Source organism: Thiorhodovibrio frisius, from assembly GCF_033954835.1.
GTDB classification, from domain to species: Bacteria; Pseudomonadota; Gammaproteobacteria; order Chromatiales; family Chromatiaceae; genus Thiorhodovibrio; species Thiorhodovibrio frisius.
Genome location: NZ_CP121471.1, coordinates 2,743,752 through 2,801,422, shown reverse-complemented (window position 1 = coordinate 2,801,422; position 57,671 = coordinate 2,743,752). Strand labels below are relative to the sequence as shown.

Annotated in this window: 43 protein-coding genes (2 of these 43 cut by a window edge); 15 read left to right on the top strand and 28 right to left on the bottom strand. The window is 60.4% G+C overall.

What is annotated here, in order from left to right:
* Together Thiofri_RS12905 and Thiofri_RS12900 are read right to left on the bottom strand one after the other, a co-directional pair.
* On the bottom strand, nt 1–2,306 hold the 5' portion of the coding sequence (locus tag Thiofri_RS12905; RefSeq protein WP_323705223.1) for a CheR family methyltransferase. 61 nt of this gene lie to the left of the window's left edge; only the first 2,306 of its 2,367 coding nucleotides appear in the window; it begins with the start codon at nt 2,304–2,306; its stop codon lies off the left edge, out of view.
* A 217-nt stretch (nt 2,307–2,523) separates the two neighbouring features.
* Entirely contained in the window at nt 2,524–3,252 is a 729-nt protein-coding gene (locus Thiofri_RS12900) for a response regulator (RefSeq protein WP_009149726.1), read from the bottom strand.
* A 667-nt stretch (nt 3,253–3,919) separates the two neighbouring features.
* Here Thiofri_RS12900 and Thiofri_RS12895 point away from each other — a divergent pair.
* Nucleotides 3,920–4,417, top strand: a complete 498-nt coding sequence (locus Thiofri_RS12895) for an STAS domain-containing protein (RefSeq protein ID WP_040856032.1) — start codon at nt 3,920–3,922, stop codon at nt 4,415–4,417.
* Nucleotides 4,418–4,485: 68 nt separating this feature from the next.
* Entirely contained in the window at nt 4,486–5,553 is a 1,068-nt protein-coding gene (locus Thiofri_RS12890; RefSeq protein ID WP_009149722.1) for a diguanylate cyclase domain-containing protein, read from the top strand.
* A 39-nt stretch (nt 5,554–5,592) separates the two neighbouring features.
* Here Thiofri_RS12890 and Thiofri_RS12885 read toward each other — a convergent pair whose 3' ends face one another.
* From Thiofri_RS12885 to Thiofri_RS12850, 8 genes are all read right to left on the bottom strand, one after another.
* The gene (locus Thiofri_RS12885; protein WP_009149720.1) at nt 5,593–6,756 is read right to left on the bottom strand and encodes a response regulator; all 1,164 of its coding nucleotides are present in this window, start codon (nt 6,754–6,756) and stop codon (nt 5,593–5,595) included.
* Between the two features lie 12 nt (nt 6,757–6,768).
* A complete protein-coding gene (locus Thiofri_RS12880; RefSeq protein WP_009149718.1) occupies nt 6,769–8,451 on the bottom strand; it encodes a GAF domain-containing protein in 1,683 nt (560 codons plus the stop codon).
* A complete protein-coding gene (locus tag Thiofri_RS12875; RefSeq protein ID WP_009149716.1) occupies nt 8,448–12,512 on the bottom strand; it encodes a response regulator in 4,065 nt (1,354 codons plus the stop codon). The genes Thiofri_RS12880 and Thiofri_RS12875 overlap by 4 nt, the downstream gene beginning before the upstream one ends.
* Nucleotides 12,509–14,626, bottom strand: coding sequence for a GAF domain-containing protein (locus tag Thiofri_RS12870; protein ID WP_009149714.1), 2,118 nt, complete (start codon nt 14,624–14,626; stop codon nt 12,509–12,511). The genes Thiofri_RS12875 and Thiofri_RS12870 overlap by 4 nt, the downstream gene beginning before the upstream one ends.
* 70 nt (nt 14,627–14,696) lie before the next feature.
* Nucleotides 14,697–15,632, bottom strand: coding sequence for a hybrid sensor histidine kinase/response regulator (locus Thiofri_RS12865; RefSeq protein WP_190275824.1), 936 nt, complete (start codon nt 15,630–15,632; stop codon nt 14,697–14,699).
* Between the two features lie 158 nt (nt 15,633–15,790).
* Complete coding sequence (locus Thiofri_RS12860) at nt 15,791–17,305, bottom strand: ISKra4-like element ISThio1 family transposase (protein ID WP_009146704.1); 1,515 nt, start codon at nt 17,303–17,305, stop codon at nt 15,791–15,793.
* Nucleotides 17,306–17,418: 113 nt separating this feature from the next.
* Complete coding sequence (locus Thiofri_RS12855) at nt 17,419–17,694, bottom strand: response regulator (protein WP_040856028.1); 276 nt, start codon at nt 17,692–17,694, stop codon at nt 17,419–17,421.
* Between the two features lie 732 nt (nt 17,695–18,426).
* The gene (locus Thiofri_RS12850; RefSeq protein ID WP_009149708.1) at nt 18,427–19,296 is read right to left on the bottom strand and encodes an HDOD domain-containing protein; all 870 of its coding nucleotides are present in this window, start codon (nt 19,294–19,296) and stop codon (nt 18,427–18,429) included.
* Nucleotides 19,297–19,539: 243 nt separating this feature from the next.
* Here Thiofri_RS12850 and Thiofri_RS12845 point away from each other — a divergent pair, with 243 nt between their 5' ends.
* The 4 genes from Thiofri_RS12845 (at nt 19,540) to Thiofri_RS12830 (ending at nt 25,473) form a co-directional block, all read left to right on the top strand.
* Entirely contained in the window at nt 19,540–20,232 is a 693-nt protein-coding gene (locus tag Thiofri_RS12845) for an AAA family ATPase (RefSeq protein ID WP_323705222.1), read from the top strand.
* A gap of 1 nt (nt 20,233) precedes the next feature.
* Entirely contained in the window at nt 20,234–21,343 is a 1,110-nt protein-coding gene (locus Thiofri_RS12840; protein WP_456129278.1) for a PD-(D/E)XK nuclease domain-containing protein, read from the top strand.
* Nucleotides 21,344–21,575: 232 nt separating this feature from the next.
* On the top strand, nt 21,576–23,417 hold the full coding sequence (locus Thiofri_RS12835) for an LTA synthase family protein (protein WP_223296751.1): 1,842 nt from the start codon (nt 21,576–21,578) through the stop codon (nt 23,415–23,417).
* A gap of 7 nt (nt 23,418–23,424) precedes the next feature.
* The gene (locus tag Thiofri_RS12830) at nt 23,425–25,473 is read left to right on the top strand and encodes a ClcB-like voltage-gated chloride channel protein (protein WP_223296750.1); all 2,049 of its coding nucleotides are present in this window, start codon (nt 23,425–23,427) and stop codon (nt 25,471–25,473) included.
* Between the two features lie 114 nt (nt 25,474–25,587).
* Here Thiofri_RS12830 and brxL read toward each other — a convergent pair whose 3' ends face one another.
* From brxL to Thiofri_RS12750, 16 genes are all read right to left on the bottom strand, one after another.
* The gene (gene brxL / locus Thiofri_RS12825; RefSeq protein WP_009149700.1) at nt 25,588–27,675 is read right to left on the bottom strand and encodes a BREX system Lon protease-like protein BrxL; all 2,088 of its coding nucleotides are present in this window, start codon (nt 27,673–27,675) and stop codon (nt 25,588–25,590) included.
* A 4-nt stretch (nt 27,676–27,679) separates the two neighbouring features.
* Nucleotides 27,680–30,220: a PglZ domain-containing protein gene (locus tag Thiofri_RS12820; protein WP_009149698.1), complete on the bottom strand. Its 2,541-nt coding sequence runs from the start codon at nt 30,218–30,220 to the stop codon at nt 27,680–27,682.
* Between the two features lie 2 nt (nt 30,221–30,222).
* Nucleotides 30,223–30,513 carry a hypothetical protein gene (locus Thiofri_RS12815; RefSeq protein ID WP_143741909.1) on the bottom strand — a complete coding sequence of 97 codons (291 nt, stop codon included), beginning with the start codon at nt 30,511–30,513 and terminating at the stop codon, nt 30,223–30,225.
* A complete protein-coding gene (locus tag Thiofri_RS12810; RefSeq protein ID WP_009149696.1) occupies nt 30,500–30,733 on the bottom strand; it encodes a UPF0175 family protein in 234 nt (77 codons plus the stop codon). The genes Thiofri_RS12815 and Thiofri_RS12810 overlap by 14 nt, the downstream gene beginning before the upstream one ends.
* Before the next feature lie 197 nt (nt 30,734–30,930).
* Nucleotides 30,931–31,992, bottom strand: coding sequence for a hypothetical protein (locus Thiofri_RS12805; protein WP_009149692.1), 1,062 nt, complete (start codon nt 31,990–31,992; stop codon nt 30,931–30,933).
* Nucleotides 31,989–32,234: a type II toxin-antitoxin system HicB family antitoxin gene (locus tag Thiofri_RS12800; RefSeq protein ID WP_009149691.1), complete on the bottom strand. Its 246-nt coding sequence runs from the start codon at nt 32,232–32,234 to the stop codon at nt 31,989–31,991. The genes Thiofri_RS12805 and Thiofri_RS12800 overlap by 4 nt, the downstream gene beginning before the upstream one ends.
* A complete protein-coding gene (locus Thiofri_RS12795; protein WP_009149690.1) occupies nt 32,231–33,268 on the bottom strand; it encodes a BREX-1 system adenine-specific DNA-methyltransferase PglX in 1,038 nt (345 codons plus the stop codon). The genes Thiofri_RS12800 and Thiofri_RS12795 overlap by 4 nt, the downstream gene beginning before the upstream one ends.
* Before the next feature lie 4 nt (nt 33,269–33,272).
* Nucleotides 33,273–33,662 carry a type II toxin-antitoxin system VapC family toxin gene (locus Thiofri_RS12790; RefSeq protein WP_009149688.1) on the bottom strand — a complete coding sequence of 130 codons (390 nt, stop codon included), beginning with the start codon at nt 33,660–33,662 and terminating at the stop codon, nt 33,273–33,275.
* Nucleotides 33,659–33,883: a hypothetical protein gene (locus Thiofri_RS12785; RefSeq protein WP_009149687.1), complete on the bottom strand. Its 225-nt coding sequence runs from the start codon at nt 33,881–33,883 to the stop codon at nt 33,659–33,661. Before Thiofri_RS12785 ends, Thiofri_RS12790 begins: the two co-directional genes overlap by 4 nt.
* Nucleotides 33,884–33,896: 13 nt before the next feature.
* A complete protein-coding gene (locus tag Thiofri_RS12780; RefSeq protein WP_009149686.1) occupies nt 33,897–35,798 on the bottom strand; it encodes an Eco57I restriction-modification methylase domain-containing protein in 1,902 nt (633 codons plus the stop codon).
* 32 nt (nt 35,799–35,830) lie between these two features.
* Complete coding sequence (locus Thiofri_RS12775; protein WP_009149684.1) at nt 35,831–36,100, bottom strand: type II toxin-antitoxin system RelE family toxin; 270 nt, start codon at nt 36,098–36,100, stop codon at nt 35,831–35,833.
* A complete protein-coding gene (relB, locus tag Thiofri_RS12770; RefSeq protein WP_009149683.1) occupies nt 36,084–36,311 on the bottom strand; it encodes a type II toxin-antitoxin system RelB family antitoxin in 228 nt (75 codons plus the stop codon). Before relB ends, Thiofri_RS12775 begins: the two co-directional genes overlap by 17 nt.
* A gap of 32 nt (nt 36,312–36,343) precedes the next feature.
* On the bottom strand, nt 36,344–39,970 hold the full coding sequence (gene brxC / locus Thiofri_RS12765) for a BREX system P-loop protein BrxC (RefSeq protein ID WP_009149681.1): 3,627 nt from the start codon (nt 39,968–39,970) through the stop codon (nt 36,344–36,346).
* 21 nt (nt 39,971–39,991) lie between these two features.
* Complete coding sequence (locus Thiofri_RS12760) at nt 39,992–40,588, bottom strand: BREX protein BrxB domain-containing protein (protein ID WP_009149680.1); 597 nt, start codon at nt 40,586–40,588, stop codon at nt 39,992–39,994.
* Nucleotides 40,554–41,354 carry a BrxA family protein gene (locus tag Thiofri_RS12755; protein WP_009149678.1) on the bottom strand — a complete coding sequence of 267 codons (801 nt, stop codon included), beginning with the start codon at nt 41,352–41,354 and terminating at the stop codon, nt 40,554–40,556. The genes Thiofri_RS12760 and Thiofri_RS12755 overlap by 35 nt, the downstream gene beginning before the upstream one ends.
* Entirely contained in the window at nt 41,354–41,860 is a 507-nt protein-coding gene (locus Thiofri_RS12750) for a BrxE family protein (protein WP_009149676.1), read from the bottom strand. Before Thiofri_RS12750 ends, Thiofri_RS12755 begins: the two co-directional genes overlap by 1 nt.
* A gap of 286 nt (nt 41,861–42,146) precedes the next feature.
* Between Thiofri_RS12750 and Thiofri_RS12745 the strand changes: the two genes are divergently transcribed.
* The 9 genes from Thiofri_RS12745 to Thiofri_RS12705 all read left to right on the top strand — a co-directional run bounded on the left by Thiofri_RS12745 (nt 42,147) and on the right by Thiofri_RS12705 (nt 56,212).
* Nucleotides 42,147–45,593, top strand: coding sequence for an acyl-[ACP]--phospholipid O-acyltransferase (locus Thiofri_RS12745; protein ID WP_009149673.1), 3,447 nt, complete (start codon nt 42,147–42,149; stop codon nt 45,591–45,593).
* Between the two features lie 146 nt (nt 45,594–45,739).
* Nucleotides 45,740–46,780, top strand: coding sequence for a TRAP transporter substrate-binding protein (locus Thiofri_RS12740; RefSeq protein ID WP_086014228.1), 1,041 nt, complete (start codon nt 45,740–45,742; stop codon nt 46,778–46,780).
* A gap of 70 nt (nt 46,781–46,850) precedes the next feature.
* Nucleotides 46,851–47,453: a TRAP transporter small permease gene (locus Thiofri_RS12735; RefSeq protein WP_009149669.1), complete on the top strand. Its 603-nt coding sequence runs from the start codon at nt 46,851–46,853 to the stop codon at nt 47,451–47,453.
* Nucleotides 47,450–48,850, top strand: coding sequence for a TRAP transporter large permease (locus tag Thiofri_RS12730; protein ID WP_009149667.1), 1,401 nt, complete (start codon nt 47,450–47,452; stop codon nt 48,848–48,850). Before Thiofri_RS12735 ends, Thiofri_RS12730 begins: the two co-directional genes overlap by 4 nt.
* A 421-nt stretch (nt 48,851–49,271) precedes the next feature.
* On the top strand, nt 49,272–49,517 hold the full coding sequence (locus Thiofri_RS12725) for a hypothetical protein (RefSeq protein WP_040856022.1): 246 nt from the start codon (nt 49,272–49,274) through the stop codon (nt 49,515–49,517).
* 172 nt (nt 49,518–49,689) lie between these two features.
* Nucleotides 49,690–51,117 (top strand): hypothetical protein, encoded by a 1,428-nt coding sequence (locus tag Thiofri_RS12720; protein ID WP_009149663.1) that lies wholly within the window; start codon nt 49,690–49,692, stop codon nt 51,115–51,117.
* Nucleotides 51,118–51,206: 89 nt separating this feature from the next.
* Nucleotides 51,207–52,718 carry a glycerol kinase GlpK gene (glpK, locus tag Thiofri_RS12715; protein ID WP_009149662.1) on the top strand — a complete coding sequence of 504 codons (1,512 nt, stop codon included), beginning with the start codon at nt 51,207–51,209 and terminating at the stop codon, nt 52,716–52,718.
* Nucleotides 52,718–54,403 carry a glycerol-3-phosphate dehydrogenase/oxidase gene (locus Thiofri_RS12710; RefSeq protein WP_009149661.1) on the top strand — a complete coding sequence of 562 codons (1,686 nt, stop codon included), beginning with the start codon at nt 52,718–52,720 and terminating at the stop codon, nt 54,401–54,403. The genes glpK and Thiofri_RS12710 overlap by 1 nt, the downstream gene beginning before the upstream one ends.
* Nucleotides 54,404–54,415: 12 nt before the next feature.
* Nucleotides 54,416–56,212 carry a solute carrier family 23 protein gene (locus tag Thiofri_RS12705; protein WP_009149660.1) on the top strand — a complete coding sequence of 599 codons (1,797 nt, stop codon included), beginning with the start codon at nt 54,416–54,418 and terminating at the stop codon, nt 56,210–56,212.
* Nucleotides 56,213–56,255: 43 nt separating this feature from the next.
* Here the strand turns inward: Thiofri_RS12705 and Thiofri_RS12700 are convergent, their stop codons facing one another.
* Complete coding sequence (locus Thiofri_RS12700) at nt 56,256–56,690, bottom strand: ATP-binding protein (protein ID WP_009149659.1); 435 nt, start codon at nt 56,688–56,690, stop codon at nt 56,256–56,258.
* Nucleotides 56,687–57,671, bottom strand: partial view of a SpoIIE family protein phosphatase gene (locus tag Thiofri_RS12695; protein WP_009149658.1) — the 3' portion only. The gene runs 1,013 nt beyond the window's last position; only the last 985 of its 1,998 coding nucleotides appear in the window; its start codon lies off the right edge, out of view — the gene reads right to left on this strand; it ends in the stop codon at nt 56,687–56,689. The genes Thiofri_RS12700 and Thiofri_RS12695 overlap by 4 nt, the downstream gene beginning before the upstream one ends.

Genomic DNA, 57,671 nt, shown 5'->3' with positions numbered 1-57,671 from the left:
GCGTTCATGTCTTCGAACGCGAGCAGGATGTGCCCCTTCTGGTCGCTCATGGCTGACAGACGGCGGGCGTTGATTTGCATGACGCGGTGGCCGAGCCGGGGGAAATCATGCGCAATGCGATAGTCGTCAAGGCTTGCACCAGAAGCTTGAATCTTCTCGATCAGCTCGCGCAGGGCGGGGATGTCCCATTGGCCATTGCCGAGCTCAAACAGGGGGTGGCCCAAGGTTTCGGACTCGGTGAGCTGAAAATGCCGATAAAACGCCCGGTTGGCCGAGATCAGCACCGTTTCGCCATCAAGGATGATCAGGGGCTCGCGCACGGCATCGACAATGCCCTCGGCGAAGGTGCGCGCGTTGTGCAGATCGTCTTCCATGCGCTTGCGGCTGGTGATGTCGACGAAGGTCATGACCGCGCCCTCAATCACATTGGTCAGGGTGCGGTAGGGGCCAATCCGCATCAGGTACCAGGTGTTATCCAGTGCCTGCACGGACTTCTCGATGGGTACCAGGGTTTGCAACACTGAATCAATGTCTTCCTCAAGGGTGCTGTAGCCGATCAGGTTCGAGACGATATCGCCCACCGGGCGACCGGTATCGCCAGGGATAAGCTTGATGATTTTCGTCATCGCTGGTGTAAAGCGGCTGATGCACCGGCGATCATCGACAAAGAGCGTGGCCACCCCGGTGCCCGCGAGCAGGTTGTTCATGTCGTCATTGGCGCGCGAGAGATCGGCCACCTTGGTTTGGAGTTCAACGTTTACGGTCGCTAGTTCTTCGTTGACCGATTGCATTTCCTCGTTGGTCGAGTTCAACTCTTCGTTAGAGGTCTCCATTTCCTCAAGTGTTGCTTGGAGATATTCCTCGTTGGCGCGCAGTTCCTGCTCGAGTTCGGCAATGCGGTGGTCCGCTTGCGCAGGGGCGGGCGGAGATTCCGCGCGCCCGGTTTCCGCGCTCGGCTTTGGCTTCGGGGTCGCGTCGGTCCTGCCATCAGAGGGCGTTTTCGCGCCCGCATCGGTGCTGGCAGCCGGAGTTGTCTGCTGGGTTGTGGGACCGTTTGTATTGGGTGCCGGCTCGAAGAAGCTCAAGTGGTAATAAGCCGGGTCGTCGCCCGCTCTGCTGCTCGGAACGAACTTAACCGGGCGGATAAAGTGATTGACGCGCGTTCTTTGAGCACTAGAAGGCAGCTTCTCCGTTACCGGTTTCACAGGACGCCTGAGTGTAAGTTCTCCAATGGTCGGCGCAGACATGCCGGAAATGGGATCGAGCCGGGAAAAGATCTTCCATTTGCGATCCACTGCCGTGAACATCATCAAGGCATCGTCGATGGTTTCTGAACTGCCAAGAAAGAGTACCCCGTTTGGATTCAAGGCGTAATGAAACAGCGGGATGATTCGGCGTTGCAGGTTTCCATCTAGATAAATCAGCAGGTTGCGGCAGCTGATGAGGTCGATTCGAGAGAATGTGGGGTCGCGAATGAGATCTTGCTCCGAAAACACTAGAAGGTCGCGAATCACTTTCTGAATCCGATAGACGCGGGCCTCCGTGTCGAGCGTGAAGAATCGCTGAAGACGCTCAGGCGAGACATGGGTCGTGATATTGATCGGGAAAGTCCCCGCGCGTGCCTGAGCAATGGCCCTTGCATCCAAATCAGTGGCAAAAATTTGCACTGGTAGGTTCTGGTTGAGCGCTTCCAAGTGCTCATGCACCAGAATCGCGATGGAATAGGCCTCCTCGCCGGAGGAGCAGCCGCACACCCAGATGCGCACTGTGCGGTGTTGGAGTTTACGCGCGAACAGTTTGGGAATAACTTCAGTCTCCAGCACCGCAAAGGCCTCTGGATCACGAAAGAAGTTGGTGACGCCGATGAGTAGGTCGTGGAAGAGCGCCAGAATCTCTTCCGGCTCGCGTTGCAAGTGGCGGACATAGTCCACCTGCTGCTCGATCTGGTGCAGGGCCATGCGCCGTTCGATACGGCGCACCAGGGTGCTGTGCTTGTATTGGGAGAAGTCGTGACGGGTAGCGTCGCGCAGTAGCAGGCATATATTGGTCAGCGCATCCTCGGTCTTGGCGACCGGGTTTTTCTTGTCCGGCGGCTGACCGAAAGCCCGCGCGAGGTAGGTCATCAGGCGTTCGGGCATTTCCGCCGGTGACAGCACCAGATCCGCCAGGCCGGTGGCGATGCTGCTGCTGCGCGGCATGCCGTCATAGGCCGCCGTGTCGGGGCTCTGTGCGACAACCAGACCGCCAGCGCCTTTGATGGCGCGCGCGCCCAGAGTGCCGTCGCTACCCGTGCCGGAAAGCACCATGCAGATGGCGCGCTTTCGGGCGTGGTGGAGGAGTCTTCGGGTGCCGGGGGCGGGGCTTTTGTTGCTGGAGGGGCGCCGGCGGCAGAGGGGACGGGCGTCGGTGGTGCGTCGGTCGTCGTGATGTCTTTGGGATTGTTGGAATCGGAATGCATTTTGGAATCGACCTGAAAGAACCGGAGTGTCTCAGCTCAGTGTAAAAGAAAATCTGACTCAGGTCTTAATGCTGCTCCAGTACCCACTGTACAGCGTAGCGTGTCAGCTCACCGCTGTTTGAAAGGTTGAGCTTGCGTTTGATCTTCGCGCGATGGGTTTCAATGGTTTTGACACTCAGATCAAGCTGTTCGGCAATTTTGGAGGCACTCAGGCATTTTCCGAGCAGCATGAACACTTGTAGTTCGCGTGGGGTGAGATTGCCGACTGAACCCTTGCTGCCTTTGGCTGGGCGGCCAGATAATTTGTGCAGCAGGAACTGGGTGATGTCTTCGCTCCAGTAGCTGCTACCAGAGAGGACTTTTCGGATTGCTGTTACCACTAGAGTGGTTGCCTCCGCCTTATGGATGTAGCCGCTGGCACCGGCGGCGAGCGCACGCTCGGCGAATAGCGCTTCCTCGTGGATAGAGCAGACCAGCAGAGGCGGGCACCCCGGCAGCTTCGGCAATCGCTTGAGCAGGTCCAGTCCGCTGCCGTCGGGAAGCGTCAGGTCCAGGATGACAATGTCCGCTTGCGTGTGTCGAACAAGGTCCAGAGCCTCGCGGGCGGTGCCTGCCTCTCCACAAACAAAAAGATCCGGCTCCTGGTTAATCACCGTCGAGAGACCCGCGCGCACCAGAGGATGGTCGTCTACGATCAGGACCCGTCGGGCATTGCTCTTTGCGAGAGCTGAATGTGGGTGAGCTGAATGGCTTGGCAGGACGGCATGGGACGCTAGGGGTAAATTGGCTTGCATGGTGGCTTTTCTCGCGGCTGTTGCCAGCGTTTGGCAATCACGTTTGACGATCAAACTTGGCACAGGGCTTCACAATGAGACCAGAGTCATTTGTTATCATCGAATAGAACAATTCCAATCGGATAAGGCAATGTGCCAACCCCTGATCTTCCCCCCTCCGAAAACCATGATCAGGGATTCGCCTCGCAAGCTTTATCGATGTCAATTTTTGGAGTATAGGCCCAAAAAGACGATACAGGGGACCGCACGCGCCGGCGATGCCTAAGGGAAAGACTGATTTTTTCAGCATTTGAAATTTGAAGCCTTCTGCGAATCAGACACTGACCTGACAACTAAGGCCAAAAAAGTCTAACAAATCAGTTCCTCCTTAGCCCGGTCAGCAATGCCCCAAGTGCCGGCCGGGGACAACGCCTGACCCTAGGGGCAGCGCTTTGCCTATTACCCAAGCATCAGTTGTAGTCAATACTTTGTTTGCAGACAGAGAAAGTCGCTGGCGGCTCGGGCCTGCTCGATGATCCGAGCTTGGGTGGGTGATTATTCCGGACTCAAGGATCAGGACTTTGCCGATCACCCTTGGGGCGGCTTGGCCGGATACTTCCCAGATCAACGCCAAGGCGCAGAGACTCGGCGTCGGGGGATCTTTTCTATTGTACCGGGGGGGGTAGCGATGAAGCTTCGGAAGGGATTAAGCAGCGGGGCTTCGGCGGTTGTTGAAGCGTCAGTCAGCCCAGGCCCGTTCACCCGCGAGGCCATTTTTTGCCAGCCTTCGAGTCGACCGCTCAGCCACAGCGATCAGCAGGTGTTGCTGAGTCCCGAGCTGCAGGGTGAGCGCCGTCACCATTCAGGCGACATCGTGATGGGCGAGGAGCTGGCCTGGAACAGAAAATCCAATACGCTGGTCGTGCGCCTTGGCGAGCAGCTCGATCTCAGGCTCGTTGGGCTCATCCGTCGGGCGATTGAGGCGCTCTTGACGGTTAAGCCGCTAACCCTGGTCGTTGATCTGTCTGCGACGGAAAAGGTGTTTGATTCTGGTGTGACGCTGCTGTTGCTGCTGAATCACCATGCCGGGCATCTGCGAGAGCGGATTCTTCTTGCCAATTGTGGGCCCACAGTTTACTGCCGCCTGGCGCGTGCCGGGATTCTTCACCACTTCCGATGGAGTTGAGTATCGACGCACCATTGAGTATCGACGCACCATTAAGTGCAGGTATTCGCCCGTTGGGGAATATTCGTATGAATTTTGCAACCCCATCCGCGCGGCAGAAATGTCTTGCCCATTTTAGTGGCAACGGTGCTGGCGATGATGACCGTCCGCGGCTACTGATCGTTGACGATGAGCTGATCGCGATTCGGGTGCTGCATGCGGCGCTTGAAGGCATAGGGGAATTAAGGTTCGCCACCAGTGGTGCGGAAGCTCTGCGAAGCGTCGATTATGACAGTTTCGATCTGGTGCTGCTTGACGTGAAGATGCCGGAGATGGATGGTTTTGAGGTCTGTCAGATCCTGAAGCGCACACATCCAGAAATTCCGGTGCTTTTCGTGACAGCCGTAATGGGTTTTGACAGCGAGATTCTGGCGCTGGATGTCGGCGCCTGCGATTTTCTCAGCAAGCCGATCAATCCTCCATTGATTCGCGCACGGGTTTGTATGCATCTCAAGCTCAAGGCACAGCAGGACCGCCTGCGGATGCTCAGCGACCTGGACCCACTGACCGATCTTGCCAACCGGCGCGCTCTGGGTCTGCGTCTCAGCCAGGAATGGCGGCGCGCCGAGCGACAGCAGCAACCGCTGGGGCTGTTAATGGCCGATATTGACCATTTCAAAGCCTACAACGACCACTATGGGCATGTGTGCGGGGATACCTGTCTGCGCAAGGTCGCCCAACGGCTGGCCGCGACCGTGACACGCGCAGGTGACATGGTGGCGCGTTATGGCGGGGAGGAATTTGCCTTCCTGCTTCCCGGCAGTTCGCTGGCGGATACTGTTGCGCTGGCCGAAAAGAGCGCCGCTGCCGTGCGGGCACTGGCCATCCCGCATGCGCACTCAGACGCGGCACCCTACATCACCCTGAGCATCGGCGCGACCAGCTTCATCCCCAACGACTCTAAGCGCCCGATGCAGGCCACCGAGTCGTCCTGTTTGCTGGAGGCCGGCATTTGTGAGGCTCAGCCTTTGTTCGAGGCGGCGGATCAAGCGCTCTATGCGGCCAAAACCGCAGGGCGAGACCGGGTGTGCGTCTGGGAGGAAGCCCAGATCGATCCCGCTGATCACTGCGCGTACTGTACTGGTGCAAACGCATGAGATGCGATCAACTCAGCGCTTTCTTCGGCTAAGTTTCCGTTAGCATCCTGCGGTGCCAAATGCGCTGGCGATGGCTCCGGCTTTCTGCGTTAGATCGGCGTCGGTGTCTTGGTAGCGCGCGGCGATGGCTTGGAATTCGGTTTGCAACGCGATGAAGGCGTCGACAATGTCGGGGTCGAAATGCTGGCCTTTGCCTGCAATGATGATGGCGGCGGCTGTGTCGTGCGGCATCGCGGGTTTGTAAACGCGACGGCTGATCAGGGCGTCGTAAACGTCGGCAACGGCCATCAGGCGTGCCGATAGCGGGATGGCCTCGCCGGCGAGACCTTGCGGGTAGCCGGAGCCGTCCCATTTTTCCTGATGCGACAGGGCGATTTCCTTGGCAACGGAGAGGAAGGCGACGGGCATCCCAAGCCGATCCTCGGCGGCCTGAATCGCATTCCATCCCAGGGTGGTGTGGGTTTTCATGATCTCGAATTCCGCCGGCTCTAAGCGACCCGGCTTCAGCAGAATGCGATCGGGGATGCCGATCTTGCCAATGTCATGCAAGGGCGCGGATTTCCACAACACCTTGATGTAGTCCTCGCTAAGCTGCGGGGCTAAGCGCGGATGGCTGCGCAAATGCTCGGCCAGGACCTTGACGTAATACTGGGTGCGGCGGATGTGGTTGCCGGTTTCGTTATCGCGGGTCTCGGCGAGCGAGGCCATCGCCAGAATGGTGACATCCTGGATGGCCAGGGCCTCGCGGGTGCGGCGGGCGACTTCCTGCTCAAGAAAGGCCGCTTTGCTGCGCAGAAAATCGGCGCTGGCCTTGAGCGCGAGCTGCGCTTGGATGCGCGCGAGCATGATCGGCGGGCTGATTGGCTTGTGGAGGTAATCGACCGCACCCATTGCCAGCCCCTTTTCTTCGTTTCCCAGCCCAGAGCTTCCGGTGAGAAAGATGACCGGGATGTCCCGCGTGGCCGGGTCGGCCTTCAGTTGCCGGCAAACGTCGTAGCCGTCCATCTCCGGCATCATGATGTCAAGCAGAATCAGGTCCGGTTGCGGTTTGGTCGCCGCGATTCTGAGCGCCTTGACGCCATGGTTGGCGATCTTGATCCTGTAAGTGTCCTTGAGTAGTTCGGACATCAGGGACAGATTGTGGGGGCTGTCATCGACAATCAGCACCAGCGGTTGGTTGATCGGCTTGGGTTCGATGTCCATTGCAAAGACTCCTTAGCGCGACAGTGCTGGGGTGGTGGGATGGTCTGGAGCCGGCGTCGGTGCGGTGGTCGCTTCAGTTGCCTTGACGGCCAGCGGACTTGCCCTCTGAGTGGTGTTCAGCATGACTTCGAGCTGCATGGCGAGCAAAGGCACCAGGCCATCGAGCAGCGCCCGAGCGGATGGCTCGGGCCACTCCAGGCTGGCGAGTTCCAGCACGCCAAGCAGGCGTTGCTGGCGTTGCAGCGGCAGCAGATCCAGGCGCCGGGGATGAGTCTCGCCCAGGCCGGAGCCGATGCGCCAGAAGCCCTCCGGGGGCTGATCGAACGCCAGGGCGCGCCCTTGCTGCGCGCATTCGCCCAGCAGGCCTTCGCCCATGGCGATCAGCTCGGGTGCGGCCGCGGCCGCATAGTGGCCGATCAGTCGCAGCCGAGTGGGCCCTATTGCCTGATCTGCCTGATCTGGATGCAGTGGCGGAGTCCCGTTCGGCGCCGTCGTGCGCTCGGCCAGGTAAAGGGTGCCCTGGTGCAGCGGATAGCCCTGGCGGAGTAGATCGAAAAACACCCTGGCCAGGTCTTGCAGGGTCAGAGCCTCCTGCGACTTGAGGATGATGTCTGCGAGCAGGGCTTTCGCCTCCGAGGCGGCGGCGAGTTCAGCGACGGCGACCTGTTGCGCGGCCAGCGCCTGGGCGCGCTCCTGACGGCTACCAAACAGACGTAACACCAACCACAGAAGCAGAAACATCATGAGCGCCACTGCGGCTCCGGTGGTCAACCGCTGCGCGAAAGGGGCGACGGTCGTGGCCTTGGCAGTCATGACCAGACGCCAGTCGCCCGCGGGGTCCTGCCAGTCGAGCGGGGCGATGGCCAGATAGTGGCGCTCACCATTGATCAGCAGGGTCCGTTCGCCCGGCTGGTAGCTGAAGCGCACCGGTGGCGGGTCGCCGTTGTCGGCGCCAGCCGCCGAGTCACTCAGGGCGAGATTGGCGACCGGCGGCAACATGGGGCTTCCCACCCAGGACCGCTCGGAGCCCGCGAAGATCAGGCCCTGCGGCGAGATCAGGAACACCCGCTTGACCGTGTTGGCGAGCAAGTGGTCGAGCAGGTCACCGGAGACCTCAATGACGACGACGCCGATGATTGTGCTGGATTTGGTGGCGTCGGCTCGCAGCGGGACGGCAAAGAATAAGCCGTGCTGACGGGAGACGGGGTCAAGCTCCGCATAGATGGTGGCCTTCCCGGCCATGGTGCGCTCGAAATAGGGCCGGAAAGCGAAGTTTTTCCCGGTGAAGAATGTCGAAGGCCCGACATGGAGCACCACATCGCCACTGGCGTTCATCACGAACAGATCTTTGGCGTCGAGCATCGCTTGGGCGGTGCGCAGTGGCTCCAGCGCAGCGCCATCATTCGGGGGCGCATTTCCGCTGACAGCCGATTTCAGCGCCGGCTCGGCGAGACCGAGCAATCGCGCCACACCAATGGACTGACCCGACAGGGTAGCCACTTGGAGCGCCGCCGCGCGCGTATCGACCTGTGCGCTCAGCGCCGCGCTCAGATCGTTCCCCCGCAGCCTGTTCACCAGGCCACTGGCCAGGCCACCCAGGGCCAGGGCGATCAGCGCTGCGAGCCACAGGGAATGGCTGCGATTGGCCAGCAGCCAAGCGGTCAAGGGCCGATCCAGTCTGATATCAGGACTCATAGGTCAAGCTCCCGACGGTTGGCCCATAGATGCAAGGCCTCCCGCGCGGCGTCGAACTCATAACGCTGAAGTTCGCGCTCGATCGACGGCCAGGTTGGGCCGAGCAGCGGCTTGAGCACCGTGGCGTTGCGCCGCCAACAGTCGATGGCGTCGCGATCATCCTCGGCTAACAGTCGCGACAGGTTCCGCAGGGTTTGAAGCAAAGGTGCCGGGATGGGGGCTGTGCTGGAATCGGCGCTAGCAGCCGATCCTGCTGTGTCGACCTCTGGCAGGGTGTTCGCGGCCTTGGCGTTGGCCGCAAGCCAATCCTCCAGCGCCTTGATCAGCGGATCGAGGTGCTCTTTCGTGGTCGCCAGCAAGGCTTGCAGCGCCGGGGCGGGCTGCGGCTCGCGCAGCGCGGCTTCGAGTATCTCGGCGGCCTGTTGCAGGGCGGTGGCGCCGATATTCGCGGCGTTGCCTTTCAGCGTGTGGGCCAGCCGCTCGGCCGTAGCCAGATCCCCGGTCGCGAGCAGCGCCGCGATGCGAGTTGGGGCCTGTTTCTGCCCGGCGGCGAAGCTGCCGAGAATGGACTGATACAGGTCGGGCTTGGCGTCCATTCGCTTGAGTCCGAGTGTTGTGTCCAGACCCGGGATTTGCGAGGGCAGAGGCGTTGATCTTGGCGATGCTGAGGCGCTTGGAGTCTTTGGGGCGCTTAGGGCCGATGCGGTGTCGGGTTGCGCTTCGGCCAGCGGATGCGGGCGCTCGGCGCGCGGCTTGATCCATTCGATCAAAGTGCACCAAAGGTTGTCCGGGTCGATGGGCTTGGCGATATGCGCATTCATACCGGCCGCCGCCGAGCGCTCGCGGTCCTGCGCCAGCACATTGGCGGTCATCGCCAGAATGGGCAGGTCGGCGCACTGCGGCAAGCGCCGGATGGCTTGCGTGGCGGCGATGCCGTCCATGACCGGCATCTGCATGTCCATGAGCACCGCATCATAGGATTGCTCTTGCACCTTGGCGACGGCTTCCTGCCCATTTTCGGCCAGGTCAACCACAAGACCCGCACCCTGCATCAGCTCCATGGCGACCTGCTGGTTGAGGTCGTTGTCCTCGACCAGCAGGATGCGGGCACCCGCGATGGCAGTCAGGTCAAGGCCGCAGGCTTGCGGGAAGGGCGCGACCCCGAGTGGGGCATTGTCCAGACCGAAGGCCCGCATCAGATTGTCGAGCAGCAGCGAGGGATTGACCGGCTTGATTAAGACATTGAAGAAGCCCGCCGCCCCAGCGTCGCGCATGGCTTCATCGCGTCCATAGGTGCTTAACAGCAGCAGATGCGGGCAGGGCTCAAGCCCAAGCTGTCGAATGGCCACGGCGGTATCAAGTCCGTCCAGGTCGGGCATCTGCGCGTCGAGTAAAACCGCTTCATAGGGGGTGTGCTCGGCGGCAGCGCGGCGCAGGGTCGCGAGCGCGGCGGTGCCGCTCGCGCAATCGCCGACGACGAAGCCCATGTTGTTCAGCATCTCGGTCAGCGCCTGGCGCGCACTGTTGTTGTCATCGACGACCAGCAGGTGCCGACCGCGCAGATCGATGGGTGGCGAACGGGCCGGGCTATCACGCTGCGGCAGACCGACGCGGGCGCTGAACCAGAAGGTCGCGCCCTGGCCGAATTCGGACTTCACGCCGACCTCACCGCCCATCAGCTTGGCAAGATTTTTGGAGATCACCAGTCCCAGCCCGGTGCCGCCGTACTTGCGTGAGGTCGAGGTATCCGCCTGCTGGAAGCTGTGGAAGAGTTTGCCCATTTGCGCTTGGGTCAGGCCGATGCCCGTGTCGCGCACCGCAAAGCGCAGGAGTGCCGTGCCCTCGGCGCGCTCAAGCAGGGTGACCTCGATCTCCACTTCGCCCGCGTCGGTGAGCTTGACCGAGTTACTACAGTAGTTCACCAGTACCTGCCCGATCCGCAACGGATCGCCGAGCAGATGCAGGGGCACGTCCGGCGCGATGCGGAAGATGAATTCCAGACCTTTGGCAGCGGCTTTCTCGGCGATGATCGTGGCAACATTGTCGAGCACTTTATGTAGGTCGAAGTTGGTATGCTCCACGACGAGCTTGCCGGCCTCGATCTTGGAGAACACCATAATGTTGTTGATGATGCCGAGCAGGTGCTGACCGGCTTGCTGGATCTTGCGGATATAGTCCTGTTGCCGTGGCGACAGCTCCGTCATCAGGGCCAGATGGGCCATGCCGAGCACCGCATTCATCGGGGTGCGGATTTCATGGCTCATGTTGGCGAGGAAAGCGCTCTCCGTTTTGGCCGTCTGCTCGGCCACTTCCTTGGCATGCAGGATCGTGCGCTCGGCGGTCTTTTGCTCGCTGATATCGACAAAGGTGCCGACCAGGCCGCCGGGACTGCCGTCGGCGCGCCGAAAACCGGCGATGAAATAGAGCATGTCATGCTCGCGACCGTCGGCAAGGCGCATGCTGATTTCGCGTCTGATCTCGCAGGCATTGTCGATGGCGTCTTGATTCTCGCGCTGATAGCGGCGGCGATGTTCTTCTGGTAAGAATTCGAAATCGAGCACCCGCTTGCCGATGAGTTCGTGCCTGTCGACGCCAAATGTTTTTTCGTAGGCGCGGTTGACGCCGAGCAAACGGGTGTCCGGACTCTTGTAGAACACCGGGTAGGGAATGGTGCCGATCAGCGCCTCCTGAAAGCTCGCCTGATCGAGCAAGGCCTGCTGCTTGGCGGCCAGCTCGGCGGCCTGTTCTTCTAAGGCTTGCGCCTGCTGTTGGGTTGCGTGAAGCAGGCGATCGGTTTTCAGCCGGCGCGCGAGAATCTCCATACACATGGCGAGTGTGGGCATCAGGCTGTCCAGGAGTGTCTGTTCCACGTCGCTGAAGCGACGAAAGGCCGCCAGTTCCAGTACAGCCAGCACCTGGTGATCGCGCATGACCGGCAGGACCATCAGGACACTGGGCGCGGTCGAGCCCAAGGCACTGGAGACCACGAAATAGTCACGTGGCGGCTCAGTGATGATGATGGGGGATTTCTCCAGCGCGCATTGACCGATCAGGCCCTCGCCGAGGGCGAAAGACTGATTCAGGGTCTTGCGCTCGCGACAGGCATAGTGGGCCAGCAGGCGGAAGTGCCGCTCGTCGGGTTCGTAAATATAAAAGACGCCCGCAGCCACCTGAAGCGGGGGCGAGACCTCGGCCATCAGCACCTGGGCCAGCGCGGTGAAGCTCGGCGCCGCTTGCAGCAGTGCGCCAATCCGTGCCTGTTGCCCATCGACCCAATGCTCGGCGCGGACCTGATCGGACATGAGCCGATAGGCTTCAACGCCCTGCGCGAGTTCGCCGATCTCCGAATGCCTCCCGGCAAAGGGGAGTTCGGCGACGGATTTGCCGGCGAGCAAATCCTGCATTCGGCGACTCATGGCGATCAACGGTCCGACCACTCGGTGATGGTAGAACCACTCGATGATTGATAGCATCATCAGGGCGTTAATGACCATGAGCGCTAGGTTCAACCGCTCGGCGAAGACCAAGCGCTCGTCCATGGTTGTCGTGATGCGTCCTAGCCGCTCGTCGATCAGGATTCGGAAACGCTCGAGCGATGCATCAATGTGCTCGATCGCATTCAAATACAATTTGCCGTAAACCAGGTCAATGGCGGCCTGATGTTTGCCCTCGCGCGCCAGGATCATGGCTTCGTCCTCAAGCTTGATCAGTTGGTCGGAGGTGTCCTTGGCGGACTCGATCAGCTTGGTTTCTTCGAGGTTCATGCCAAGCTGGCGCAGCGCCGCTTCGGCCTTGTGCCGCCGCTGGGCCACGCGCACCTCGTTCCAGTAGTCGTCGTGGTAAATCTCCTCGCCCGTCGCGGCATAGGCGCGGACGCTAGCCGTCAGGTACTTGGTACCGGCCAGCAGTTGTTCCGCCTGATCGATCATCGCGGTGCGGTGCTGCGCGGCGAGAATCACCTGCTGCCGGGTCAGGTCGTAGTAATAGAACCCGGCCAGATTGGCCCCGATCATCATCAGATAGCCGGCAATGACGATGCGATTGGCGCGCTTGATCATCATGCCGATGGCTCCGCCGGCCTGGCGCTGAAGACAATCACGGCACCAAGGAGCTGGCCCTGCTCCATGATGGACGTGGTCGAATACCGAACGGGCAGTGCGCGCGCGTCCTTGGTGAAAAAGAACGCATCGGCGACCCGGCGGGCTTCGCCATCCTGGAGTGTTAGCTGGATGGGGCACAAAGACTCGGGCTGTGCGCCTGTGTTGGAATCCATCGCCGCGTGCGAGTGAACGTCCTTCATTGCCAGACCGACTACCTCCGGCTCTGCGTAACCGAGCAACGCGAGTGCCGAGCGGTTGCTAAAGGTGATGTGGCCAGCGGCATCCAGCCCCAGAATGCCGTCGTCGGTCGAGTTCAGGATCAAGCGATGGCGCGCTTCATTGCGGGCGGTCTGGCGCAGCAGGGCGCTGGTCGCCTGCGCCTGTAACAGATGGTCCAGACTCAGACACAGGGTTGTTTCAAGTACTTCGAGCAATTGGCGGTCGCTGGGGGTAAAGGCCCTGAGACTGGCCAGCTCCACAACAGCGCAGAGTTTGTCGCCATTGCGTAGCGGGTGCAGCAACAGTGCCACTGGCGCATGCGCGCCGAGACCGGAGTGGATGTCGAAGTACCCAGCGGGCGGGTTATTGAGCAAAATGGGTTGCTGATCCCGGGCGCACTGAAGCAGCAGGCCGCGCGCGGGTGCTGCATCGATCTCCTCGCTGTCGCTGGAAATCTGCGCGCCGGCATAGCGGGCGATGCACTCCAGCCGTTGCTGTTCCGGCTGCCACAGACAATAGATCCCGCGCGCCAGCGGCAGACGCTGGGCCAGCTCCGTGAGCAGGATGCGGCCAAGTTCGGCGGGCGTCGTGGCCTGTTGCAGGCGCGCGACGATGGCGGCTGTGTCACTGTGGCGGTGGGTTTCCTGCTCGGCGAGCTGGCGGGTCTGCTCGACCCATGTCAGGGTTTTGATGATCGGCCGGCGCATCCGCCAGACCTGCGCATGCATTGCCAGAGTGGCCAGCAGGGCGATGCTGAGCATCACCAGCAGCAGAAGCGCCAGCCCTTCGGACGACATTGGCGCGAAGTCGCTGGTCGGCGCCAGGGTGATCAGGATGAGTTGCTCCTGGCCGAGCGGCAACGGTCGCAGGCTGGCCAGCCATTCCTCCCTGTTGCCGGCGATGCCAGCGGGCAGCGCTACCTTAATCTCACGGTCTGGACTCTCGCGGCCCGGAGCCTGGCGCAGGGCGGCCGCCAACAGCGGATAACCGGCCGCGTCCGGCTGTTTCAGCAGGCTTTCCTTGAGTGTCGCCGCCGCCAGCGCGCCGTTGCGAATGCGCTGCCCCGGTGGTGCCAGCAGGTTGCCATCGGTGGTCAACAGGGCGACTTCACCATTGGTGCTGTACGACAGCGAGCTGATAAAGTCCGCCAAATCCGTCAGCAGGATATCGGCTGCGAACACCATCGTCTGGCCGCTGACGGCATCCGTCCACCGCAAGGCCGCGGTGATCCCGGGGGCTGGCGCGGAGGCGAACTGATAGGGAGCGGTCCAATACAGCTCGCCTTCGGCCACCGCCATGGTGCCCTGATACCAGGGGCGCTGGCGCGGATCGAAGGGCTGATCGACCCATTCATCGCCGGCTTGGGTCTCTTTGTCGCGCCAGTGCAGCCAATGTTGCCGCGTTCCCTGCTTTGCGACATCGGTGATGCGGTTTTTCCAGCGCTCTCCATCGCGCATCAGGAAGAACATGCGCCCGTCGGAGCGGGCGAGATACAGACTGCTAAGGACCGGATGCTCGACCAGCGCCGGCAGCAGCAGCCGATTGAAGGCACGAATGTCTTCGAGATCGATCAGACCCTCGTTCGTCCAGTCCCTGCCCATGGGCAGCAGGCGCTCAACCGTGGACGACAGGGCGTCGAGTTTGCTGAGAACTTGCTCTGTCGCCGTCTGCTGCCGCGCCAGTACATCCGCCGCCGCCAGCGGTTTGGACTGCAACAGGTAGAAGCTGCCGGCGATCGCCAGCGTCGCCGCGAGCAGGATGAGTGTGATGATCCAGGCCAGCCGGCGCACCAACGCATTGATGCTGGCGTCACTGAGCCCAGCCATCGCGAGGTTTTCAACATTCTTGTGTTTCATCGCCTGAGCTGTCCCGCAGTCGATGACTGAGATCGAACGGGATGCGGGGATGCGGTGACAGGCATCTGCGCTACCCAGTTGTATAGAGCATCGATAGCGGCTTGGGTTTTGGCAATGTCAGAGTGACCCGCGTTCCGACTTGGGGGGCGCTGCGCATGATCAATTTGCCTCCCATGGTTGTCGCCATGAGACGCGCCGCGTAGGTGCCGAGGCCGGTTCCGTTGCTCTTCCCGGTGGTGACGTACTTGTCAAAGAAGTGCGTGCGGATGCCCTCAGGCACGAGCGAAGGGTTCGACACGGAGAGAATCAATTTCTCAGCTTTGGGCTTGCTGGTCTCAAGCTGATGCTCGATGTCCACTGCTTGCCCTTTGGATGATGCCTCAATTGCGTTCTTGGTCAGGTTGCTCAAGAGCAGGTGCAGCAGCATCTCCTCGACGGGAAACATGATCGTCGAATTCGAATCCGAATCCGAGTTCGAATAGCGCAAGGCCACTCCGCTAGTGTCAGCGAGCGGCTTCATGGAGGACATCACCGAGCCAACGATTCTGTCGATATTCTCGTTGCGCGGCTTGTAGCGGTAACGATGTGTTTCCATCTTGTAAAGATCCAGCGAGCGCTGGATCATGCCCAGAATGCGGTGCCCGGCATCCCGGATGATGTGCAAATTTTCAATCTGATCCGCCGTCAGATTGTCATCTTCGAGCATCAGATCGGCAAAGCCGATAATCGGCGAAAGTGGACCCTTAAGGTCGTGACGTAGAACACGATCTATATCCTCTCGCTGGCGGGCGCCCTGTTCCAGCGCATCGGCCCGCTGATGAACGGCCTGCGCTTGATATTCCAGGGCGATATTCCTCTCGCGCAAGGCGACACTGGCTCGGCTGGCTTGCAAATGGGTGGCGATTCGCAGGCGGACCAGCGCCGCGTTAAAAGGCCTGTGGATATAGTCCGCCGCGCCAAGCTCAAGCCCGCGTATTTCGAATTCTTCTTCGTGCAGCCCAGTCAAAAAGATGACCGGGATCGAGGCGGTGGCGGGATTGTCCTTTAAGCGGGTGCAGACCTCAAAGCCATCGGGTGCGGCTCTTTTGGAACGACGCCAAGCGCCGCAGAATCCAGCGGTTGCGGGCGACGTTTCCGGTCGATGGTGATGGCGCAAGTGAGACATCATGCCGCCACGGGCAAGTCCAGCGGGATCGGTGGTCCTGGATAGTGGCGTCGGTGCTCAGCGTCGAAGTGAAACGCAAGATAGGCCGGCAAGTCCCCACTGATCTTTAGTGAGCGCAGTTTCAGGATCGCCTCGGCGCGGGCCAGCCCCCAACGCGCCCCGGTGAGATCCATGCGATCTTTGACGAGATGGCGACAGGCGCCTTCGATCACACCAGTGGCGATTGGCAGCCCCAGCGCAAGCGCTTGGTCGTATTCGAGGCGCTCGCGGTTGTTGTCGATATAGTCGGCCGCCTTATCGATGGGTTTGCGCGCCGTCTCGCCGAGTTGCTTGCGCGTTGCCGCGCGGCGCAGTCCCACGGCCACGTCGTGGGCGCGACCTTCGAGGATGGCCATGGCGCGCTCCATCACCCACTGCTCGCGCTCCGCGGGGGTCTCGGGAAAGAGCGCATGCGCGGCTTTCCACAGATATTCCAGCACATGGATGAAGTCCTGGATCACCACCACCTCGACCTTGTAGCGCTCGGCCGCGGCTGTGACTTGGCGCAGCAGATCTTCCTGACCGTCACAGAGCACCACCCAGCGGCGGTGCTGATCCGGGTCGCGGCGCATGGCCTCCTCAAACGCCTGCTCGATGACGGTGCGCTGATCGGCCTCCACGCGTGCCCAGGTGCGTTTGTTCTGGACTTCGGGACGTTTGCCCGCGGGGGCTTGTTTGGGATCAAGGATCTGCTCTGGGGTGCGTGGGTAGGGCTCGACCTCATAGACCGAGGCGACGGTGGCCATGCGTTTGCGCTGCTTTTTCTCCCCAGGACTCAGCCGGGTCTGTTGCTTGTGCGCTTGGCGCTCGCGCGCCTTGCGGGTGGCCTCGCGCAAATCGCTGGGGCGCATCACGATGCCCTTGCCGTCAGCACTGATGATCAGGAGGCGTTCGCTCGCTTCATTCGGCTCCTGGGGGACAAAGGGTTGGGCGTAGAAGGCGTCGAAGTCCTGGCTCAGATGCACGGCCACCTCCTCGGCTTGGCGCTTGGCCAGCGTCCCGCCGCCGGCTTGTTCGAGTGCCGCAAGCGCGGCGTCGAAGGAGTTGTTCACGACCTCACCGGCCAGCACCTCGCACAGGCCATGGGAATACCTGCCCGGGGGCAGATTCAGCTCAGCATCCAAGGGGAAGACGCTCTGGAGTCCCCGCGCACCGTAGCCCCGGCGCGTGACGGTCACTTCCCCAAAGCGGGTCTCCAGAAGTCGGGTACAGCCGGCGCGATGATGGGTCCGGGGATAACCATCGGCGCCAATCACGGACGCATACCGCGGTTCCTCTCGCGCTCTTTGTTCCAGGTGCGACTGGACCATCTCACACAGCAGCTTCATGCCGCCCTGTTGCACCAGCGCTTCGATTTCCCCGTGCGTGGCATGTTGGGCTTGCTCCCCGCTCAGCGTCTCAAGCAGTTGGACGAACTGCGCGATCGCCCCCTCGTAGCAATCGAGGCTTGGCAAAGAAATCGTGTAGCATGGCATCGACAGGGTCTCCTCAGGGTCCGTGACAAAAGTTTCGTCCCTTCAGTTTCGCACCCGAGTGGAGGCCCTGTCTTCCCTGTCCTCAGGTTTCTAGCTGGTTAAGCTGTTGTTTTCTAGTCGCTGAGCGTCGTTCTAAAGGAGCCGCACCCAAAGCCATCCAGGCCGGGCATCATAATGTCCAGCAAAATGAGGGTCGGATGCTTTTTCTGTGCAATCTCAAGCGCACTTTCTCCATCGTGCGCCATGGCGACATGGTAATCCTGTGCGAGACAGGTATTAAGAACACGCAGGTTGCTGGGCATGTCATCGACAATAAGAAGAAGCGCCTTTTCCTCCATGACGCCGAGATGATTCGTATTCTTAGTCACAAAAAGCACCTCAATGCTCAACGAATCGATAACCTTTAGACTTCAGGCGCTCCCAGACTGTTGTTCTTGCTCTGGCTCTCTGGCTCTCTGGTTCTCTTGTTCTTGCTCTGGGCGCGCATAAGCCGCCGCGATCATCCGTTGTGGATCGCGGATTCTGGACTGAGAAGCAGAGTAGTCTGGCAGCCGGGCATCTGCCTATCGGGGTTCTGCTTGATAAGCCTAAGGGGAAAGCCCCAAAGGGGTTATTGGGGCCAAGTGCGGCCTCTATGCGGCCAAAACCTCAGGGGGAGATAGGGTTTGCGTGTCGGAGGATGCGCGACAGGCGCTCTCGCATTGCTCGGCCATTTGGTCGCGGGCTTTGGAGTTATGCAGCGCACCCAGCAGGGCCTCGAAGCGCTTTTGGAGGGGTCGGTGGAGTGCCGTGTGCGTCTGCCACCTCTTGTGGCGGTTTGGGGTTTCTGCCGGTTGCCGGTCGGACTTGGCTGCCAGAGGTCCAGGATCACGTGATTCCGATGATGGCCTATGCGAGGAGCTGTTATCGCTGGGCGTTCGGCAAGGAGTCTCCCTCGGCTGCCGCATCGATGTCCGTCGGGAGTGGGCGGCGTTCCATGAGGATGACGCCCTCAGTTCCGGTGAGGCCGAAAGTCGCGGTCGGCTGACCAGGGCGTTGTCGACATTGTTCCAGCTCCGCAGGATCCGCACGCAGCCCCGGCGATTTGGGTGGCGAGTGAGAATCAAATGGGTCGGACGGGTTCACCAGATCACTGATGCCCCTGGGACCAGGATTTCAAAGACATCCATCACTTGCAAACTGATGTTTAGGGGTAGGGCTGTCACCTGTTCCTGGTCCAACCCAAGACGGCTGGTGATCTCTTCCATGGCCTGGGAGGGTGGTGGTGCCGTTTCGTTTGACTGACCTCTGTTGGCTTGAACCACTCCGGCGATGATTTCGGCGGCATGGATGGTCTCGGCTTCCTGATGGTATTGCTCGGCGCCTTCAGGGTGCAGATGATGAGCCACGGCTTGCCATATCCGATCAGGAAAATTCCAGGCATGCAAGAGTTCGCCTCCCAGCGTGGCATAGTCAAAGCCGAAGATGGCTTCCTCGGCCGCTGCGGGGGCGAGGCCTTCACGATCAATGAGTTCAAGAACGCTCAGATAATCTTGCGGGCAGCGGCTGAAAAACACCAGCTTGCCAATACCATGCAGCAGTCCGGCGAGGAATAGCTGCTCGCCACCCTTGAGCTTTAGCTGTTCGTTGAGTTCACGGGCCGCGACACCGCAGGCGACCCCATGAAACCAGAACTGCTCCATGTTGATGCGTTCCGGCGGCAAATCCTGGAATACCTCGACCGCAGCGGTGGCCATGACCAGATTGCGCAGCGCCCCGAAGCCAATCATCGGAATCGCCCGCGCGACGGTGTCAATCGGTGTTTGCCTGGCATAGAGGGCACTGTTGACCAGCCTTAACAGACGCGCCGCGAGCGCCGGGTCGGTCAGTATTACCTCGGCGAGGTCTTCAATCGTCGTCGCCTGATGGTCGATCAGCTCGTTGATTCGGAGCGCCGCTTCAGGAAACGAAAAAAGGTCATGGGTGTCGCGCACCAGGGATTCGGGCGTCATGATCGCAGTGCTCCCGCTCGCCGTCGAAGGATTGAACTCCTGGAAGAAAAATACGCCATTCTCGGGCGCTTGGCGAGCCTCGCGTGAGGGCTTGCGGATGTTGCGCGTTCTCTCGGCCGATCAGGCGAGACCGGCGCCGCTATGGAAAAAGGGTCGATTTTCTGCATCCAAAGGCTGCCGACGCGCCACGGGCATTGGTATCCTGTCGCAAACCTGATGGTAAGGATACGGAGCACGGCGAGCATGAACGCAACCAGCAAGCCCTGGCGCATTCCCTATGGCGTGGCGGATTTTATCAAGCTGCGTGATCGCGGGCATTATTTTGTCGATAAGACCGCCTATCTTCCGTTGCTGGAGCAGGCCGGGGAGTTTCTGTTCCTGATTCGACCGCGCCGCTTTGGCAAGAGTCTGTTGCAGTCAGTGATGGAGTGCTACTACGACGCGCACTGGGTGGAGCGTTTCGATACGCTCTTTGCAGACACTTGGATTAGCGAGAATCCAACACCGGAGAAAGGGCAGTATCTGACGCTGCGCTTCGATTTGTCGGGAGTGCGCTCCAGTCCGGCTTTGGTTGAGGAGTCGTTTGAGGCCTATACCCGCATTATCCTGACCGGATTTCTCAAGCGCCATGCCGCGCGGATTCCCGCCTCTCTAGCGCAGGCGGTGTTGGCGGAAGCCACCATTGCCCGGCGCCTGGAACGTCTGGTTGAAGAGCTGCTCGCGGTCGATCAGAAACTCTTTTTGTTCATCGACGAATACGACAACTTCGCCAACAACATCCTGGTTAATGTCGGGCGGGAGGCCTATCGGGAGCTGACCCATAGCAGCGGTTTTTTTTCGGGACTTCTTCGCGCTCCTGAAAGAAACCGCCGGGCGCACCGGCAGCGGGCTGGCGCGGCTGTTTATCACCGGCGTCTCGCCGATTACGCTCGATGACGTGACCAGTGGGTTCAATATCGGGACCAATATCAGTCTGGAGCCGGAATTCAGTGCCTTGCTCGGCTTTACCCACGCCGAGATGGAAACCCTGTTCGCGGCCTTTGGACAGGATTTCTCCGCCCATCGGTCAGTGATTGATGAGTGGTACAACCACTATCATTTTCATCCCTCGCGCCAAGCGCCCATTGTCAACAGCGACATGGCGCTTTATTACCTGCGCGCGCTGGTGCAGCGCAGTTTGCCACCCGATGAGCTAATCGACCACAACGTGCGCATCGACTACGGCAAGCTGCGCCATCTGGTGCAGGTTGATCAGCAGCTGAGTGATCGGGAACGGCTGGCGGATTCCGCTCGGGCCGAACCGCCGCCGCGACTGAACGGCAATTTTTCGCGCCTGCGCGCCATTATCGAATCCGGCGAGGTGGTCGCGCAGGTACAGACCAGCTTCCCGGCCGAGGGCTTGTTGCGGCAGGACAATTTCATCTCCCTGATCTATTACCTGGGACTCGTCAGTTTTGCCGGGGAGCGCGATGGACGACCCTTACTGAAGATCCCGAATCGCACCGTGCGCCAGTTGATGTATGGCTATCTGCGCGACGGCTACCAGGAAGCCGGCGTCTTTTCCCCCAGTTCCTATGACATCGCCGAGAAGCTCAACCGCATGGCCTATCGCGGGGAGTGGATGCCGTTTTTTGATTATCTGGCCGAGCAGATTGGCGCTCAGGCCAGTGTGAGGGATTTTCTGCAAGGCGAGAAAATGATCCAGGGCTTTTTGCTCGCCTGGCTGAATCTGTCGCCGTATTTTCGGGTGTTTTCCGAGTCCGAGCAGGCCGGGGGCTTTGTCGATCTATATCTGGCGCCCTTTTATTTCAAATTCCCCGACATGCGCCATGCCTATCTGATCGAGCTGAAATATCTCAGCCGCTCGGAGGACAGCCCGGACAAGCGCGAGCGCCTGCTCAATGATGCCCGCGCGCAGCTCAAGCGCTACGCTGGGGATGCGCGCGTGCGTGATCCTCTGGGCCAGGCGCAGTTGCATGCGCTGGTGCTGCTCTACAGTGGCTGGGAGCTGGTGCATCGCGAGGCGCTTGACTTGTCGGCCCCCTAAAGTGCTGGGCTTGGCCGCATTCGCCTGTGTTTTCGCAAGAGGAAGTGACGTGAGTTTCCCGTCCGAGATGAAAGCGGCGATGGCGGGTTGATGCGGGGCCGACAACGAGAACCGCTGGGTTTTATGACGAGTGAATGACAGTTTCGTGACAATCCGCTAATCTGCTGTCGGTCATTGGGCCTGAAATCCAAGGTGATCTGATCGACTCCAACCAACCGCCGTGAAGCCTCTTTTGTCATCCTTCTCTGCCCACCGCGCGCCCCTTGCCTGGGTTGCCGCCCTGTCGTTCGTCGTGCTCTGGTATGTCCTGGCTCAAACGACCATGCAACTGCTGTTGCAGGTCAAGCCCTGGCCCTCGACCTATGCGCGTGACCTGAGCGCGCACCTGCTGCTCGGCGCCTTGCTGTTCGGGATGGCGCGCACCCTGCCGCGCTTCATGATCGCCTGCGCGACCCTGTTCACGGCCCTCACCCTTGGCAACGCCTTGAAGCTCTCAATTCTTGGCGGCCCCGTCGCGCCGGACGATTTCGTCGCTGCGCGCAACATGTTCATGCTGCTCGACGGCTGGGCGTTCGCGGGTGCCGTCCTGATGGTCGCAGCGCCGCTGGTGCTGCTCGGCTGGATGATGGCCTGGCGCCGACGCTCGACCTGGATCAACCTGGGGCTTCTCGCCCTTGGAATCGGGTTGGTGGTGAGTCATCCAGCGCCCATCACCCAGGCCATGGATCGCTATTTCGGCTTCTCGGTGTGGGATCAGCGCGCCAACTTCCAGATGCGCGGCCTGCCTATCCATCTGCTCCAGGAGACCGCGCGCAATCTCTCCCGGCGCGAGACTCCCCCGACGCGCGAGGAGGTTGGCTCAGCCCTGGCCGTGCTCAATGGTTCCATTGGAGATAATGGCATCCAAGGCGCTGTTGCTCCGGTCGCCGACACTGGCCGGCCGCAGCGGAACCTGCACATGATCGTCCTGGAATCCTTCTGGGACCCCATGGTGCTGACCGCCTCCAAGCTGTCCGCCGATCCAATCGATCCGGCCTTCCGCGCGCTCTGGGCAGAGACTGGATATTCGCATGCCCTAGCACCGGTGTTCGGCGGCTACACGGCCAACACAGAATTCGAGGTGCTGTGCGGCTTCCCCGTGAACCGCGACAATGTCTTTTTCGAAGGCGGCCTGCGCCGCGACGCCCCCTGTCTGCCCAAGCATCTGGCGGACGCCGGTTACCGCACCCTGGTCTCGCATCCCAATTCGGCGTCCTTTTGGAATCGGATCAACGCCTATCGGCGGATCGGGTTCGAGACCTATTGGGCCGACAAGGACTTCGAGCTCGACGACATGAATCGCTCATTTCTTAGCGATGAGTCCTTGTACCGTCAGGTGTTTGAGCGCCTGGAGCCGACCTTGAGCGGACCGACGCCGTTCTTCAATTACGTGCTGACCTATTTCGGCCACCTGCATTACCCGCTCAACGATCGCCGACCTCCAGTGATCACCGCCGCAGAAGGCCATGACATTGTTGCGGCCTATGCCAACACCATGTACTACAAGTCGCGGGAGCTCATGGCCTTTCTCGATACGCTGCAACAGGCCGATCCGGACGCGCTGATCGTGCTCTTTGGTGACCATCCGCCCTTTCTTGGCGCCAATTTTGGCGGCTATACTGAATCGGGCGTTCTCGCTAGCCAACGCGGAGACTTCACCGACAGCATGTTTCGCACCCAGGTGGAAACGCCGCTGGTCGTCATTGATGGACAGCGCGGCCCGCTGGCGGTCGGTGATCTACCCTTGTATCAATTACCTGCGCTCCTGCTCGCTCTGCTTGGCGATGACCGTCCCTCCATGATGGATCTCGCGACCCAAGCAACGGATATGCCCAGCATTCGCCCGCTGCCGGGGCTGCATCTCATAATCGACGGCGATCAGGTTAATGCCTGCCGAAGTGGCGATGATGCCGGATGCCAGGACTCAACCGACTGGTTGCAAGCGATCGAGACCCTGAGAACAGACATCTTCAGCGGCGACCAACATGTGCTGCTGGAGTTGCAGGCGCCAGCCGCTAGTTCCAACGACCAATAACACCACCTTGAAAGGGGTTCGATACCAGCTCTGGTTGCGGCTGATGGGCCTGCTGCTCGGATTCGCATTCAGCCCGGCCCCATGTTCGGCAGCTGATCAGACCTTCGGGCCGGTGCGAGACGGCGAGACGCTTTGGGAAATTTCAGGCCGCCTCTACGCCGACCCTGAATTGACCAGTGGGCCGACCAGGGATCAGATCATGTTGGCGCTGCTGGAAGCGAATCCAGACGCCTTCTCGCCTTCGTGCAATCTCAATGGCGTCTTGCGCGTTGGCGGGCTTCTTCGCGTCCCCGACCTGGAACAAGCCAAGCGAATCGACGCCGATTCGGCGCGTGCAGAGGTTCAGCGCCAGTCCCAAGAGTGGGCCGAGCATCGGCGCAGCGGTCAACCAATTCTCTGTCCGGACTTAGCCGATGAGAGCCGTCTGGCGAGCAACCGCGCGGAGACCGAGGCTGAACCTCCTGTGGCTGGCGAGGCCGAGCGGGGCACTGATGATTCGGAAGGCGCCGGGTCGACGGTCGTCTCCGACACGCCAATGCCGACGTCTGACTGTCCGGCGACACCCGCTGCGCCTGCGAACAATGCCGGAGAAGACGCCATCGCCCCGGTGGGCGCTCGGGCGCCGGCCTGGGTGATGACGGCAGTATTGCTTGCCCTGATGGCAACTGCCATGGTGCGTTGGAAACATCGTTGGGAACTCGGCGAGCGCCCAATCAAAGCAAGTACCGCCTTGGGCGCTGCCGCACAATTACCCAAGCGCGCGGTGCTCTTACTCGCCGCGGGCCGAACCGAACTCTATTTGTTGTTGTTAATGGCGACCCTGGCCGGGTTCTTCGGTGCCCTGGTGACGGTCATTTTCCGCGAGGGGATTCGGATGCTCGAATGGCTGGTCAGCGGCCAAGAGAACGGCCTGGTCGCGGCAGCCGAGGCGCTGGCACCCTGGCAGCGACTGCTGCTGCCGGTGGCCGGTGGTCTTCTCGCGGGACTGATCTTGCAGCAGATTGGCGGGCGTCTCAAGGGACGTTCGACTACCGACTACATGGAGGCCGTCGCGATGGGGGATGGCTGGATCAGTGTGCGCCATAGTCTGGTGAAGGCCAGTTCATCGCTGATCACCGTCGCCTCCGGCGGCTCCATCGGTCGCGAGGGCGCGATGGTGCAGCTTGCCGCCATGGTCGCCTCGGCGATGGGACGCATCAGCCGCTTCCCACGCGACCGCTTGCGGCTCTTGGTCGCAGCCGGAGCCGCCGCTGGACTCGCCTCGGCCTACAACGCGCCCATTGCCGCCACCCTCTTTGTTGCCGAGATTGTGCTCGGCTCCATCGCCCTGGAGTATATCGGCCCGCTCATCATCGCAGCGGTGATCGCCAACACCACCGTCCACGAGATTCTCGGCTATGCACCCGTCTATCAGATTCCGGCATTTAGCCTGGTGAGTGACTGGGAACTCGCGCTTTACCTCGTCCTTGGCATCCTCGCCGGTCATCTGGCGCCGGCATTCCTGAGCCTGCTGGAGCGCTCGCACCACTTTTTTGGCCGGCTGCCGATGCCCTTGGCGGGGCGTATGGCCTTGGGCGGACTGGTGGTCGGCGCGATCTCGGTCTACGAACCCCAGGTCTGGGGCAATGGCTATAGCGTGGTCAACGCCGTGTTACGCGATCCTTGGGCCTGGCAGGCCTTGCTCACGGTGCTGGTGCTAAAGATCATCTCAACGGCCGCGACCCATGGCTCGGGTGCGGTTGGCGGCGCCTTCACCCCGACCATCTTCGTCGGGGCCATGCTCGGCGCACTCTTCGGCACCCTGGTGCATACTCTGCTGCCCGACGGCACCGCAACCCCGAACGCCTATGCCGTAGTGGGCATGGGCGCCATGCTCGCCGGTACCACGCACGCCCCGCTAATGTCGATCCTGATGGTCTTCGAACTCACCATGGACTATCAGATTGTACTGCCGCTCATGCTGGCGGTGATCACCGCCCATTACACGGCCAGTCGCTATACCGACATCCGGCCAATGTATGCCGATTCCTTGCTACCGCGCGAGAATCCTGTCTGAGGAAGCCTGATCGTGCTGAGCGAAAACAAGGAACAATTGATCGCTGTTGCAAATTCATGTTCTGTCTTGGGCCGGGATGTCGCCGTGAAGCTCCCATGGAGCAGAGGAGAAAGATTATCCTTGGTAGATGTCGACTTTTGTTTCCAGGCATCGTCTTAAGCTTAAATCGGTTGATCCAATGCCATACCAGCTATCTGGCTTTTGGTAGAAATCCAAGCCTCGGCCAATCTTGATGATCCAGCCATTGTCGATGCGGATTTCTCGATCATGTAAATTCTCGTTGACTTTAATTTCAAGTTGAATATCCATTTCCAACAGGCTTTGTTTGAGTTCATCGAGCCGGCTTGCCATTTCTTTCAGGTCTGTTTTGTCATCATAGGACGTGACCAAGGTGATTTTTCTGATGGTCGCTTGCTTGACAAGGGTCTCGCAGAAGCGAACGAAATTTTGGATCTGGTGATTGGCGCGGATATAGGGATCTTCGATCAGGACGGCTTTCGCATTAACCAAATAGGGACTCATGAGCGATTCGTAGCTGAAACCTGTCGCGCCGTACTGGATGGTGAAATGCTGTTCTTTAAGGACGGGGATGATGGGTTCAATCGCTTCCTGCAAATCGGCACACGATGATTCCGGGGCCGGTGTTTCCGCTTCTGTTTTCACTGAAGGCACCGATGGTCGTGCGCTTTTTTGATCACTCTCACCCGTTGGATGATGAATGTTCTTCCGCGCGGGTTCCTGGGTTGCGATCGCTGATTTGGATTCCGGGCAGAAGACAATGGTGTCTTGTCCCTTGCTGTTGATGAAGGATAAATTGATCAGCGCAAATTCATCGTCTGACTTGCGCTTGTTCATCTGCTCCTTGACGCGCCGCCGGCATTCAGTCGCATAAGCGACGTATTCATCGAATTCGTCATCATCGGGTGGGCCAGACGGATGCAATATCTTGAGCAAGGCCGCGACGGTCTTCTTGATGCCCTTCTCATCACGGCCTTCAACGGCTTGGCCGAGTTTGATCCGCTGGCTGACTTCCTCATAGCGGTTGGTATGCTTTAACTGGTGATGGAAGGCTTCCGCCAGGTAATCGGTGATGAAGCCGTAATTGCCGGTGAGAAATTCGCTGCTGTTCTTGGGCATTTCCCAGCCGGGCAAGTAAGCGGCGAAGCGGTCCATGATCGCCAGGTCGAATTCCTTGGGCAGCGGTTGAAACAGATCGTAGACCTCGGAATTGACGATCTGCGACACGGACAGATCGAGATTGCCGACAAAGGCCATGGAGGCATCGGCGATGACCTCGACGCCGCGTGAGAAGCGGCCATTGGCCATGAAGTCCTTCATGATCTGAATGGTGTCGGGGTCTTTGATCTTGATGCCGCCCACCTCATCAAAGGCCACCGTGTCCCAGAAGCCCACCAGGCCGATCTTCTTGCGCTGGTTGTTATAGAAGAGCGTCGCCTTGGTCGCCTGGCCGCCACTGATCAGGGTGGAATAAGGGGAAAATTCACTAAAGAAATACGACTTGCCGGTTCCCCGTGGCCCCAGTTCAATAAAGTTGTAGTTGGGCTCGACCAGGGGCAGCAGGCGGGCGATGAAATGCAGCTTGACCCGGTGCGTCAGTTTGGCGGGTTCCAGACCCATGGAGCGCAGGATGACATCCAGCCATTCCTCTCGACTGAACTGACTGCGGCCCTCGCAATAGGCGGCATAGTCAAAGCGGCTTAGTTGAATGGGGCGCAGGTCTTCGATATAAAAGGTGTAATCGTCGTCTTCAATTTCGTTGTAGGCAATGGCGATTTCCGCCCACAGGCCGCCTTGGAGCAGGCGATCGTTATCCCGGTAAAACTTCTCTCCAATGGCCACCCGGCGCGAGTCGAAATTTTCCAGCGCTGCCCAGTGGCGTTTATCCTTCTCCACATAGTTGACATGCACCTTGTCGATGAACCGGTATTTCCCCTTGGTGGCCACCTTCGATTGCGCCATATTGGCCTCGTTGGGACGCACATAATTGTCCTGCAAGGTGTCGAGCACCGCCTCCAGACCGGCCTGGATCTCGTCATCGTCATCACTGGCACAGAAGCGCGCCAGCAAAAACTCCAGCACGAAGGTCGGGACATTGGTGCCTTTCTTAATGCGGTGGAGCAGATCTTTGCGCACCACCTTGCCGTCAAAGACACCGGTCAATTTCGTGTCAAGTGCATCCATGGGGTTAAACCGTGTAATCCGTTTCCAGATCCAATTGCGCGAAGAGGCCCATGGTATTGGGATTTAACGCCAGCACCTTGAACTTACCCTCGTACTCCATGCTCATCTTGAGGGTGATTTTCACCTGATCGCCCGGTTTCAGGGTGATGGTGCCCGAAGCGGGATCGACCAGGCCACCCGGTTTGGCCTCACCCACCACATTGCCCTTTTTGTCCTGGGCTTCGAGCAGGATTTCAAACTCGCCATCTTCGGAGAACAGATCCTGGGATTCCACCGCCACCTCAAAGACGGGCACCCGTGTGGTGATGTGCCGGCTCATCCCCTGCTTGTAACTGAGGGCCACCTTGGCCTGCTGTAACTTCGGTTGATCGGCGGCGGTCAATTGCAGGCGGATGACCGGAACCACCAATTCTTGCAGGGACGCCCCGCCATGAAAGTAGGTCAGCCCGCTGCGATACGCCGCCAGGCTCAAGGGGCCGGCCAAGCGGGCGAAATCGCCGCGCACGCCGAGCTTCTCGGTCGGCAGATTAAAATGGTGGCGGTCTTCCGCGCCCTGACCGAGCAGGCAACGATCATGCACGCAGAGCCAATCACCGACCGGCTTGGTGCAGGAATCGCCGGGGCCGGCATGGGTGTTCATGAAAAAGCCATGGTCCGTGGCGATGATGACCTCGCGGAATCCCTGTGCCTTGAGCATGGTGACGGCAACGCGGATGCGCTTGAGCGCATTGGTCAATTCGCCCGGCGCGCTGTCCGGATGGTTTTCGAACTGACTGTCGATCTCGACCGAGCGCAGCACCAACAGATCGGCATCCGGGTCAAGTTTGAGTTTCTTCAGCACGAAATCATCGAGCCGCCCCTGTTGAAAGCGTTGCCCATAGCGCTTGCGGATCACGTCCATGCGCTGAGTCACAGTGGTCACCGCCTGGTCATGGAGCGTGGGCGTGATCTCGCCATCGGTCTTCACCAGCCGCAAGCCGGCTTGCGCGGCGGGCAACAGGCTCGCCATGCCGACCGGGGTGATACTGGGCAGTGGTGCCATGGCGGCGCGCAACTCCACCTGGCCGTCTTCTGCCAACTGGCGCTCCAGTGCCACGCCGAGTTCGTAGCGCAGCGCATCAATCAGGAGATAGGCCACTCGCTGGCCACTCTGCTGGAGCGGCGGCGCGACCAGGGTATCGAAGACCTCCGTGTTGCTGAGTCGGCCGGTCAAGGGCCAGCCGGTGTGTTGCAGATGCTGGGTAAAGCGCTGCTGCACCAGGCTTGCCAGTTGGCCATAGACCTGGCGCCCCTGATCGATCACCGGCTGCATCAGTCCCTCCGCGTCTTGCCAGGCGTAGCCGCTGACGGCTTGCTCAAACTCCCGATGTAAACGATCCATCTCCCGCAACTGGCGCACATAAAAATCCACCAGCGTCTCCAGCCCCGCGCTGTGATCCCCGAGCACCCGATCAAGATCGGCGCAGGTGTCCACCAGGGTAGCGGTCGCCTGCAAGAGATCCCACTGGGCTTGGCTTTCCCCCTTGCCCGTCCAGACCGACCCCCGGTGCTGGGCCAAAATGGCGCGCGCCTGGTCACTGTCGTCCGCGAGCAAGGCGGCCATGGCTTGGCGCAGAAAGGCGCGTTCTTCAAAGGCAAAGGTGTCGCGCGTGCCAAGATCGGTCGGCTGGGCGCAGAGTTGGGCGCAGAGCTGAGCCAGGTCGAGTTCCTGCTCGACGCGCTCGGCCTGTTCGATGTAGCGGGCTTGGGTGCGCAGGTCGCTGCGCAGCCGATCACAGAGATCCTCGACCAGCAGGCGCGACGCATCGCTTGCCCGAGGCACGCCTTCCAATGCGGCGGGCAAGGACTCCGGCAGATCGAACGCGAATTCGCTGAACAACAGAAAGCGCCAGAACTCATCGGCGATACTCGACCAGGTCTTGCCCTTGGTCTTGAGGCGCAAGCCAAAACTGCTCTTGAGCAGGTCACGCGCCTCCTTCACCCAAGCCTCATTGTCCTTGAGCCGGGTTTGCTGTTTTGGACTCGGCGCCAACAGGTCGAACAGGATGTCGCGGCTCGATTCCCGATTGAGCAGGGCACGGAGATTGGGCCAGCCCAGGCCACCGGCGCCGATGGCATCAATGACCGCGAAGCTCGGGTTGGCATTCTCGGCAAAGACCGCCCGCACCTGAGTGGCATCATCCGGCTTGGCCTTGAGGCAGAGCGCCTGGTAATCATCGCCATCGCCTTCTGGAAAGACCGCGCCACAGGCAGCGTAGAGGGCAAAGGGGTCGTGTTGCTGGTCTTCCTCGTTCAGGGGCTTGGGAGTGGGCACATAGACCAGCAGTTCGTGGATCTCTTGGTTGCCGAGCCGTCCGAGCGCGTTCAGCGCCGCAAGACGGCTGTCGATGCTGGATTCAGAGGCATCCACCACTTCGCGCTGTTCGCTTGCCAGGGCCAGACAGAGATCCCGGTAGCGACGCTCAGGGTCATAGACAGCCAGCACCTGGTGCTTGGCCAGTCGGGGGAGCAGGACTTCCTGGCTGATGAATTCAGTAATGGACATTTCTATTTCCAGGCCATCGCCGCATCGAGAGCATCCTTGAATGCATTAAAGCTGCATGATTTATTATTCTTGGGGTCCATATTTGGGGCAATAGAACGTGCCAGATCCATTTTTCTAAGGCCGGTTAAAAAATAATTTGCACGTTTCATCAGTCGTTCAAGCGCTTCCCAGGTGCCTCCGGAAATTTGATCAGGGTCGCGATACAATAGCGCAGGCAGCAGCCCCTCGCGTTTGATCCGCAAGAGCCCAATCAATGGCGATGCGTTGACGATAACGCAATCAGACATCGTCATCCAAGTCCTCTTGGAACGGCGAAACGCCCAGTCGGGACAGACCGAGTATGAAATCCAGACGCGACAGCCCAGCAATTTCAGCCCCCCTTTCCTGCGAGATGAGGCCCAACTCGTACCACTTGGCGGCGGCAGCGAGGCGCATCTCGGCTTCCATTTCGCGCGGATCCTTCCGCAGAGCCGAGAAAGCACCGTCTGGAAGTTTAATCGCGATGGTTGTCATCGTGTATCAGACCTTGAAATAGGTACAATAAGAATCTCCACCTCCTGTCCCCAAAATGGCTCGGGCAATTGGAGAGAGATTTGCCCATTCTCCACGGTTTGAATCGTGCGCATTGCTTCCATCGACTTTGATCCTCAATTTTGCTCTTTGCTGGAATAGACTGACACGCGGTCGCGTCGGTGGCGGCTTGCCTCGTGCTATCTCGGGAGTTTGTGCTGGATGAGTTGCGTCAGCTCGGCGTCTGAGAGTTGTTTGGGGCGCCATTCCAGCTTGACGCCCCCCTTGGCCTTGCTGCGGCCTTTGCCTTTGGGCTTTTCGGTCACTGTCACTTCCTCCCAGAAATCCTGCTCCACGCCGTGGGCGATGGCGAGGCTGCGGTCTTGGTGGCATTTGCGCAAGACTCGTTCGGGCCAGTAGCTCAGCGCCAGGTGCGCCCAGTCGTAGTCGCCTGTTTCGAGCTTGGTCCAGGTGTCCTTGAGGGTCTTTTGCCACTTGGGCAGTTTGAACAGCGGCCACAGGGGCGCGGCGGTGATCTGCACGCCGTCGTTCAGGTTGGGTTGCCAGTCGCGGGCGATGCGCAGCAGCTGGTCGCGGAACGCGGTCAATTCCGTGTCGAGGTCGGCGAAGGTGGCGAAGTCTTTTTCCTCCTTGGGGGTGCGGGTGGCTTTGTTGGCCAGGACGGCGCGGCTGTTGCGGACCTGGGCCAATTTCCCCTGGGGGCCGTCGAGGAAATCATTGACGCAGCTGTAGAGGGTCTGGGGTGTGAGGCGGTGGTAGTAGAGCCAGAGGGTATAGCGGCCGGATGGGGTGGACAGCGGCCAGTAGATGGGCGCCTGGCGGCGGCTTTTGCTATGGCGTTTCAGGTGGTCGGCGAAGAAGGCGGCGGGGCGGCGGAAGTAGTCGCGCAGGGCGTTGACGCCGAGGATGTCGCAGGCTTGCTGCTGGATGGCGTCAGCATCGTCGCCGAAGATCAGCGCGAGTGCCTGCTGGATGGGGCGCTCGAGATCGCGCGGGTGGCCGGGGTCATCGACCAGAATGCCATCCCAGGCGACATCGAGCAGATCAGCGCCGGCGTTGTGCATTGGGTGCTCGTCCCCGTCTGCGAGCATGCCGGGCGCGGCGGTGGGCAGCGGGTCGAAAGGCTCAGGCTCGGTGGTGGGCTGGCGCGCGGCGGTGGCTTGGCGGATATCGAAGCGCCCGAAGGCCAGGCCCAGCAGCCAGTCGAGCAACTCGGCGGTCAGCGCGGTGGCGTCGCTCATGCCGCTTGCACCAGCAGCCGATGGCGGATCGGCGGCGCGGGTTGGCCGAGCTTATCGAGGCTTTCCAGGCAGAGATCCAAGGCTTCACAGGCGTTCGCAAAGGCCTCGGTCAGGGTCTTGCCGCTGGTGATGATTTGCGGGATGTCCGGGAAGTCGACGCTGTAGATTGGATCCTTGGCTAAATACTCGATGGTGAACAGATAGCCGCGATAGACATGCTGGGTGGTCATCATGGCGGTCATTCTTTGTCCTCATTGTCGTTGTCATCCGCGCTGGACTCGGCGAGGGTTTCGCCGCTCAACGCGGCGGCCCGATCTTCCGCCGAGAAGCCGTAGAGATCGAAACAGATGGCGTCGATCTGGCGTTGGATGTCGGCGAGTTCGTCTTGGGTTTCGGCGACGCGGCGATTCCATGCTGCCGCCCGTTCGGCGAGGGTCGCGCCCTCGACCTGGAGCAGTGCCGGCAGGGTGAAGGCGTGCGAGGTTTGGTTGCCGGTGTCGAGGGCGCGCTTGAGCGACCAGGCGCGACGGGCCAAGGTGGCGAGTTCGGTTTGTTGGTCAGTGGTCAGCGGCGGGATGGGGGTTTTCTGGATGACGCCGACTTCGTAGGAACCGAAGGCCATTTGCAGGGAAACCAGCAAAAAGAAGGCGCGGCTGTTGGTCAGGGCGAGCAGCGCCAGCAATTCCTCGGGGTCGTCATTGGCCACGAAGGCGGCTGGGCCTTTGTCGGCGAAGATGCAGCCGGCCGGCATGGCGCGCAGGCTCAAGCCGCTGGTTGTTCGACGAGGCCAGGTGAGGCCGGGGCGGAAGTAGTGTTCGGTTGAACGGATGTTTCGCGCCCAATGGCCACCACCATACCTGACAACAATCCAGGCTTTCATCTCGGCCCCATTGTTGCTCCAATTAATCGACAGGTAGTGGTCGAAATACATGCGGGCAAAAGCCCCGCCCTTCGCATAGGGAAACCACCTTAGAGACACAGCAAGACGGTGTTGCGTAACGGTTTCCCACCATGTGCGCAAGAACCGAAAGTCATCAAGTGTTCCAGTTCCGCTGGTCGCCAGCGCATGGTCGCCAAAAGCTGAAAAGCGCCGAAACGTCTCCCTTACCGCCTCACTCACCCAATACGCAAAGGGCTGACCGGGTATCGCATCGAAGGCGCCGGGCGCGACCTCAAAGCAGCGCGGATCATCGCCGCCGGAGCGCTGTCGATCACACAGATCCAGCAGCGCCGATGCCTTGTCGGATTCGGATAACAAACGCAGGAAGGTGGTCATTTGGTTACAACAGTCGGCCTTGCAGTTCGTGATAGAGCGTGAATTTTCCATCTGCCGAGATCAGCGTCGCCTCATGCGCCAGGGTGGTGGCAATGATGAGGCGATCCTGTGGGTCGCGGTGATGCTCAGGAAGTTGCGCGGCGATCCGGGCAATCTCCGGGGTGATCGCCAGCAGCCTGATGCCGGAGCCATTCAATGCCTTGTCAAACCAAGAGTCCAGAGGCTCGGATAGCTCGACGCGACCATGTTGTACCAGCCAGGCCACTTCGAAGCAGGAAATCGCCGCAACACCCAACTGATCTGCGGCGGTGATTTTTTCCCGCCATCGCTGTTTCAGTTGGCGATCATCCCGCGTGATCCACCACAGCCAGATGTGGGTATCCAGCACGATCATTGAGGCAGATCCCAATCCTGCTCGGGAGCCGATGCGAAAATATCACCATGGATCCGCACACTTCCGGCAAGATCGGGATGCGGCTGGCGCGTTTCCGGCACAGCGTTCTCTTCATCGAGGGCCAGCACGATGACTTCAACCCGCCGATGGTTGAAGCTTTCAGGTAACTGAATCAAGAGAGTGCCATGATCGACACGACCAAGAACGCGTTGCGCTTGCATCAGAGTGCTCCCATCAGGTTTTGACTAAACAATAGGCCGCTGCTTCCACCATGGCGTCATCCATCACGCCATGGCCCAGATCGGCCATGACCTCCGGCTCGGCCAGCCCCAGCACCACAGCCTCGCGCCACTTCTGAAAGCTGGAGAGAAAGAAACAGGTGCGCGAGGTGATGGCCCCGAGCCGACCGCCGGGGCGCAGCAGCTCCAGTCCACGTTCGACCATGACCGCGAGCAAGTCGTTCTTGCTGCGCGGATAGGCCTTGCCCAACCGCTCCTTGGTGCCGGCGGCGAGCGCGCCGAAGGGCGGATTCATCACCACCACGTCGAACGTTTGGCGGCACAGGTCGATCAGGCGCAAGCCGGCCAGGGCATCCTGGGCAAATAGCCGCCCTTGATAGCTGGATTGCGCGGCTTGGGCCAAGTCCGTCAGGGCGCAGCGCAGACGCTCCTCGGCTTGTTGCCACTGGGCCAGGTCGGCGTCGCGAAACATCGGGCCATGCTCGCCATAAACGGCGCGGATCAACGCCGGCAAGGCGCGCTCGGCCCGGAGCAGCACGCCCAGCTCGGGCAGTCCCTCAAGCAGTTGCAGGGTGTGCTCGAACAGCTCGGCGTCCAGGTGATCCAGTTGCCCGGCCAGTTGCGCGCGCAACTCGGGTTCCGCCGGCGGCGCGATGGCGGCGAGCACTTGGCCGCGACCGATCAGCGGGCGGTCGTTGGCTTTGATGCCGGCTTCGTGCCAGGCGCGCTGCGCGCGCAGCCACAGCGCCAGCGAGGCGATCTGCGCGGCGCGCGGGTCGATGTCCACACCATAGAGGTTATGCTCGATGATCAGGCGCGGGATGTCATGCTGAAAGGCGGCTTCATCGGCATAGGTTTGGCTCAGCGGCTTGAGCGCAGCAGCGGGCGCGGTGGAACTGTCCAGTGAGCCGGGGCCGTGTGCTTGTTCCCAGTCCCAGGCTTCGCGGTAGATCTCGACAAACAGATCGAAGGCATAGAGACCGAAGTGCATAGAACCGCAGGCCGGATCGAGCCATTTCAAGCTGCGCGGGTCGCGCGGTTTGGTGGCGGGCTTGGGTGGTTCATCGGGCTTGACCAGCAGGTAGCGGCACGCGTCGCGCAGACGGGTCTTGCCGCCGGTGGCGTTGAACCACAGTCGGCCGAGGGTGTTGTCGGTGAGAAACTCAACCACATAGCGCGGGGTAAAAAACTGGTTGCGCACTGCCAGTTCGCGGGAGTTGCGTGGCGCAGCCGACTCGGCGCGCATGTTCTTGCGCTCGTCCGGGTCGTTGTAATACTGGTAGATCCAACCGATGGTTTCGTCTTCGGCCCACAGCCAGGCGATGTCCGGATGATTGATGGCGTCGAGCAGTTCGAGCAAGACCGAGTCCTTGGGAAACAGCAGACCTTGCGGGCTGTGGCGGTCGAAGAGGACGGCGAGATCCTGGCTGAACTCATCGAACAGGCTGAACAGATACTGGCGATAGGTCGCACCGACCTCGCCCAAGGCGGCACCGGCCACCATTTGATACAACTGAAAGCCTTGGGAGGCTTGCCCCTGGGCGAGGGATTCGAGCACGACGGCGCGCGCTTCGGCCATGCGCAGGGCGGCGAGGCGGTTGAGCAGGGTAAAGGCTTGTTCGCGAACCATTCGCTCCAGCACCTGTTGGAGGCGGTTCTGGTCGTTCTTGCCGGGGGTGACCGCCAGGTAGTGGTGCAGGGTCTCGCGCAGGGTGGTGGCCGTTTGGAACTGCTGGTTGTCGAGGTGACCCAAGGCGGCCATGTCGGCCACAGTCCCGGTCTTGGGGTCCATGCCGTAGGTGGCCTGCAATTGGCGGGTGAATTCTTCACTGAGCAAACGGCGTGCACGGGAGACGAATTTCTGCAGCGCGTTGCGGGTGGCTTTGTCGAAGGCCATGCGGGTTGTTCCTTAGTCTGCTATCGCGTCAATCAAGATACACGATAAACTTTGCTTCTGTGTCCGATCAGCACGACGAGGATCACCATTTTGCCGTCTTCGAGCGTGCAAACAGCGCGATAGTCACCAACGCGATAGCGCCACAGCCCTCCAAGGGGACCGCTTAGGCGTTTTCCACGACTTTTCGGGTTCTCCAGCCGGCCAACCTCGTCCAGGTAATCGACGATTTTCCGTGCAGTGGTCCGGTCGATTTTCTTAAGACTTCGCTTGGCTGTGTCGGTGTAGTTAATCGTCCAGGCCAAGGTCTTTTCTCACGTCAGCCGCCGAGTGGATTGGCTCCAAGCCCTGTCTGACGCGTTCCAAAGTCGCCGAGGCCATTTCGTAGTCTTCGGCATCCTCAATCCCGCTCTCGATGAGTTCACGCAAGTAATCCGTTTTCGAGCGCCCAGTCCGCGCCGCTAGAACACCAAGGCGCTGTTCGGTTTCTGGTGCGAGTTGGATCAAGGTGGGCATGGGTTACTCCAAACGTGAATACATGGAACAAATTATTGTTCCATGTGCAGTTGCAATTCAAATTCGGCGGCGTACTTGAGTTCGCCGCGCAGTTGCTGCAAGTCCCTGATTAGCTGGTCCAGATCTTGGATGCTGGTGATGCGCGGTTGTAAGGCCTGCTGACGACAGATGGTCGTTTGACCGTCTTTGACGGCCTGTTCCTGTTCTTCGCGCAGGCGATCCTGCAGGATCTTCTGGCCGCGTTGCTGGATGCGGCGCTTGATGTCTTGGACTTCGTTCTGGATGCTGTAGTCCTGATTGATCAGGTCGCGCAGGCCGGTGAGATCCTCGCTCGCGGTGGTGGCCAGGTTTTGTAAATCCGCCAGGGCGTTGTTCTGGTCCTGGTGGCTGAGCGCCGGCCATTCCGGCAGGCGGCGCAGATCGTCCTCGGCGTCAAGCAGGCGCTGGGCCTGGTCTTGTTGCATGAGCTTGACGGCATCGCGCACCTGGGTGTGGAGTTCGGTGAGGCCGCTGGCGAATTCGGTGGCGTATTTGGCGAAGTCGGGATGCTGGAGCCGCTGCTCCAGGTCGGCGATCGGTTCGCTGAGGGCCTGGCGCAGTTGGCCGGGGGTGCCGTTGTTGGGCAGGCCGCTGATCTCTTGCAGGTGGCGGCGCAGGTCGTGCAGGGTCGTCTCCAGACCCTGCGCCATGGCCTGCTTGAGGCTCCGCGCCCACTCCAGGCTGTCAAACAGAACAGAGGTTTCCGCGCCCAGGCGTTGCACCGCGTCGGAGGCATCGGTGGCCAGCACGTCTTTGATGTCGCTGGCCAGTTGCTCAAGCCGGTCGGCGCCGGGGAGGTCGAGCGTGCGCAGCGTGCCGGCCAGGGGGGCGAACTGGTGTTGCAGGTCGGGAAACAGCTTGGCGGCAGTCTTGCTGATGATGTCTTCCAGCGGGACGATGGTGTCGCCCGCCAGGCTGGTGAGGCGCCCGGCCGCGCGCGCCAGCATCTCCATGGGGGGCTTGTTGTCACGCAGGCTGATCCCCACCGATTTGAAGCTGTTGTTGGTCTTGAGGGCGTCGATGGCCTGCTGGCCGTTGACGGTGATCTCGCGCCCGGCCAGTTTGAGCTTGATCTCGCCGGCCACCAACAGGGCGGCGACCAGGTAGCGCAGGGTGTCCGGTGACCAGCCGAAGGGGGCATCGGCGAAGAGGTCGCTGAGGCGCTTGCCTTCCAGGCTGCCCTGGCGCTCGATCTGGTCCTTGATGCTGGTGAGGGCTTTGTGCTGGACATCGATGCTGCCCTGGCCGCCCTGAAGTTTCACCAACCCCAAGGGATCGATCTGGGTGGTCATGCCGGTCAGGTTGCCCTGGCGCAGGAACTTCTCGGCCAAGTCGGTACTGACCCGGATCGGCGCCTCGGCATGCCGGTCGAACACCTGCGCGGCCACCTGGGCGAGGTGCTTGCGGGCGGCTTCGATGAGATCCTGGTTGAAGCTGTCTACCGCGCTCAGTTCACCCCGGAAGATGAAGGATCCCTTGATCAGGCTGTTGCTCATCTGGCGCCCGAGTTCATTGATGAGTCGGGCGGCTCGGTCACTTTGCGCGCCGCAATAGTCTTTGACTTCCTGATCCGGGTCGTTGCGATATTTGTTGACGATTTCCCGGCTGCGAACAATCTCTGCAATCAACTCGTCCATTTCCGGCGTCGTGCGCCCGAGCAGGAAGATGGTTTGCTTGGCGGTCTTCTGCCGGCTGTCGTCGGTCAGGCGGGTCTTGGCGGTCTCGACCTCGGTGGGGGCGACCAGTTCGACCAGGGTCTGGATGGGGTTGCGCTCGCCGGCCAGGCTGGCCGGGATGCCGCTGGCGGCCTGCGCCTTCAGGCCGGTTTGCACGGAGAAGGTGTTGTTGAGTTGGGTGGACGGGAGGGGGTTGTAGGTTTCTTTCAGCGCTTCGTTGTGAATGCGGCGCAGTTCGATGGCGCGCAGGGGGATCTTGGCGCGTTCCTGCTCGATCTCGTTGAGTTTTTCGCTGTGGAAGGCCAGGACGCCGTCTTTCTCCCCCATGGGGACGATCGCGTCCTTGATCAGGTCCTCGATGGCTGCGTCAATGTGGTCTTTGCGGGCGGGCGAGGCCACGCTCGGATGCATCAGGCTGGCGACGTTCTGGCGGGAGATGGGCAGATTGCCGAGGATTTGCAAGACGCAGACGCTCTTGCCGATCTGTTGGTGCAGCTCGGAATCGGGGAAGCGGATCTTGACCTTGCCAACCGCCAGGTGCCAGGACACGAAGGCGCGGCGGATGTCGCGCTCCAGGGCGTCGAACAGGGTCACGGTGGTAGCCAGCCAGCCCAGAGGTTGGTTGGCGATAGGGGTTTTGCCGTCCGGCCCTTCGACCAGAATGTCTTGGATCACCTTGATGGCCGAGCGCAGACCGATGCCGCCGGTGGACTTGGCCAGGGCGCCTAAGAGGTGGAGCAGGATGTCGAAATGCGCGGGCAGGAAGGGATAGAGGTCGATGAAGGTCTGGCGATCAAAGTCGGCCCCGTAGGCGCGCGCGTCTTCGAGCTTGGTGTGGTGGCGCAGGCTCTGGCCGTGTTGGTCGAACAGCCGGCCCACTTCTGCCTCGCCGGTGGGCGACTTGCCGAGCAGGCGGTTGGTGCAGATCTCTTTGATGTCGCTGGCTTCCAGGTCGATCTGGATGGGAAAGCGATCCTTGAGCTTGAACAGTTGCTGGGAGTTGAGCGCGGCGCTGGCATCGTCCTCGGTCAGGCGCTGCTGGGCGGTGCCGATGAACAACACCTTGCCGTTGCCGATGGCCTTGAGGTTCTTGCCCAGGCCGTCGAGGTTGAGAATCAGATTTTGCCGCGAGCCGACGTACTGTCCGACCTCGTCGACGACAAAGATGATGTAGTCGCGGCCGCTGGCCTCGCGGGCAATATCGATCATCTCCGCTACGCGATCATTCTCGAAGCGGATGATTGCGCTGGTTTCGGTGCTGAAGGCGCTCGGGCTGTGGAACAGGTTCGGGTACAGGCGGTGGGCGAGTTCCGGCATGACGCTGTCCACCACCAGGTCATCATTGCGGTAATCCGCCCAGGCTTGACCTTGGGTCAGTTCGCTGAACAGACGCAGAAATTCCTCGTGGCGGCCGTCTTTTTGGGCGCGGCGCTCGAAGGCGGCCACCTTGAGATTGCGCGAATAGCCGCCCCACTGGAGCACCTTGTAGTAGAGGACGGTGGAGACTTCTTCCATGGTGGCACCGGCGACCTGCTCGCTGGCGAGATCCAGCATCAGCACGGCGGCGGGGTATTTCTTGGCCACCGCCGCCAAGCGCGCTTTGGTGGTGCTTTTTTTCAGGCGATTTTGCAGGTGGTGCAGAAAGGGAATGCCGTCGATGGTGACGCGATCATCGAATGCCAGGCCCAGGTACTTGGTAAAGGAACTTTTCCCCGAGCCGTAGAAGCCAGACACCCAGATGCCGACCTCGTTCTCGCCACCGGCCTCCATGGCGGCTTCCATCTTGTCGAGCAGCCGCCCAAGCTGATCTTCGATACTCTCGGTGACGACGTATTCGGAAATCTCCGCCTTCAGACGGGTCTCTTGCGAGACACCATAGGTAATGACCTTCTCGATGGTGCGATAGATGTCTTTGTTGCTGTCAAAGAGTGCTTTGATTTCCATGAGCGTCTTCTCGATGAAAAATTAACCGCCAACGTGCACTGAACGATAGTTGCCATCTTCTGGATAAAAGCCGAGAAACTTCAGGCGAGTTTTGCCGGTACGAACTCCGGGATAGAAAAAAATAGTGGGGACGGTGAAGCGGCCCAGTAAATGCCCCTCAATGGAGCCAATGCGCAGGTAAGGGTGCAGGGCTTCGAGATCCGTGACCAGCAGAATGGCGTTTTTGTTGCCCTCAATGCTTGCCAGCTTTTGCTCAAGCCGGGCTGGCAAGGCGGCGTTCTTGGTCAGGGCGCCGGCTAAGGCGTTGTTGGTCTTGCTCCATTCCAAGGGGGCCTTGGCATCCTGGTTTTTCCACAGGTTGCGGATGAATTCCGGTTGTTCATCCAGGATGGCTTGAATGGCCTGGGTGATGGAAAAGCGATGGACCTCCCAGCCGTCGTTGACGAGTCGGGCCTCCCAGGCTGGCATCTGGCGCTTGACCTCAAGCAGAGCCTGGGGCGAGAACACCAGGTAGAAGATGGGCTCAAAACTTGCGTGGGCAAAGTCGCGCCCGGCTTTGATGCGGTGCATGAGTTCATCGAAATCAGCCTTGATTGATGACAGGGGCAGCGATGACACGGGTCACGTCCTCCATGTTCGGCAGCAGCCAAGTGATGCGAGTGGTTCCGGCGGCGGATTGAATGATCCACCAGCCGTTGCTGGCCAGACGCTTCAACTCGTCTCGAACATCGCCAGGCTCCAGCCCGAATAATCCCCAGAGTTGGTGGTTCAGCACCGCGTTGTCGCTCAGCCCGGCAAAGCGTAGATGGTAGGCGAAAAACAGCACGGTGGTCGACTGGATACGAACCGGTTGGATGCTTCGGGTGGCCGAACGTCCCGCCGAAAGCAGGCCAAAGTCCGCGCAACAGCCGAGCAGGTAGCCCGAGACCCGGCGAATGGTGGATTCTGACCAGGGCGTTCGGGTTTTGCCGTCCCTGACGGCGTTCTGGACAAAGTCTGTTGCGTCGGCTTTGTTGAGGTCAGAGCGTCCCGCACTGTAGCTTGGCCAATAGATGTCGCGAATAAAGTCGGCCAGAATCCGATTGGCCTGTGCGGTAAAGACCAGCAACAATGGCACGAGCTGATGGGTTGGTAACACCTCGGCCAGCGGTTTGAGGTACATCGCGACCTCATGCTTGAGATACCTCGGGCCGAAACATTCGACCACGATGTTGCGTAACCGTCTGGCCGACACCAGCGGAAATTGGCCAGAACGCAGCGCCGCTTCGCAGAGTTGTGCACTGTTCATGCCTGGCTGGTACAGCCCCAGCAATAACTTGGTCTCTTCCACCATGCCCAGACCGGCCTGGAGTTGAGTGGTATAAAAGACTGGCTCCCCGGGCATCAGTTGGCTTTCAGGTAGGGGAAGCGCTGATAGCCTTTCGTGTAGGCCGCTTGGTAGTGTCCCGCGCAGCGCTGCATCAGTGGATTGAGTTGATCAGTATCGAATGCCCCAACCAGAACCGGGCCTTCTGCCGGTTCATTGGTTGTTTCGGCCAATTCGGCCAGCCGGGCGAGAGTTGACTCCGTGGAGGTCAGGCGTGGCTTGACGCTGGCAGCGAACTCGGGGGCAGAGACAGCCTGGGCCATGGATTGCTCCAGACCTTCGGGCAGACGGTAAAGATGGTAATGGCGACCGATGCCGACGCGCTCATCATGCACAATTCGGGCAGCCTCACAAAGTCCATGATACTGAGCGAGCAGGGTGGTGCGAGGGAAAACCGGCTGGAGGAAGGCATCACTGGTGGTTGCCAGAAAACTGCTGGGCCACCAGTCGTGCTGCGACTTCTCACCAAGAAAGCCGACGAGAAGACGAAGTTCAGCGATTGCCGACGGGAGACTGCGGGTCATTGGTCGAGGTCCTTATTTGACGCCCTGATTCGATGCATGTCAGTGTTCGGCGATCATCGAGGTTTGCCTTGTGCGGCTTAATCTTGACGCCCAACCGAGCGACTGCCAGCATACCTCAAGATGTTTTTTGGGGGAGCATCAAGATGCGAACCATCCTGACGCTATTTTGACTTTATTGTGTATGTTAATCCGCTGATGAAGACCTGACAAGTCGCTGGGCGCCGTTCCATCAGGGCAGAACGGTGTCTTCTGATGGACAGTCTCTTGCCCGCACTGGAGCTTGAACATGGGTCGCTTATTTCGCATCGGTGGCTTTTTTTCTTATGTGCTGATGATCTTTCTGAATGCCTTTGTTGATCTTGGGCATAAGATCATTATTCAAAATACCCTGTTCAAGACCTACGACGGGGATACGCAGATTGCGCTGACGGCCATTGTGAATGCGCTGATTCTGCTGCCTTTTGTGCTGTTATTTACGCCCTCTGGCTTCATCGCGGACCGCTTCGCGAAGCAGAAGGTGATGCGCATCAGTGCCTGGGTGGCGGTGGCCTGCACTCTGGCGATCACGCTGTTTTATTACATGGGCTGGTTTGTCGCCGCTTTTGCGATGACCTTTTTGCTCGCGGCTCAGAGTGCCTTTTACTCGCCGGCCAAGTACGGCTATATCAAAGAACTGGTGGGCAAGGAGGCGCTGGGCGAGGCCAATGGCTGGGTGCAGGCGACCACTACCACGGCGATTCTGGCGGGGATTTTTTTCTTTTCCATCCTGTTTGAGGGGCGACTGGCTGGGCAGACGCATGCTGATCCCGGCGCGGTCATGCATCTGATCGCACCGCTCGGCTGGGTGCTAGTGGCCTGCTCGCTGGCGGAGCTCTTCATGGCCTACCGGTTGCCGCAGAAGGCGACGGGCAACGCCATCCGCTTCAACTGGGGCACCTATCTGAGCGCGCGTTATTTGCGCGATAACCTAAGGGCAGCCTGGGACAATCAGGTCATCTGGCTGTCCATCGTCGGCCTGGCGGTGTTCTGGTCCATCTCTCAAGTGGTGCTGGCGGTGTTTCCGGCCTTTGCCAAGGAGACGCTGGGGGAGACCAACACTGTGGTCATTCAGGGGCTGCTGGCCTGCTCCGGGATTGGCATTATCCTCGGCTCCTATCTGGCCGGGCGGGTATCGCGTCATCATATCGAGACCGCGCTCATCCCCATCGGCGCTATCGGCATCGCAGTGTCGCTTTTCGTGCTGCCGGGGCTGGACTCGGCTCTGGCGCATGGGCTGAATTTCATGGCGCTGGGCTTTCTGGGCGGGCTCTTTCTGGTGCCGCTCAATGCGCTTATTCAGTTTAATGCCGGGGAGCATGGGCTGGGGCGTGTGCTGGCGGCGAATAATTTTATTCAAAACCTGCTAATGCTTGCCTTTCTTGGCCTCACCGTGGGTGCGGCCTATCTACAGCTTGGCAGCTTGGTGTTGTTGTTCGCGCTGGCCGTGGTCGCGGTGCTGGGCGCCCTTTACACTGTCTACCAGTTACCCCAGTCCCTGCTGCGCTTTGTAATTGCGCGCCTGATGCAGACCCGCTATCGGTTGAATGTGATCGGCTTGTCCAACCTGCCGGCTCAGGGCGGCGTGCTGCTGCTGGGTAACCATGTGAGCTGGATTGACTGGGCCATGGTGCAGATGGCGAGCCCGCGGCCGGTGCGTTTTGTGATGGAGCGCAATCTTTACGAGCGCTGGTATCTGCGCCGCTTTCTGGACTTTTTCGGCGTGGTGCCCATCTCGCGCGGGGCCAGTCGGCAGGCCATCACGGCGGTGACCGAATTGCTCGATGCCGGCGAGGTGGTTTGTCTGTTCCCTGAAGGCACGCTGAGCAAGACCGGTCAGCTCAATGAGTTTAAGCGCGGCTTCGAGCGTGCTGCTCAGGCCGCAGGGCAGGGTGTGATTCTGCCGTTTTATCAGCGCGGTCTCTGGGGGAGTCGCTTTTCTTACGCCAGCGCCAAGCTGAAGACCGACCGCCGCAAGGAGCGCGTGCAAGAGATCATTGTTGCCTTTGGCCAGCCTTTGGCGTTGAACGCAACGGCCGAGCAGGTCAAGCAGGCGGTGTTTGAGCTGTCGGTCACCTCCTGGCGCAGCTATGTCGAGACTCTCGAGCCGGTGCCATTGGCTTGGCTGCGCGCGGCGAAACGCGAGTTGGGGGCGACGGCGATTATCGAGTCAACTGGCGCGCGCCTGTCCAATCGGCGGCTTATTACGGCGGTGATGCTGTTTGCGGCGCGCATTAAGCGGTTGGATGAGGCGCCGGCGCTCGGTATTCTGCTGCCGGCGAGCAGTGCCGGAGCCATTGCGAATCTGGCCGGGTTGCTGGCCGGCAAGACAGTGGTCAATCTCAATTACACTGCGAGTGCAGAGGCCTTGCGCGCTGGGGTTGAGCAGGCCGGACTGCAAGATGTGATCACCGCCGAGCGGTTTTTGCGCAAGCTCGAGCAGCGCGGGATTGACCTGCGCGGGGCTCTGCCCGAGGTGCGTTTTCATGCGCTGGAGGAGATGCGCGCCAGTATTGGCAAGTTGTCTGCCTTGGGCGCCTTGGTGCTGGCGAGTCTGTTGCCCGCGCGCGCTTTGCTGAGGCTCGTCGGGCGCATGAGCACGGCCGATCAGACCGCCGCCATTTTGTTCTCGAGCGGCAGCGAGGGGCGCCCGAAAGGCGTTGAGCTGACCCATCGCAATATTCGCGCAAACACGCGCCAAATCGCCGATGTGCTCAATACCGAGCGCAGCGATGTGGTGCTGTCCAATCTGCCGCTGTTCCATGCTTTCGGGCTCACGGCCACGACCTTCATGCCGCTGCTTGAGGGCGTGCCCATGGTCTGTCATCCCGACCCAACCGATGCTGTGGGCAGTGCCAAGGCCATCGCCCGCTATCGCGCCACTGTGCTGTGCAGCACCTCGACCTTCCTGCGGCTGCATACCCGCAATAAGCGCATTCATCCGCTGATGTTGCAGTCTCTGCGGGTGGTGGTCTCAGGGGCAGAGCGCCTGAGTCCGGATGTGCGCGATGCTTTCGAGCTGAAATTTCACAAAACCGTCTACGAGGGTTACGGCGCCACCGAGACCACGCCCGTGGCCAGCGTGAATGTGCCGGATGCCCTGGATACCATGAGCTGGAAGCTGCAAAGCGGCTCGCGCCCCGGTACCGTGGGCCTGCCGCTGCCGGGGACCAGCTTCCGGGTTGTCGACCCCGAGACGCTCAAGCCGCTGCCGCCGGGTGAGGATGGCTTGATCCTGATTGGCGGTGTGCAGGTGATGAAGGGCTATCTGGCTGATCCGGACAAAACCGCAGCGGTTGTGGTCGAGCTTGACGGGTTGCGCTGGTACAAGACCGGCGATAAGGGCCATCTGGATGCCGATGGCTTCCTGACCATTGTTGATCGCTATTCGCGCTTTGCGAAACTGGGTGGGGAGATGATCAGCCTGAGCGCGGTGGAGGATCAGGTGCGCCGGGCGCTCGCGCGGCCGGAGTTGGAAGTGGCCGCTGTGAATCTGCCGGATGAACGCAAGGGCGAGCGAATCCTGCTCTTGGTGGCCGATGAGATCAATGCCGATGATTTGCGCAAGACGCTGATGGGCACAGGCATGAATCCGCTCGCGATTCCGTCCGATGTCTTGCGGGTTGCCGCGATTCCCAAACTTGGCAGCGGCAAAACCGACTTTGGCGCTGCCCGGCAACTCGCGCTGGCGGGCTGAGTGAATGTCGGGTTGCGATTTCATGACAAAAAGATGGCACAATGTTCGGGCTTGACGGAGTCATCATGCGACCGGGCGCGGCTCCGCTGCCCGATTCTCAAAATAACCCGGTATTTTTCATTCCCGATTCGAGCGAGGTTAGAAGCATGATTCAGGACAACAGTCCCAGCACCCGCCGCCCGCGTGGTATCGCGCGCTCCGCCCTGGCCCTGGTTTTTGGTGCCTCAGTGGCATTTGCTGCCATGGCCGCGACGGCCGCGGACGACCCCATCGTGATCAAGTTTGCCCATGTGGTGGCGGAAAATACGCCCAAGGGAAAAATGGCCAATAAGTTCAAGGCGCTGGTGGAGGAAAAGCTTGGCGATCAAGTGGTGGTCGAGGTCTATCCGAACTCCCAGTTGTTCGGTGATGACAAGGTGCTCGAGGCGATGTTGCTCGGAGACGTGCAGATGGCCGCTCCGGCGCTGTCGAAGTTCAGCCGCTACACCGACGTGCTGGCGCTCTATGATCTGCCTTTCTTGTTCCAGGATCTGGACGCGGTTGATCGCTTTCAGCAGAGCGAGGATGGCCAAGCCATGCTTTCTGCGATGTCAGACAAGGGGCTGCTCGGCCTTGGCTATCTGCACAATGGTATGAAGCAACTCTCGGCCAGCACGCCGTTGCGGGTGCCGGAGGATGCGTCGGGGCTGAAGTTCCGCATCATGGCCTCCGAAGTGCTCGAAATGCAGTTCAAGGCCGTTGATGCCGCGCCCATTAAAAAGCCCTTCTCCGAGGTCTTCACCCTGTTGCAGACCAAGGCCATCGACGGACAGGAAAATACCTGGTCGAACATCTACTCCAAGAAATTCTACGAGGTTCAACCCTATATCACCGAGTCCAACCACGGGCTGCTTGACTATATGGTGGTGACTTCCGATGAGTTCTGGAGTGGCTTGCCAGATGATGTGCGCGAGCAGGTCAAGGCTGCGCTCGACGAGGCCCTGGTCTACGGCAACCAGATCGCGCGTGACAAGGCGGTGGAAGACAAGCAGAAAATCGCCGAGTCTGGTCGCTCCGAGATCATCGAGCTGACACCAGAGGAACGTGCCCAGTGGGTGGAGGTGATGAAGCCCGTCTGGGGCCAGTTTGAGGAAGAAATTGGTGCCGAGTTGATCGAAGAGGCTTATAGCGCGAATCAGGCTGACTGATTCCTGCGTGACCGGGGCCGCGTGCGCGGCCCCGAGGTTTCCTGCCGGCGCACTGACAAGGTGATCCAAATTGCGTGCACTTCTTCGTCTCCTGAATCAACTCGAGGAAGCGGTCATCGCCCTGCTGCTGGTGACCATGACGTTGCTGGTGTTCTTCGAGGTGGTGCTGCGCTATGGCTTCAGTACCGGCTTGACCTGGGGCCAGGAGGGCACGCTCTATCTCTCGGCTTGGTTCGTGCTTTTTGGGGTGTCCTATGGGCTCAAGGTGGGTGCCCATATTGCAGTGGATTTTTTTGTGCGCCTGCTGCCGCCGCTGGCGCAACGCCTGTTGAGCCTGGTTGCCGTGACTCTGGCGCTGGTTTACTGCGGACTGTTCATCTACGGTGGCTGGATCTATCTGGCCAAGATGCAAAAAATAGGCATTGAGCTCGAAGACATCCCGGTACCAACCTGGGTGGCGGATGGCATTCTGGTGGTCGGATTTGGCATGTTGTCCGCGCGGCTGCTGATACTGTTCTGGAAGATCGCGCGCGGCGAGACAACTGGTTTTGGTCATCATGACGAGGCTGAGGACAGCCTGGAACTGGCTGCGGCGATCCGGAATCAGGCGAGCCAGAATCAGGCGAGCCAGCATCAAGCAGGCCAGAATCAAGTGGAAGGGCAGGGCGCATGACCACGGTTGCACTTTTTCTGCTGCTGTTCGGTTGCCTGCTGATCGGCATGCCGATCGCCTTGGCGCTGGGCTTCTCGAGCATTGTCACCATCCTTCTGTTCTCGAGCGATTCGCTGGCGTCGATTGCGCTCAAGCTGTTGGAGTCCCTGTCGGCGCACTACACCCTGCTGGCTATCCCGTTTTTTATTCTCTCCTCGCAGTTTCTGTCCACTGGTGGCGTGGCCAAGCGGTTGATCCGCTTTGCCGTGGCGGCGGTCGGGCATATTCGCGGGGGCCTGGCCATGGCCTCGGTGCTGGCCTGCATGCTCTTTGCCGCAGTGTCGGGCTCTTCTCCAGCCACAGTCGCTGCCATTGGCAGCATTGTGATCGTCGGCATGGTGAAATCCGGTTATCCCAAGAGCTTTGCTGCGGGGGTCATCACCAACGCCGGCACGCTGGGGATTCTGATCCCGCCCTCCATCGTGATGCTGGTTTATGCGGCGGCGACTGAAGTCTCTGCCGCGCGCATGTTCATGGCCGGCTTTGTCCCTGGTCTGATGATGGGCCTTATTTTGATGATTGCGATTTACATTGTCGCGCGCATCAAAGACTTGCCGGCGCAGCCATGGCCTGGGTTCAGAGAGGCATTGTCCTCCGGCTTTAGCGCCTCGGGCGGTATTTTGCTGATTGTGATTGTGCTCGGGTCGATCTACGGCGGCATCGCGAGCCCGACCGAAGCCGCCGCTGTTTCTGCGGTCTATGCTTTTTGGGTGGCGGTGATTGGCTATCGCGATATGGGGCCGCTCAAGGGTATCCCTTGGCGGCAGGCGGGCGAAGGTGTGGGCCGCATGCTGTGGCGCAACAGCTATCAGGTCACGTTAGCCTTCCCGCGCTGCGTGCGCGATCCGGAAGTGCGCAAGGTGGTGATGGACGCCGCCCGCGTCAGCATCATGCTGCTGTTCATCATTGCCAATGCCATGCTGTTTGCCCATGTGCTGACAACTGAGCGCATTCCACATCAGATCGCCGAGACCATCGTCGCCTGGGGGCTGGCACCCTGGATGTTCCTGATCGTGGTGAACATTCTGCTGCTGATGGCGGGCAACTTCATGGAACCATCCGCCATTTTGCTGATCATGGCGCCCATTTTGTTCCCGATCGCGGTGGAGCTGGGGATTGACCCAATCCATCTGGGCATCATCATGGTGGTGAACATGGAGATTGGAATGCTGACCCCGCCAGTCGGGCTCAATCTGTTCGTCACCGCCGGCATCACCGGCGAGTCCATCGGCTGGGTAATCCGCTCGGTGCTGCCCTGGATGCTGCTCCTGCTCGGCTTCCTGCTGCTGATCACCTATGTGCCGCAGATTTCGCTCTTTTTGCCGGAATATCTCGACAAACTTCAGGGGTATCGCTGAAGGCCGCGCTGGACGATGGCGTGATGGTTTTCGAGTAGTTTCCGAGTGGATTTTGGAGGGGCTTTTTGGGCGCTTCCAAGATCACTGTCGAGGCGGGGTACTTTCGGCCGAGCCGATCAGTCGCCTTGGATCATGTCCCGGATCAGCCGTGGCGTAGGTCACGGCATTCGACACGCCTTGAGTAACCTCGGTGTCTGAGTCAGCTCAGGAATTCCAGCCCGATTTCCAGCTTGCTTCGCGGCTTTGGCCGCGCTGAGTATTTGCGATGGGCGGGATCGCCCCGGTGCTTGCTCGACAAGACAGCCTCACGTCAGTGTGGCAGGATAGTCGCTGGATATTTAGGGTTGGGGCCAACCTGAGCTCAGGCCCCCCTCAAAGCTGAAAGAGTATCATGCCACATTTAGAAAACTGGCTTTACGGCTTGGCGTTTTTTCTGTCGATTGCCGTTTTTTTGTATTCCGTCTTCGATCTGACGCGACGGCTGTTGGCGCGTTTCGCGCTGCGAGTGTGCCGGATGCGAGAGGCGCGCGAAGGCGGATTTATTTGCGAGCTGAAGAGAAAATTACAGGGTTTTGCGAGTCGATCGCTGGTGTCGCGCGTGCTGCTGTTGGTCGGCTCTTTTGGTGCGGCGCTGTTTATCATTATCGAGCATTCAGCCAAACTCTAGATACATCTCCGTCAGATACATTTCCGTCGCATGGCGGGCCAACTTTGCTGCCGATTGCCGATGCCGCGCGCGATCGGGTGATCGCTGCCGGCTGTGCCCACCGCTGCGGAGAATGCGCGTTGGTCAGCGCGCAGCTGCGGGCCGGCCTGGATGTCGAACAGGTATTTTTCCCATGTCCATTACGATGTCGCAATTTCTGAAGTCCCATGGGCTTCAGCGCAATCCTTTTATTGAGGAGGAAGCGCAGAATGACAAGGTGTTCGAGGACCTTGTCAACGAGTCCGGCTACGCTTTTAATCATCAGGCCTGGGACAAGTTTTTCGGCGATCCGCCGGGACGCGGCACCTCGATGATTTTCGGCGTCAAAGGGAGCGGTAAGTCCGCGCTGCGCCTGGCACTTGAGAAAAATATCGCCCACTTCAACCAGGAGCATCCCGAACGCATCCTGCTGATCAACTACGACGACTTTAACGCCTTTCTCGAGTCGTTCAAACGTCGAGGCGATCAGGATCGCAAGCGCGAAACGGCCATTACCCTCAAGGACTTTGGTCTTGCCCAGCATCTCGATGCCATTCTTGTCTGTGGGATGGAAGCGCTGCTCGCCGAGATCAAGGATGAGCATATTGACCTGAACCGGCTGGAACACTATCAGCGCCATGATCTGATGATGCTGATGGCGTTCTACGTGAGTGGTCCGCCGGATCGCTATAACCGAATCATGGAGACAATGGGCCGCCAGTTGCTGCCGCGCGGCTTTTTTGGGCGCATGGGGCGGGGGATCAAAGGAACCATCGGCGGGCTTTTGACCCTGGGGATTGCGCCCTATTTGTGTCAGTCCTTCTACGCAGGTGTCGCGCGCTCAGCGGAACGGGAGATTTTGGTGCGCTGCCGCAATGCGCAGGACATCAAACGCGCGCTGCGCCTGATCCCGAGCGGCTACTTGAAGGATCAGGATGTTAAACGCCGCGGCTGGCGCGATGACGACGACGTGCGGCGATTGTTTGTAACGAAATTCATCGACATCATGCTGGCGCTTGGCTATCAGCAGATTGTGGTGGTGATGGATAAAGTCGACGAGCCCTCGCTGATCAATGGGGACAGGGACCGCATGGAGGCCTTTGTCTGGCCGCTGTGGAACAACCGCATCCTACAGTTGCACCCAAATCTCAGCTTCAAAATGCTGCTGCCGCGTCAGCTCTACGAGGCCGTGCGCAAGGCCGGCTCCGAGAAAGCGAACGAGGCGCGCTTTGACAAGCAGAAGATCATCTATCCCTTCCGCTGGGGCGACAAGCAGCTCTACGACATGATGTCGGACCGCCTGCGCATCTGCCGGGACGACCCAAGCCAGCCTTATCCGCTACAGAACCTGTTTGACGATGCCATGCCAAGGCGGGAGATTCTGGCTGCGCTCGACCGGCTGCGCCAGCCGCGCTTTGTGCTGAATTATCTGTACCGGCTGATCGCCGAGACTTGCGCGCATACCGACCGCGCGGACGATAGCCCAGTGCGCATCCAGCACGACGTTTTTTACCAGGTCACCGCCACCATCGGCGAGGACATCAAGCAGTACTACCAGACGTTAGGCGAGAGCCCGGAGTAGGGCGTTGCCGTTTGAGTGAGGTGCGTTGTGTCTGGATGATGTCGCATTATCGATCAGTCGGGGCCATGAATCACTCACGGAGGCAACGAATGAAAGAAGGCGTCATCCTCTCGATTGATCAAGGCACCACCGGCTCGACGGTGCTGCTGTTCGACCACGCCGGCCAGATTCGCGGTCGCGCCTACTCGGAATTCACTCAGCATTACCCGAAACCGGGCTGGGTCGAGCACGATGCCGAGGAGATCGTCCTGGTCACCATGAAGGTGATTGCCGAGGCGCTGAAGACTAGCGGCATCGCCCCTAACGACATCCAGGGCATCGGCATCACCAATCAACGCGAGACGGCGGTGCTTTGGGAGCGCGCCAGCGGCAAGCCCATCGGGCGAGCCATCGTCTGGCAAGATCGCCGCACCGCTGATTACTGCGCCGAACTCAAGGCGCAGGGCCACACTGAGATGGTCCAGCAGAAGACTGGCTTGGTGATCGACCCCTACTTCTCCGGCACCAAGGTTAAGTGGATGCTGGACAACACCCCCGGCCTGCGCAAGCGCGCTGCGCGCGGCGAGATCTGCTTCGGCACCATCGACTCCTGGCTGGTCTGCAACCTCACCGGTGGCAAGCGCCACATCACTGACTATTCCAACGCCTCGCGCACCCTGCTCTACAACATCCGCGAACTGCAATGGGATGAGGAGCTGTTGCAGCTGCTCGACATCCCGCGCGAGATGCTACCGGAGGTCAGGCCCTCATCCGAGGTCTACGGCGAGACCGATCCGCAGATGTTCTTTGGCACCCGCCGCATCCCGATCGCTGGCATCGCCGGTGACCAGCAGGCTGCGCTTTTCGGCCAGGCCTGCTACAAGCGCGGCATGGCCAAGAACACCTATGGCACCGGCTCTTTCGTGCTGATGAACACCGGCACCGAGGCGGTTCCAAGCAACGAGAAATTGCTGACCACCATCGCCTGGGGCGTCGGAGACGAGCCGGTCGAATATGCCCTCGAAGGCGCCATCTTCGTCACGGGCTCGGCGGTGCAATGGCTGCGCGATGGGTTGCAGATGATTGGCCACGCCAAGGAAACCCGCGAACTTGCGCGCTCGGTCCCGGAGAACGAGGACGTCTACTTTGTGCCGGCCCTGGTCGGGCTCGGCGCGCCGCATTGGGACCCCTATGCGCGCGGATTGCTGATCGGCATCACCCGCGGGACCAGTCGCGGCCATGTGGCGCGCGCGGTGCTCGAGAGCATGGCCTATCAGACGCGCGATGTGATCGAGGCGATGGAACGCGACTCCGGCATCAATCTTAAAGAACTCCGCTGCGACGGCGGCGCCTCGGTGAACAGTGTGCTGATGCAGTTCCAGTCCGACATCCTGGGCGTGAATGTCGTGGTGCCGAGCATCGTCGAGACCACCGCGCTCGGCTCAGCCTATCTCGCGGGCCTGGCGGTTGGCTTCTGGGAAAGTCGCGATGAGATTGCCAAGAAATGGGCATTGGACGTGCGCTATCGCCCGCGCATCGAACAGGCCAAGCGCGAGAAGCTGTTCAAACGATGGCACCGGGCGGTGGAACTGGCGAAGGGTTGGGCGAAGGAGGATGACTGATGCACTTGCGCGACAGCAATATCGCCAAGCTCCCAAACCGAGTCTTTGACGCGCTGATCATTGGCGGCGGCATTAACGGCGCCGTCGCCGCAGCAGCCCTGTCAGGAAAGGACGCGAGCGTGGCCCTCATCGACCAGCGTGACTTCGCCGGCTTCACCAGTCAGCAGTCGTCCAACCTCGCCTGGGGCGGGATCAAGTACCTGGAGAGCGGCGACTATGGCCTGGTGCGCAAATTGTGCCTGAGCCGCAATCACCTGATCGATAGCTATCCGAGCCGGGTGCAGGAGATCCGTTTCTTCACCACTATCGATAAGGGCTTTCGGTTCTCGCCTTGGTTCCTTTGGGTCGGCACCTGGGTGTACTGGCTGTTCGGCAACGGCTATACGCGCATCCCGCGCTTGCTCAGTAAGGCGGGCATCAAGCGCGAGGAGTCGGTGGTGAACACCAGTAAGGCGGTCGGCGGCTTCGAGTACTCGGACGCCTACCTGCATGACAACGACTCGCGCTTCGTCTTCCAGTTCGTGCGGGCGGCGATGGATCGCGGCGCCATCGCCGCTAACTATGTCGAGTCATTGGGCTCGCGACGCGAGAGCCAGGGCAAAGACGCGGTCTGGATCACGGAGGCGCGCGATACCCAGACCGGCCAGACCTTCCAGATCCGCTCGAAAATCCTGGTAAATGCCGCCGGGCCCTTCGTCGATGAGCTGAATCAGCGCAGCGGCGAGCAGACCGAGCATCAGCATCTGTTCTCCAAAGGCATCCATCTGATCGTGCCGCAGGTCACCCCGCAGCCACACATTCTGACCTTCTTCGCCGACGACGGACGGCTGTTCTTCGTCATTCCGATGGGCGTGCGCACCTGTATTGGCACCACCGACACCCGGGTCGACAGTCCCTTTACCGAAGTGACCGATGAAGACCGGGATTTCGTCCTCGAGAACATCAACAAGCGGCTCGAGCTTGAGCGGCCACTGACCCGCGCCGACATCATCGCCGAGCGCTGCGGTGTGCGCCCGCTGGTGGTCAAGCGCAAGAGCGATGACGAGGGCGATGGCGTGCGTGACTGGATGCAGCTGTCGCGCAAACATGAGATCGACGTCGACCAGGCGCATGCGCATGTCTCGATCTACGGCGGCAAACTGACCGACTGTGTCAATGTCGGCAACGAGGTCTCGGAGATCGCGGTCAAACTCGGTATCGAGCTGCCGCACGCAGACTATCGCTGGTATGGCGAACCGCATCGCTCAGTGTATGAGGAGTACATGCACCAGGCGCGGCTGATGGATCTCGACAGCTACACCTCCTCGGATTCGATTGAGCAGCTCTCCAGCCGGCTCTGGCGCCGCTATGACCAACAGGCGTTCGAACTGCTTGCGCAGATCCGCGAGGACCCGCGTCAGGCCGAAGTGCTGATCAAAGGCACCGACTATCTGCGCTGCGAGATCCAGCTCGCCAAGCGCCAAGAGATGATCGTCAAGCTTGAGGACTTCCTGCGCCGTCGCTCGAAGATCGCGCTCGTGGTATCGCGCCAGACCATCCAGCAGGCCGAGGGCTTGATGGAGGCCTGCAAGATCCTGTTCGGCGATCAGGCACAGGCGCGCTATGACGAGTATTTCTGTGACTCCTGTCGGGTCACGCCCGCGCAATCGCAGCAGTCACCGCCTCAGGACTCGCCCATAGATTGATGAGCCGCTGAAATGGATGGAAAGACCTTTCTAAAACAGCTGCTTCCGCCTTTTACGGAAGGCAAACAAGAGCCCCCGCGCGACATGCTGTATGTTGCGGCGGACCGTCCGCCGTGGCCGACGACGCTCAGCACCGGGCTGCAGCATGCGCTGGTGGCGCTGATGTTTGTCGTCTACAGCGTCATCGCCGGCGAGGCGATTGGACTCGAGGCTGCTACGCTGCGTGACTTCGTGGCGATCGGCATCCTGATCATGGGGCTTGGCACCGCACTGAACGGACTGACCACCCGCTTCAGTGCCGGCCATCTTCTGGTCAACATCCCCGACCCGCTGACAGTTGGACTCTTTATCGCCATCGCCAGCGGCTTCGGACCACAGGCCGCAGGCGGCGGCATGATCGTCTTGGCGGTCATGATCCTGCTGCTAGGGCGCTTCTTGCCTCTGTTGCGCGCCTGGTTTCCGGCCGAGATCTCCGGTATCGCCCTGTTGCTGCTGGGCGTGACCTTGGTGGCGCCTGGCATCGAGCGCGCCGCTGGGCTCAATCTCAGTGCCGCCGCGGCCGGCACTTCGATCGATCTTAGCGCCGTGCTCATTGCCAGCGGAACCCTTGGAACTATGATCGGCCTCTCCGTCTGGTCGACGGGGCGCCTGCGCATTCTGGCTATGATCATCGGCACCGCGGTCGGCCTCATGCTGGCAATTCTCGCCGGCGCGTTCGGCGCTAGCCAACTTCGTCAGGTCGCCGTCGAACCACTGTTTGCCCTGCCTGGAACCCATTACCCGTTTTCGCCGCCAGAATGGCAACTGGGCGCCATGATCCCTTACCTCCTGATCTCCTTGGTTGTGCTGGTCGACTCGGTCGGTTGCGGCGTCACCATCGATAAGATGACGCAATTGAACTGGCGGCGGCCAGATCTGCGCATGATCGGTCGTCTCCTGAATGGTCTCGGTCTCTGTAACCTTCTCAACGGGCTCAGCGGCACGATGGGAAGCTGTATCTCTTCAGCCAACCTTGGTCTTGCGCAAATCAGCGGCGTCGCCGCCCGCCGAGTCGCCGTGATCGCAGGTCTCATGCTGATCAGCCTGGCCTTTCTGCCCCAGGTCACGACTTTCATGGCCTTAATGCCCAAGGCCGTGGTGGGTGCTATCCTGCTCTACACGGCGTCTTACATGATCGTGTCCGGGGCGGAGTTGATCTTGTCGCGTCTGCTCGACGCACGCCGACGCGCCACCATCGGACTCAGCCTGGTCGCGGGAATGGCCGTGTTCGCGGTGCCTGAATTGACCGACTCACTCTCCCCGCAACTGGCGCCATTGCTCGACTCGAGTCTGATGGTCGGAACCCTCTGCGCCGTTCTGCTCAACTCGCTGTTTCGCATCGGAGCCAGCCAGACCAGCACGATTCTGCTCGATGGCCCGCATCCCGCAGACAACGCGGTGCGTCATATTGAAGAACAAGGCGCCTATTGGGGTGGGCGTCGCGACGTTTTTAGGCGCGCGGAGTTCGCTGTGAGTGAGGCGCTCGAAGAACTCGAACGGGCAGCTGTCATGGATGGCCCGGTACGTCTGAGGCTGCGCTTCGATGAATTTCAGCTTCGGATCACTTTCGAGTACCCGGGAAAGGCCATCAGATTCGACCTGAATCCGCAGGTTGATCTGCAGGCGCTGCTGGAAGAAGGCGCGGATGAATCAGCGCTCGACCTCACCATGAAAGCGGTCTCAGCGTCACTCATCCGCAACTTCGCTGATCGTGTTGAAACGGACTTCCGCAACGGCCACGCCGAGCTTCGTTTGCTGTTTGAGCACTAACTCCCAGCCATTGCGCCGCAGCTGAAACGGGCGCGCCCGCTGGTCAATCGCTGTCCATGTGTTTGTCCAGGCGTTTTACCAGACGCAGGTGGTTGTGGCCCTGCTCGAAGCGATATTCGACCTCGTCCATGGTCTGGCGCACAAAATAAATCCCCAGTCCGCCGATTTGGCGTGCGTCGAGTTCAGATTCTGTGTCCGGTTCCGGCATCTTGAGCGGATTGAAGGGAATGCCATCGTCAATGAGTTCTGCCTCGATCCGATCATCCAGCCGTTGGATTGTCAGCTTGAAGCTGTGCGCCTGACCGTCGGGGTAGGAGTAGTTGACGATGTTGGTGACCAGCTCGTCGAGTGCCAGATTGAGCGCCAAAATGGTTTTCGTATCGAGACCCTGTTCCTCACCAAAGGTCTCCAGCCACTGCGCGAGGCGGGACAGTTCGGACAGGTTGTTGGTCAGGGTTAAGGTTTTTGGTTGGTTCATTCTTGGCCCTCGCGGCGAAACATCATCATGGTGATGTCATCGAACTGTTCGGCCTCACCGGCGTGGTTGCGAATGTCGGCCAGCAGGGCTTCGAGTACTTCGCGACAGCTCAGTGATCCGCTGGCGCGCAGGCGGTTGAGCATGCGCTCGTCGCCGAATGGCTGGTCGTCTATGTCGATAGCCTCGTTGACGCCATCGGTATAGAGCAGCAGGCTCTCGCCAGGGGCGAGCTGAAGTTGGCCGGTGTCGTAATCGATGTCAGTCATCGGCCCGGCGGCCATGCTGGACGGTTTGTCGAGCCAGTCGATGCAGCCATCCGCGCGCAGCCACAGCGGCGGATTGTGCCCGGCGTTGGCATAGTTCACCCGACCGTCGGACAGGCACACCAGTGCGCAGAAAATGGTGACGAACATGCAGGAGTCATTGTGCTCGGCCAGGGCGTCGTTGAGCCGCGCCAGCACCTGGCCAGGATCGCGGTTGACCTTGACCTCGGCCCGCAGCAGGCTGCGAGTGACGGCCATGAAAAGGGCCGCCGGCACACCCTTGCCCGAAACATCGGCAATGGCGAGGAACACATGATCCTCATCGAGCAGCAGGAAGTCGTAGAAGTCACCGCCCACCTCGCGCGCCGGCTCGATGATGGCGAACAGATCCATGTCGTCGCGCTCGGGAAAGGCCGGGAAGGTCTTGGGCACCAGGTCCATCTGGATGTCGCGGGCAATGCGCAGTTCGCCATTGATGCGCTCGCGCGCCGCCGTGGTGGCTTCCAGATCGGCGATATAGCCTTTGAGGTGGTCGCGCATGGTGCGGAAAATGGTCGTGAGCTGCGCGACTTCATCCTGCCCGACGGGCGTGGGCAGGGGGGCGTCGAGATCACCGGCGGCGATGCTGGGCGCGGCCTCGCTAAGCGCGGTGATGGGCCGGGTGATGGAACGGGCAATCCAGCCAACCGTCAGTACCAGCAGCAAGAGTCCGCTGCCG

What these genes read in the sequence shown, in the direction of transcription:
- Thiofri_RS12730 (WP_009149667.1), top strand. Translation starts at nt 47,450, where the DNA reads ATGACCACGGTTGCACTTTTTCTGCTGCTGTTCGGTTGCCTGCTGATC.
- Thiofri_RS12895 (WP_040856032.1), top strand. Translation starts at nt 3,920, where the DNA reads ATGAAGCTTCGGAAGGGATTAAGCAGCGGGGCTTCGGCGGTTGTTGAA.
- Thiofri_RS12705 (WP_009149660.1), top strand. Translation starts at nt 54,416, where the DNA reads ATGGATGGAAAGACCTTTCTAAAACAGCTGCTTCCGCCTTTTACGGAA.
- Thiofri_RS12710 (WP_009149661.1), top strand. Translation starts at nt 52,718, where the DNA reads ATGCACTTGCGCGACAGCAATATCGCCAAGCTCCCAAACCGAGTCTTT.
- Thiofri_RS12815 (WP_143741909.1), bottom strand. Translation starts at nt 30,513, where the DNA reads ATGACGATGTCTGATTGCGTTATCGTCAACGCATCGCCATTGATTGGG.
- relB (WP_009149683.1), bottom strand. Translation starts at nt 36,311, where the DNA reads ATGCCCACCTTGATCCAACTCGCACCAGAAACCGAACAGCGCCTTGGT.
- Thiofri_RS12860 (WP_009146704.1), bottom strand. Translation starts at nt 17,305, where the DNA reads ATGCCATGCTACACGATTTCTTTGCCAAGCCTCGATTGCTACGAGGGG.
- Thiofri_RS12745 (WP_009149673.1), top strand. Translation starts at nt 42,147, where the DNA reads ATGGGTCGCTTATTTCGCATCGGTGGCTTTTTTTCTTATGTGCTGATG.
- Thiofri_RS12810 (WP_009149696.1), bottom strand. Translation starts at nt 30,733, where the DNA reads ATGACAACCATCGCGATTAAACTTCCAGACGGTGCTTTCTCGGCTCTG.
- Thiofri_RS12700 (WP_009149659.1), bottom strand. Translation starts at nt 56,690, where the DNA reads ATGAACCAACCAAAAACCTTAACCCTGACCAACAACCTGTCCGAACTG.
- Thiofri_RS12820 (WP_009149698.1), bottom strand. Translation starts at nt 30,220, where the DNA reads ATGTCCATTACTGAATTCATCAGCCAGGAAGTCCTGCTCCCCCGACTG.
- glpK (WP_009149662.1), top strand. Translation starts at nt 51,207, where the DNA reads ATGAAAGAAGGCGTCATCCTCTCGATTGATCAAGGCACCACCGGCTCG.
- brxL (WP_009149700.1), bottom strand. Translation starts at nt 27,675, where the DNA reads ATGGATGCACTTGACACGAAATTGACCGGTGTCTTTGACGGCAAGGTG.
- Thiofri_RS12790 (WP_009149688.1), bottom strand. Translation starts at nt 33,662, where the DNA reads ATGATCGTGCTGGATACCCACATCTGGCTGTGGTGGATCACGCGGGAT.
- Thiofri_RS12885 (WP_009149720.1), bottom strand. Translation starts at nt 6,756, where the DNA reads ATGGACATCGAACCCAAGCCGATCAACCAACCGCTGGTGCTGATTGTC.
- Thiofri_RS12875 (WP_009149716.1), bottom strand. Translation starts at nt 12,512, where the DNA reads ATGATGATCAAGCGCGCCAATCGCATCGTCATTGCCGGCTATCTGATG.
- Thiofri_RS12870 (WP_009149714.1), bottom strand. Translation starts at nt 14,626, where the DNA reads ATGAAACACAAGAATGTTGAAAACCTCGCGATGGCTGGGCTCAGTGAC.
- Thiofri_RS12800 (WP_009149691.1), bottom strand. Translation starts at nt 32,234, where the DNA reads ATGACCGCCATGATGACCACCCAGCATGTCTATCGCGGCTATCTGTTC.
- Thiofri_RS12900 (WP_009149726.1), bottom strand. Translation starts at nt 3,252, where the DNA reads ATGCAAGCCAATTTACCCCTAGCGTCCCATGCCGTCCTGCCAAGCCAT.
- Thiofri_RS12755 (WP_009149678.1), bottom strand. Translation starts at nt 41,354, where the DNA reads ATGCCCGGGGAGCCAGTCTTTTATACCACTCAACTCCAGGCCGGTCTG.
- Thiofri_RS12720 (WP_009149663.1), top strand. Translation starts at nt 49,690, where the DNA reads ATGTCCATTACGATGTCGCAATTTCTGAAGTCCCATGGGCTTCAGCGC.
- brxC (WP_009149681.1), bottom strand. Translation starts at nt 39,970, where the DNA reads ATGGAAATCAAAGCACTCTTTGACAGCAACAAAGACATCTATCGCACC.
- Thiofri_RS12785 (WP_009149687.1), bottom strand. Translation starts at nt 33,883, where the DNA reads ATGCAAGCGCAACGCGTTCTTGGTCGTGTCGATCATGGCACTCTCTTG.
- Thiofri_RS12880 (WP_009149718.1), bottom strand. Translation starts at nt 8,451, where the DNA reads ATGAGTCCTGATATCAGACTGGATCGGCCCTTGACCGCTTGGCTGCTG.
- Thiofri_RS12740 (WP_086014228.1), top strand. Translation starts at nt 45,740, where the DNA reads ATGATTCAGGACAACAGTCCCAGCACCCGCCGCCCGCGTGGTATCGCG.
- Thiofri_RS12850 (WP_009149708.1), bottom strand. Translation starts at nt 19,296, where the DNA reads ATGACGCCCGAATCCCTGGTGCGCGACACCCATGACCTTTTTTCGTTT.
- Thiofri_RS12890 (WP_009149722.1), top strand. Translation starts at nt 4,486, where the DNA reads ATGAATTTTGCAACCCCATCCGCGCGGCAGAAATGTCTTGCCCATTTT.
- Thiofri_RS12845 (WP_323705222.1), top strand. Translation starts at nt 19,540, where the DNA reads ATGAACGCAACCAGCAAGCCCTGGCGCATTCCCTATGGCGTGGCGGAT.
- Thiofri_RS12795 (WP_009149690.1), bottom strand. Translation starts at nt 33,268, where the DNA reads ATGACCACCTTCCTGCGTTTGTTATCCGAATCCGACAAGGCATCGGCG.
- Thiofri_RS12750 (WP_009149676.1), bottom strand. Translation starts at nt 41,860, where the DNA reads ATGACCCGCAGTCTCCCGTCGGCAATCGCTGAACTTCGTCTTCTCGTC.
- Thiofri_RS12805 (WP_009149692.1), bottom strand. Translation starts at nt 31,992, where the DNA reads ATGAGCGACGCCACCGCGCTGACCGCCGAGTTGCTCGACTGGCTGCTG.
- Thiofri_RS12780 (WP_009149686.1), bottom strand. Translation starts at nt 35,798, where the DNA reads ATGGCCTTCGACAAAGCCACCCGCAACGCGCTGCAGAAATTCGTCTCC.